Source organism: Flavobacterium lipolyticum (assembly GCF_020905335.1).
In the GTDB taxonomy this organism is placed as follows: Bacteria; Bacteroidota; Bacteroidia; order Flavobacteriales; family Flavobacteriaceae; genus Flavobacterium; species Flavobacterium lipolyticum.
Map to the genome: position 1 here is coordinate 173,015 of NZ_JAJJMN010000002.1, position 57,671 is coordinate 230,685.

49 protein-coding genes (2 of these 49 running past the window's edge) are annotated in these 57,671 nt (G+C 36.7%); 25 read left to right on the forward strand and 24 right to left on the reverse strand.

Translation table 11 applies throughout. The features are described from left to right. The 7 genes from LNQ34_RS17605 to LNQ34_RS17635 all read right to left on the reverse strand — a co-directional run. Positions 1-33: the 5' portion of a GNAT family N-acetyltransferase gene (locus tag LNQ34_RS17605; RefSeq protein ID WP_230000661.1), read on the reverse strand. Its footprint begins 714 nt before the window's first position; only the first 33 of its 747 coding nucleotides appear in the window; it begins with the start codon at positions 31-33; the stop codon falls past the left edge of the window. A gap of 72 nt (positions 34-105) precedes the next feature. Beyond that, the gene (locus tag LNQ34_RS17610; protein WP_230000662.1) at positions 106-711 is read right to left on the reverse strand and encodes a Crp/Fnr family transcriptional regulator; all 606 of its coding nucleotides are present in this window, start codon (positions 709-711) and stop codon (positions 106-108) included. A gap of 245 nt (positions 712-956) precedes the next feature. After that, positions 957-1,406: a hypothetical protein gene (locus LNQ34_RS17615; RefSeq protein ID WP_230000663.1), complete on the reverse strand. Its 450-nt coding sequence runs from the start codon at positions 1,404-1,406 to the stop codon at positions 957-959. Between the two features lie 451 nt (positions 1,407-1,857). Beyond that, complete coding sequence (locus LNQ34_RS17620; RefSeq protein WP_230000664.1) at positions 1,858-3,276, reverse strand: TolC family protein; 1,419 nt, start codon at positions 3,274-3,276, stop codon at positions 1,858-1,860. A gap of 325 nt (positions 3,277-3,601) precedes the next feature. Beyond that, positions 3,602-6,769: an efflux RND transporter permease subunit gene (locus LNQ34_RS17625; protein ID WP_202704000.1), complete on the reverse strand. Its 3,168-nt coding sequence runs from the start codon at positions 6,767-6,769 to the stop codon at positions 3,602-3,604. Positions 6,770-6,780: 11 nt separating this feature from the next. Continuing rightward, positions 6,781-8,001, reverse strand: coding sequence for an efflux RND transporter periplasmic adaptor subunit (locus tag LNQ34_RS17630; protein WP_230000665.1), 1,221 nt, complete (start codon positions 7,999-8,001; stop codon positions 6,781-6,783). Between the two features lie 241 nt (positions 8,002-8,242). After that, on the reverse strand, positions 8,243-8,836 hold the full coding sequence (locus tag LNQ34_RS17635; RefSeq protein WP_230000666.1) for a TetR/AcrR family transcriptional regulator: 594 nt from the start codon (positions 8,834-8,836) through the stop codon (positions 8,243-8,245). A 1,197-nt stretch (positions 8,837-10,033) separates the two neighbouring features. Here LNQ34_RS17635 and LNQ34_RS23570 point away from each other — a divergent pair. Both LNQ34_RS23570 and LNQ34_RS17640 read left to right on the forward strand, forming a co-directional pair. Beyond that, entirely contained in the window at positions 10,034-10,105 is a 72-nt protein-coding gene (locus tag LNQ34_RS23570; protein WP_346432372.1) for a hypothetical protein, read from the forward strand. A 25-nt stretch (positions 10,106-10,130) separates the two neighbouring features. Next, complete coding sequence (locus tag LNQ34_RS17640) at positions 10,131-10,526, forward strand: type II toxin-antitoxin system HicB family antitoxin (protein ID WP_202704167.1); 396 nt, start codon at positions 10,131-10,133, stop codon at positions 10,524-10,526. Between the two features lie 224 nt (positions 10,527-10,750). Here the strand turns inward: LNQ34_RS17640 and LNQ34_RS17645 are convergent, their stop codons facing one another. The 6 genes from LNQ34_RS17645 to LNQ34_RS17670 form a co-directional block, all read right to left on the reverse strand. Beyond that, positions 10,751-11,674, reverse strand: a complete 924-nt coding sequence (locus LNQ34_RS17645; RefSeq protein ID WP_230000667.1) for a bifunctional helix-turn-helix transcriptional regulator/GNAT family N-acetyltransferase — start codon at positions 11,672-11,674, stop codon at positions 10,751-10,753. Between the two features lie 190 nt (positions 11,675-11,864). Beyond that, positions 11,865-12,209, reverse strand: coding sequence for a cupin domain-containing protein (locus LNQ34_RS17650; RefSeq protein ID WP_202704169.1), 345 nt, complete (start codon positions 12,207-12,209; stop codon positions 11,865-11,867). Between the two features lie 11 nt (positions 12,210-12,220). Then, the gene (locus LNQ34_RS17655; protein ID WP_230000668.1) at positions 12,221-12,652 is read right to left on the reverse strand and encodes a MauE/DoxX family redox-associated membrane protein; all 432 of its coding nucleotides are present in this window, start codon (positions 12,650-12,652) and stop codon (positions 12,221-12,223) included. Between the two features lie 127 nt (positions 12,653-12,779). After that, positions 12,780-13,574, reverse strand: a complete 795-nt coding sequence (locus LNQ34_RS17660) for a helix-turn-helix domain-containing protein (RefSeq protein WP_230000669.1) — start codon at positions 13,572-13,574, stop codon at positions 12,780-12,782. A 300-nt stretch (positions 13,575-13,874) separates the two neighbouring features. Then, positions 13,875-14,372, reverse strand: a complete 498-nt coding sequence (locus LNQ34_RS17665) for an SRPBCC family protein (protein ID WP_230000670.1) — start codon at positions 14,370-14,372, stop codon at positions 13,875-13,877. Beyond that, positions 14,369-14,689 carry an ArsR/SmtB family transcription factor gene (locus LNQ34_RS17670; RefSeq protein WP_070908246.1) on the reverse strand — a complete coding sequence of 107 codons (321 nt, stop codon included), beginning with the start codon at positions 14,687-14,689 and terminating at the stop codon, positions 14,369-14,371. Before LNQ34_RS17670 ends, LNQ34_RS17665 begins: the two co-directional genes overlap by 4 nt. A 1,417-nt stretch (positions 14,690-16,106) precedes the next feature. Here LNQ34_RS17670 and LNQ34_RS17675 point away from each other — a divergent pair. Then, a complete protein-coding gene (locus LNQ34_RS17675; protein ID WP_230000671.1) occupies positions 16,107-16,340 on the forward strand; it encodes a hypothetical protein in 234 nt (77 codons plus the stop codon). 78 nt (positions 16,341-16,418) lie between these two features. Here LNQ34_RS17675 and LNQ34_RS17680 read toward each other — a convergent pair whose 3' ends face one another. From LNQ34_RS17680 to LNQ34_RS17705, 6 genes are all read right to left on the reverse strand, one after another. Then, positions 16,419-16,973, reverse strand: a complete 555-nt coding sequence (locus LNQ34_RS17680) for a GNAT family N-acetyltransferase (protein WP_230000672.1) — start codon at positions 16,971-16,973, stop codon at positions 16,419-16,421. Between the two features lie 4 nt (positions 16,974-16,977). Further along, complete coding sequence (locus LNQ34_RS17685) at positions 16,978-18,063, reverse strand: hypothetical protein (RefSeq protein WP_230000673.1); 1,086 nt, start codon at positions 18,061-18,063, stop codon at positions 16,978-16,980. Between the two features lie 4 nt (positions 18,064-18,067). After that, positions 18,068-18,592 carry a DUF4365 domain-containing protein gene (locus tag LNQ34_RS17690; RefSeq protein WP_230000674.1) on the reverse strand — a complete coding sequence of 175 codons (525 nt, stop codon included), beginning with the start codon at positions 18,590-18,592 and terminating at the stop codon, positions 18,068-18,070. A 305-nt stretch (positions 18,593-18,897) separates the two neighbouring features. Beyond that, on the reverse strand, positions 18,898-19,983 hold the full coding sequence (locus LNQ34_RS17695) for an efflux RND transporter periplasmic adaptor subunit (RefSeq protein ID WP_230000675.1): 1,086 nt from the start codon (positions 19,981-19,983) through the stop codon (positions 18,898-18,900). 109 nt (positions 19,984-20,092) lie between these two features. Beyond that, positions 20,093-23,383, reverse strand: a complete 3,291-nt coding sequence (locus LNQ34_RS17700) for an efflux RND transporter permease subunit (protein ID WP_230000676.1) — start codon at positions 23,381-23,383, stop codon at positions 20,093-20,095. A 12-nt stretch (positions 23,384-23,395) separates the two neighbouring features. After that, complete coding sequence (locus LNQ34_RS17705) at positions 23,396-24,781, reverse strand: TolC family protein (RefSeq protein ID WP_230000677.1); 1,386 nt, start codon at positions 24,779-24,781, stop codon at positions 23,396-23,398. 178 nt (positions 24,782-24,959) lie between these two features. Between LNQ34_RS17705 and LNQ34_RS17710 the strand changes: the two genes are divergently transcribed. Both LNQ34_RS17710 and LNQ34_RS17715 read left to right on the forward strand, forming a co-directional pair. Continuing rightward, positions 24,960-25,988, forward strand: coding sequence for a sensor histidine kinase (locus LNQ34_RS17710; RefSeq protein ID WP_428979066.1), 1,029 nt, complete (start codon positions 24,960-24,962; stop codon positions 25,986-25,988). Further along, positions 25,985-26,683, forward strand: a complete 699-nt coding sequence (locus tag LNQ34_RS17715) for a LytR/AlgR family response regulator transcription factor (RefSeq protein ID WP_202704013.1) — start codon at positions 25,985-25,987, stop codon at positions 26,681-26,683. Before LNQ34_RS17710 ends, LNQ34_RS17715 begins: the two co-directional genes overlap by 4 nt. A gap of 374 nt (positions 26,684-27,057) precedes the next feature. Here the strand turns inward: LNQ34_RS17715 and LNQ34_RS17720 are convergent, their stop codons facing one another. Further along, positions 27,058-27,774 (reverse strand): DUF4386 domain-containing protein, encoded by a 717-nt coding sequence (locus tag LNQ34_RS17720; protein WP_230000679.1) that lies wholly within the window; start codon positions 27,772-27,774, stop codon positions 27,058-27,060. 147 nt (positions 27,775-27,921) lie between these two features. Between LNQ34_RS17720 and LNQ34_RS17725 the strand changes: the two genes are divergently transcribed. The 4 genes from LNQ34_RS17725 to LNQ34_RS17740 all read left to right on the forward strand — a co-directional run bounded on the left by LNQ34_RS17725 (position 27,922) and on the right by LNQ34_RS17740 (position 31,269). Continuing rightward, the gene (locus LNQ34_RS17725; RefSeq protein ID WP_230000680.1) at positions 27,922-28,395 is read left to right on the forward strand and encodes a hypothetical protein; all 474 of its coding nucleotides are present in this window, start codon (positions 27,922-27,924) and stop codon (positions 28,393-28,395) included. Positions 28,396-28,598: 203 nt separating this feature from the next. After that, positions 28,599-30,002 (forward strand): hypothetical protein, encoded by a 1,404-nt coding sequence (locus tag LNQ34_RS17730; RefSeq protein ID WP_230000681.1) that lies wholly within the window; start codon positions 28,599-28,601, stop codon positions 30,000-30,002. 2 nt (positions 30,003-30,004) lie between these two features. Continuing rightward, positions 30,005-30,631, forward strand: a complete 627-nt coding sequence (locus tag LNQ34_RS17735) for a hypothetical protein (RefSeq protein WP_230000682.1) — start codon at positions 30,005-30,007, stop codon at positions 30,629-30,631. Positions 30,632-30,642: 11 nt separating this feature from the next. Further along, complete coding sequence (locus LNQ34_RS17740) at positions 30,643-31,269, forward strand: hypothetical protein (RefSeq protein WP_230000683.1); 627 nt, start codon at positions 30,643-30,645, stop codon at positions 31,267-31,269. A gap of 402 nt (positions 31,270-31,671) precedes the next feature. Here LNQ34_RS17740 and LNQ34_RS17745 read toward each other — a convergent pair whose 3' ends face one another. The 3 genes from LNQ34_RS17745 to LNQ34_RS17755 form a co-directional block, all read right to left on the reverse strand. Further along, a complete protein-coding gene (locus tag LNQ34_RS17745; protein ID WP_230000684.1) occupies positions 31,672-32,232 on the reverse strand; it encodes a 2'-5' RNA ligase family protein in 561 nt (186 codons plus the stop codon). A 43-nt stretch (positions 32,233-32,275) separates the two neighbouring features. Next, positions 32,276-32,590, reverse strand: a complete 315-nt coding sequence (locus LNQ34_RS17750; RefSeq protein ID WP_017495605.1) for a hypothetical protein — start codon at positions 32,588-32,590, stop codon at positions 32,276-32,278. A gap of 614 nt (positions 32,591-33,204) precedes the next feature. After that, a complete protein-coding gene (locus LNQ34_RS17755) occupies positions 33,205-34,131 on the reverse strand; it encodes an alpha/beta hydrolase (RefSeq protein WP_230000685.1) in 927 nt (308 codons plus the stop codon). A 442-nt stretch (positions 34,132-34,573) separates the two neighbouring features. Between LNQ34_RS17755 and LNQ34_RS17760 the strand changes: the two genes are divergently transcribed. From LNQ34_RS17760 to LNQ34_RS17795, 8 genes are all read left to right on the forward strand, one after another. Then, positions 34,574-36,043 carry an MFS transporter gene (locus tag LNQ34_RS17760; RefSeq protein ID WP_202704158.1) on the forward strand — a complete coding sequence of 490 codons (1,470 nt, stop codon included), beginning with the start codon at positions 34,574-34,576 and terminating at the stop codon, positions 36,041-36,043. Between the two features lie 110 nt (positions 36,044-36,153). Then, entirely contained in the window at positions 36,154-36,990 is an 837-nt protein-coding gene (gene kduI, locus LNQ34_RS17765) for a 5-dehydro-4-deoxy-D-glucuronate isomerase (RefSeq protein WP_202704159.1), read from the forward strand. 5 nt (positions 36,991-36,995) lie between these two features. Further along, positions 36,996-37,787, forward strand: a complete 792-nt coding sequence (locus LNQ34_RS17770; RefSeq protein ID WP_230000686.1) for a gluconate 5-dehydrogenase — start codon at positions 36,996-36,998, stop codon at positions 37,785-37,787. A gap of 25 nt (positions 37,788-37,812) precedes the next feature. Further along, on the forward strand, positions 37,813-39,216 hold the full coding sequence (gene uxaC / locus LNQ34_RS17775; RefSeq protein ID WP_230000687.1) for a glucuronate isomerase: 1,404 nt from the start codon (positions 37,813-37,815) through the stop codon (positions 39,214-39,216). A 269-nt stretch (positions 39,217-39,485) separates the two neighbouring features. Then, on the forward strand, positions 39,486-40,508 hold the full coding sequence (locus LNQ34_RS17780) for a sugar kinase (protein ID WP_230000688.1): 1,023 nt from the start codon (positions 39,486-39,488) through the stop codon (positions 40,506-40,508). An 11-nt stretch (positions 40,509-40,519) separates the two neighbouring features. Next, on the forward strand, positions 40,520-41,191 hold the full coding sequence (locus LNQ34_RS17785; RefSeq protein WP_089078412.1) for a bifunctional 4-hydroxy-2-oxoglutarate aldolase/2-dehydro-3-deoxy-phosphogluconate aldolase: 672 nt from the start codon (positions 40,520-40,522) through the stop codon (positions 41,189-41,191). A 214-nt stretch (positions 41,192-41,405) separates the two neighbouring features. Further along, complete coding sequence (locus tag LNQ34_RS17790; protein WP_230000689.1) at positions 41,406-42,872, forward strand: tagaturonate reductase; 1,467 nt, start codon at positions 41,406-41,408, stop codon at positions 42,870-42,872. 2 nt (positions 42,873-42,874) lie between these two features. After that, entirely contained in the window at positions 42,875-44,497 is a 1,623-nt protein-coding gene (locus tag LNQ34_RS17795) for a UxaA family hydrolase (RefSeq protein WP_017495614.1), read from the forward strand. A gap of 279 nt (positions 44,498-44,776) precedes the next feature. On the opposite strand, the gene LNQ34_RS17800 is transcribed toward LNQ34_RS17795, so the two are convergent. Then, complete coding sequence (locus LNQ34_RS17800) at positions 44,777-45,811, reverse strand: LacI family DNA-binding transcriptional regulator (RefSeq protein WP_230000690.1); 1,035 nt, start codon at positions 45,809-45,811, stop codon at positions 44,777-44,779. Positions 45,812-46,094: 283 nt separating this feature from the next. Between LNQ34_RS17800 and LNQ34_RS17805 the strand changes: the two genes are divergently transcribed. The 8 genes from LNQ34_RS17805 to pelA all read left to right on the forward strand — a co-directional run. After that, positions 46,095-47,522: a glycoside hydrolase family 28 protein gene (locus LNQ34_RS17805; protein WP_230000691.1), complete on the forward strand. Its 1,428-nt coding sequence runs from the start codon at positions 46,095-46,097 to the stop codon at positions 47,520-47,522. Positions 47,523-47,568: 46 nt separating this feature from the next. Then, positions 47,569-50,745 carry a SusC/RagA family TonB-linked outer membrane protein gene (locus LNQ34_RS17810; protein ID WP_230000692.1) on the forward strand — a complete coding sequence of 1,059 codons (3,177 nt, stop codon included), beginning with the start codon at positions 47,569-47,571 and terminating at the stop codon, positions 50,743-50,745. A 10-nt stretch (positions 50,746-50,755) separates the two neighbouring features. After that, a complete protein-coding gene (locus tag LNQ34_RS17815; protein ID WP_230000693.1) occupies positions 50,756-52,447 on the forward strand; it encodes a RagB/SusD family nutrient uptake outer membrane protein in 1,692 nt (563 codons plus the stop codon). Positions 52,448-52,566: 119 nt separating this feature from the next. Continuing rightward, positions 52,567-53,511 carry an alpha/beta hydrolase gene (locus LNQ34_RS17820; RefSeq protein ID WP_202704207.1) on the forward strand — a complete coding sequence of 315 codons (945 nt, stop codon included), beginning with the start codon at positions 52,567-52,569 and terminating at the stop codon, positions 53,509-53,511. Positions 53,512-53,514: 3 nt separating this feature from the next. After that, positions 53,515-54,480 carry a DUF4861 family protein gene (locus LNQ34_RS17825; protein ID WP_230000694.1) on the forward strand — a complete coding sequence of 322 codons (966 nt, stop codon included), beginning with the start codon at positions 53,515-53,517 and terminating at the stop codon, positions 54,478-54,480. A gap of 608 nt (positions 54,481-55,088) precedes the next feature. Further along, on the forward strand, positions 55,089-56,291 hold the full coding sequence (locus LNQ34_RS17830) for a glycoside hydrolase family 88/105 protein (RefSeq protein WP_230000695.1): 1,203 nt from the start codon (positions 55,089-55,091) through the stop codon (positions 56,289-56,291). 22 nt (positions 56,292-56,313) lie between these two features. Next, a complete protein-coding gene (locus LNQ34_RS17835; RefSeq protein WP_230000696.1) occupies positions 56,314-57,534 on the forward strand; it encodes a glycoside hydrolase family 88/105 protein in 1,221 nt (406 codons plus the stop codon). A 73-nt stretch (positions 57,535-57,607) separates the two neighbouring features. Next, on the forward strand, positions 57,608-57,671 hold the start of the coding sequence (pelA, locus tag LNQ34_RS17840; RefSeq protein ID WP_230000697.1) for a pectate lyase. The gene runs 1,961 nt beyond the window's last position; the window shows 64 of its 2,025 coding nt (coding positions 1-64); it begins with the start codon at positions 57,608-57,610; the stop codon falls past the right edge of the window.

The following is a 57,671-nucleotide window of genomic DNA, read 5'->3' on the forward strand; positions in this document are numbered from 1 at the left end:
TAAGTTGTCTTCGATTAAGTTTATATTTTCCATTTGAATATTATTTATAAGAATACAAGACAAAGATACTTCCGGCTTTTATAGGAAACCTTTACATATGTTGATTTACAAATCTTTTTCGAGATTTTTTCGGATACGGCTTAGCTGAGTAGGGGTAATCCCTAAATGGGAGGCGATGTGAAGTAAGGGAATGCGGTCTGCAATATCCGGATGTTTGGATAGAAGATTTAGGTATCTCTCGGTAGCATTTTGCATGACTAAAGCAATTTCGCGTTGTTCCTTTTCGATGACCCAGTTTTTTTCCAAATAGGCAATGTAATAATTTTTGAGATCGTTATTCTGTTCAATCAGCGCTCGGTATTTTTTGTAGTTAAGCTGAATCAGGATAGAATCTTCGAGGGCTTCTATGGTGAAGTGAGAAGCAGTTTGCTGCAGTAAAGAAGCCTTTGAACCGGCAAAATCACCTTCAAGAAAAATATTTTTGTTATAGAGGGTACCCGCCGCATCGGTGATATAAGCCCGTAAAGCGCCTTTGATTATAAAATATATTTCCTTTGCAATTTGTCCGTTTTGAAGTAAAATGTCTCCTTTTTTAATAGATTGAATTTCAGTAATACCTGCAATCAATTCCCAGGAAGATTCTGAAATAGGAGCGTAGCCTTCGAATTTTATTTTTAAATCGTCGAGGTACTTATTTTGATTGATTGACATTTTGATTGAAGTTTTACCTATCAAAAATAAAGAAAAATTACGGATTATATAGTACGTGGATGACGCGGATTCGCTATCGCGAAGACACGGATTTTTACTGATTTTTTTATTCTCCTTTTTGTCATTTTGTAGAACGAGGAGTAACCATTGTGAGAAAAAAAACCGCTAAAAACGTAAAAGTTATTTAGCGGTTTAATTGAGAAGTTTTTTTTACTGTTTTGGTCTAAATCCCTTTATTTCAGATTTTAATCGGCGTAGTGATAAATACTTTTTTTAATGGTATCTTTTATTTTTTCAAGTGTTACTTCAGTCACACCGCCTTCATAATTCATACTAATAAGGACTTTATCTTTGATGATTTCGTAGTCAATTGAGATCAATCCATTTTTATTCACCGGTACAGATTTGCTTTCGTTTGGGATGGAACTTAAAAAATAAGCAGATTCTTCAACCTCTTTATTTTGGATAATATTTTGATAGACCTGAGCAAGATCTGTGTCTTTTAAGATACATTCTCTTCCGGATCCCATTTCTACTTCAACATCCTTACAATCTTCTTTTTTCTCTGCTTCTTTTTTTACAGCAGGGCTTGTTTTTACCGGTTCTTTTACTGCTTTTGCTTCTTTCTCTGAATTGTTTTCTTTGCAGTTTGTAAATAGTAATGCTAAAATTGCAAGGCATGCGATTTTTTTCATGGGATTTAATGTATTGATTAAGAGGTTTGTTTTATTAATATTCGATACGATATTCATTCTTTGGAGCCATTTTTCGAAGGCTTGACAATATCAAAAGTAAGAAATATTGCGGATTATTGGGTACGCGGATGACGCAGATTCGCTACCGCGAAGACACGGATTGACGCGGATTTTTTCTCACAATAGTGACTCACAATCTTTTATGCGCAATCTTGTCATCCTGACGAAGGAAGGATCACACGCGAGATTCGACAAAGATTGGCGACATTCTGTACGGAGTTACTTGTGTGATCCTTCCTTCGTCAGGATGACAAAAATGAGAATAAAAAAATCAGTGTTAGTCCGCGCTTCCGCAAGGCGGATCCGCCGCATCCGCGTGCCATAAAAAAACGCCATGAAACTATAAGTCTCACAGCGTTCTCCTCTCAAAAAAATAAATAATTAACGGGTATTATTTCCAGCCACCACCTAAAGCACGATACAACTCGGTATTGGCAGATAGTTGTTCTCTTTTTATGTTGGCGAGTTCTAGTTCACTTTGTAACAAATTAGATTGCGCAGTAAGCACTTCAAGATATTCCGCCATACCATTTTTGAATAACAAATTGGCATTTTTTATGGCTTGCTGTAGCGTTTTTACACGTTGTTGCAAAAAGGATTCCTGTTGTTGCAATTTCTCTACTTTTACCAAAGCATCAGATACCTCACTAACCGCTACTAAAACAGATTGTCTAAAATTCAGAACCGCTTTTTCCCTTTCGGCAACGGCGATATGGTATTGTGTTTTTACTTTTTTATTATTCAGCAAAGGCTGTGTCAATCCTCCTGCAAGAGTTCCGAACAAAGAGGCCGGAATATTGAACCAATTGCTGGCTTCGAAGGAGTTTACACCACCCTGAGCTGTAATTCTAAGTGCCGGATACAAATTGGCTTTTGTAATTCCTACGCTGGCATTCGCGGCTTTAAGAGCTAGTTCGGCGCTTTTTACATCCGGTCTGCGGCTTACTAACGAAGATGGAATTCCGATCGAATTATTGTTTTTAACTTCTAAAGCCCCCAAACGAATACTTCTTTGTTTGGAATCCGGAAAAGAGCCTGTCAGAACACTCAAAGCATTTTCCTGAATCGCAATGTTTTGTTCCAATAGCGGAATCAGTTGCGCGGCGTTTAATTTTTGTGCTTCCGATTGTTGAATCGCCAATGAAGTGACCTGACCGGCATCGTATTTTAATTTGATAATAGAGGTGGTACTATCATTTAATTTTAGATTTTGTCGGGCAATATCCAACTGTGCGTCCAGCATTAAAAGATTGTAATATCCCTTAGAAACATTAGCAACAATGGTAGTCTGTAAAGCTTTTTTAACTTCTTCTGACTGCAGATAACCCGCAAAAGCTTCTTTTTTCTGGTTCTTTATTTTTCCCCAAATATCGGCTTCCCATGAAAGTGTCGCTCCGGCGGTGAAGTCATTAATATGATTCTGACCCAATGCCTGACCTAAATTCTTTCCGGTAAAACTATTGTCTGATGGATTGCTGGTACTTGCCGCTACCGATAAATTGACTTCAGGGACATTTCCCCATTTGGACTGTGTGAATCGGTAATGTGCAATCTCGATATTTTTAGTCGCAATTTGCAGGTCGTTGTTTCGGGCAACCGCGCTGTCTATTAACTGAATAACATCTTTTTCGGTAAAGAAGTTTTTCCACTCCGTATCTCCAATACTTGTCGTATCTTTTGAAACCGATACACTCCTGAAATTTTCAGGAAATGCATCTTTTGGAGTTTCAATATCCTTCGAAACCTTACAGGATATTACTGTGGTGATCAAAATAGCGATCATCACGATTTTGGTTATATGATTTTTCATTGTTTTTTTATTAGATTTTTGTACTCTTTGGATGTAATTTTTTAAACACATAGAAACATAGTTTTTATAAACTTAAAAGAGGCGTTTCACTAATTTAAATGCACATAGCTTGTCTATGTGTGGAAATCAGTTTCTTCTAATTTCTTTTTTGTGGCATAAAGTTCTATGTCTCTATGTATTAAAATTTATTTTTTAATATCTCCGGGAGCTTAAATTTCTGTACAAGTATCTTTTCTGCTTTCAAGATCTCTTGAAATTTTATAGGAGATGTATCCGATGCCAATGATAATGGCTACGAGTACGGTTGTGATATAGTTTTCCATTTTTATTTTTCTTCGTTATGAATTACGGCTACCGGTTTTCCGGAAACCTTTTCTTGTAAATATTGGAAGATGACGAATAATACCGGGATGATAAACAATCCTAGAATTACCCCTGAAATCATACCTCCTGCGGCACCAATACTAATCGAATGGTTACCTTGTGCTGATGGTCCTTTGGCACTCATCATTGGAATTAATCCCACAACAAAAGCGAGTGACGTCATGATAATTGGTCGCAAACGCAGTTTTGCAGCATCTATTGAGGCCATCACCAATGCCTGACCGGATTTTCTTTTCTGAACGGCAAACTCCACAATCAGAATGGCATTTTTAGCGAGCAGTCCGATTAACATTACCAAAGCAACCTGTACATAAATGTTGTTTTGAATTCCGGTGAAACCAATAGCCACAAATACTCCAAAAATACCTGCAGGAATAGAAAAGATTACCGCCAAAGGCAAAATGTAACTTTCGTACTGTGCAGCAAGTAAGAAATAGATGAATATCAAACACAGTAAGAATATCGTTGCGGATTGTCCTCCTGAAGAAATCTCTTCACGGGTTTGTCCCGAAAATTCAAAACTATAACCTGCAGGTAAATGTTGTGCAGCAACTTCTTCTATGGCTTTAATGGCATCCCCCGAACTAAATCCAGGTTTAGGAATGGCATTTATCGAAATCGAATTAAACAAATTATACCTGGAAGCTGTTTCAGAACCATAAATACGGCTTAGTTTCACCAAAGTATTTATTGGAACCATTTCTCCGGTTTTGTTTTTTACAAAAACACGGTCAATAGAAGATGGGTCAGCTCTGTCGGCAATATCTGCCTGAACAACTACTCTGTAATATTTACCAAATCGGTTAAAGTCAGAAGCTTGTGCGCTACCAAAATAGGTTTGCATCGTCTGTAAAATGTCTTTTACATTTACCCCCAGCTGATTGGCTTTTTCGTCATTAATATCCAGTTGCAATTGCGGATAATCGGCTTTGAAACTCGTAAAGGCCATAGCAATCTCCGGACGTTTCATCAATTCTCCGATAAAGCTTTGAGAGACACCGCTAAACTTATCCAGTTTACCTCCGGTTTTATCCTGTAGCACCAAATCTAAAGCTTCAACGTTACTAAATCCGGGAACAGTTGGGAAACTAAAGACGAAGAAACTTCCGCCTGTAATGGTCCCTAATTTTCCTTGCACATCGGCCATTATTTCGTCGATTCCTTTGATTTTTCCGCGCTCTTCATCCGGTTTAAGCAAAACAAAAATAACTGCTGACGATGGGCTTGTAGAATTCGTTAATAAATTGAATCCTGAGATTGCTGTTACAAATCGTGATGATTCGTCGTTTCTTAGTAAATTCTCTGCCTGTGTCATTACTTTTTGTGTTCCGTCAAGAGAAGTCCCTGAAGGAGTATTTACCGCAATCGCTATAAATCCCTGATCTTCCGTTGGAATAAATCCTGTTGGAGTCGTTTTTACCAACAGAATGGTTGCTGCTGTAATTAAGGCCAGACCACCTAAGCTTAACCATTTGCGGCGAATTAAAAATTTAATACCACCTACATAACGATTAGTCAAAGATTCGAAGCTGCTGTTGAATGCGGTAAAGAACTTTTCTTTAAATCCTTTTTTAGCGAAAGCTTCATTTTCGTTTCCTTGTGCACCGTGATTATCTTTTAAGAATAAGGCAGCAAGCGCCGGGCTTAAAGTCAAGGCATTCACAGCCGAAATTACAATTGCAATCGCCATCGTAAAGGCAAACTGACGATAGAAAACTCCCGTAGAGCCTTCCATAAAACCTACCGGCAGGAATACAGCAGCCATTACCAGCGTAATCGAGATAATAGCACCCGTTATTTCGTGCATTGCTTCATGCGTGGCTACTTTTGGAGACAAATGTTTGTGCTCCATTTTGGCATGCACGGCTTCGACGACTACAATCGCATCATCTACTACAATACCAATCGCCAGAATTAAAGCGAAAAGCGTTAGAAGATTGATCGAAAATCCGAATAACTGCATGAAGAAGAACGTTCCTAAAATTGCTACAGGTACAGCAATAGCCGGGATTAATGTTGATCTAAAATCTTGCAGGAATATAAATACTACAATGAATACTAATATAAATGCTTCGATTAAAGTATGTTCTACCTGTTCTATCGATTGATCCAGCGATACTTTGGTACTATAGAAAATATTTTGTTTGATCCCTTTTGGAAAATCTTTAGAAGCTTTCTCCATCAGTTTGTTAATCGCGATCTGAATGTCATTGGAGTTTGAACCTGCCAATTGAATAATACCGATTACAACTCCTTTTTTACCATTCAAACGCGTTAAACTGTTGTACGAATAAGCACCAAGTTCCACTCTTGCAACGTCTTTTAAGCGAAGTACCGAACCATCTGCATTAGAGCGAATAGCAATATTTTCATATTCTTCCGGTTTGGTTAGTTTTCCTTTGTATTTGATTACATATTCGAAAACTTCTGTACTTCTTTCTCCAAATTTACCTGGAGCCGCTTCCAAACTTTTGTCCTGAATAGCACTCATGATTTCGTTTGGCGTCACTTTGTAAGTTGACATTTGTGTCGGATTCAGCCAAACACGCATCGAGTAATCTTTTACACCTCCAAAAATACTGGCCGATCCTACTCCCGGAATACGTTTAATCTCCGGAATGATATTGATTTGGGCATAATTGGCCACAAACGTCTGATCGTATTTCGATTCATCCTCGGTGTACATACCGATGGCCATAATGAAACTGTTTTGTTGTTTCGCAGTGATCACCCCTTGCTGTACCACTTCGGCAGGCAATTGACTGGTCGCCTGAGCCACCCTGTTTTGTACGTTTACGGCTGCCTGATCGGCATCGGTACCTAATTTAAAGAAAACAGTAATGGCTAACGATCCGTCGTTACTGGCCGTAGAGCTCATGTAAGTCATATTCTCAACCCCATTGATAGATTCTTCTAAAGAGGGCGCTACCGAACGTAAAACCGTTTCGGCATTAGCTCCCGGATAAACCGCCGTTACCAAAACCGATGGCGGTGCAATATCAGGAAACTGTTGTAAAGGCAATTTCGTAAGTCCAAGTACCCCCAGAATCACCAATAAAATGGAGATTACGGTTGCCAGTACAGGTCTTTGTATAAATATTTTGAACATTTGCGTGTAAATTATTTTTTAGTGATTACTTGGGCAACTTTTGTAGCCGGTTTTTCAGGCTGAATGACCTGACCTTCCTGAAGTTTATCGATACCGCTTAATACAATCTGATCACCTGATTTGATACCATCTTTAATCAAATAGTTTGTACCGCTTTTACCAATAACTGTGATCGGCATTTTGTTGACTTTATTTTCTTTATTAACGGTAAAAACAAAAACTTTGTCCTGCATTTCAACAGTAGCCGATTGTGGTACCAAAAGAGCATCGTCATGGTGAAGTCCTAAACGAATTTTTCCAGTGTTTCCTGAACGTAAAGACCCGCCGGCATTAGGAAAAGTTGCTCTTAACGTAATAGCTCCGGTGGTTTTATCAAACTGACCGTCTACCATATCGATTTTTCCGGTTTGAGGATACGCATTATTATCGGCTAAAATCAAAGTTACAGGAGGCAACTTTTTGATTTTATCACCCAGGCTGCTGCCGGCGTATTGTGCTTTAAAGTTGATAAAATCGGTTTCTCCCAAAGAGAAATAAGCAAAAACTTCATGCACATCAGATAAGTTGGTTAAAGGTTCAACATCTGTTGCCGAAACTAAACTTCCTTGTTTTTTAGGTAATCTTCCAATGTAGCCGCTTACAGGAGCTGTAACATTAGTATATCCAAGATTAATTCTGGCCGATCCTACCATTGCTTTGGCCTGTTCGATATTGGCAGCAGCAATTTTTTGAGAAGCCTTGGCCGTTTTTAACTGATAATCCGAAACTACTTTGTTTTGAACTAATGGGGTCAATTTATCTACTTCCAATTGTGCGTTGATTAAAGCCGCTTCAGCAGCGTGCAAATTAGCCAGCGCATTGTTTAATTGTTCACGAAATGGACGTTCGTTTATTTTGAATAAAGTCTGACCTTTATTGACATAAGCACCTTCGTCTACAAAAACTCTTTCCAGATTTCCGCTTACCTGAGGGCGAATTTCAACATCAACAGTACCTTGTATAGAGGCAGGATATTCGGCGTCTGTAGTAGTGTTTTCGCTTGTAATGGCGGCAACAGGTAATAATGGTGCAGCAGGAGCTGCCGGGGCTTGCGATTTATCTGCACAACTGCTTAGTACGAGTGCCAGAATAAAACTGGTTATGATAACATTTTTCATTTTATTATTGGTTTTAAATTGTTGAACATTCTTTTGGATTAATTGATGTGGTATTCTGGCATTCCGGGAATCCATATTTAATTATATTAAATTATCTAACGTTGTTAAGCTTTTAAGCCTGAATTTCTATATAATGAGCCTCCCAGTCCTATTTCAAAAACTAGTATTAAATTATTTATCACTGTTAAGTAAAATGAGAAAAAAGGTTTCTAAATTACTCTATTAAATTATTTATCACTGTTAAGTAACAAGGCAAAGGTATTTTTTAATTGGCTATTAAATCATTTATCACTGTTAAGTAAAAATGAATTTTTTTTTATTGTATTGATTTTATGATACCACCAATCGCATCTTTTAGGATTTGAGCGTTAATGGTTTCCAGGATGTCACTTTTGTTAATGATATTAATGGCGATCAGACCATGAATAACAGAAAAGAAAGTAAAATATTTTTGTTTGATAATGTCTTCACTTGGATTACTGTCCTTCATAACTTCAGCAATTACCGAGGTAAACAATTTGTAAGGTGCTTCCTGAGCCGAACATCGTTGTGCACAGCAGGTCATTTGAACACCAAACATTAATTGGTACATTTCAGTATTAGTAAAAGCGAAATCCCAGTAGGTCATCCACATGGCTTCTAACTGATCTTCGGGTTTTTCAAACTTATCTTTAGCAGTTTGCAACTCTTTGGCCAGTTTCAAAAAACCTTTACCGGTTAGTTCTTCCAGTATCGCTTCTTTATTCGAAAAGTATTCGTAAATAATTGGAGCAGTATACTCAATTCTGTCGGCAATTTTACGCATACTCAAACCATTCCAGCCTTCTTCTTTTACGATATCATAAGCAGCCCCAAGAATGTTATTTCTGGTCTCTTCTTTTTGTCTTAAAATTCGATCTTTACTAGCCATTTTAATTGAGTATTAAATTGTTTAACACCGTTAGGCAAATGTAGGACGGTTTTTCTGATTATGAAATAATTTTGTCATAATATTTTCTTATTGTGTCATAGGTAATCAATAAAAACCTCGTAAAGCCCTTATTTTATTGACTCTTTAGGAGTGTATATTTTTTTAGAAGCAGCACATTTTGGCGCTTTTAAAACCATTTGTCCTGCTTTTCGCTAAATCTTTTTCTGTTCTCGTTAAAGAAACGAGACCAGAAAAAGGATATCGCTGCAATCAGGGCTAAACGAGGGACATATATATCAACACAAAATGTTGTGGGGTTGATAGGAGTTATTCCTTTTATTAACGATTTTAGCTCTTCATTTAAGAGATCATTTTATTACAGCTGATTTTATAATTAGTGTTCTCTTTTGGTCTAAATATTTGAAATGTTTAAAAAGGGCTGAAAGCCCAAAAGCATAAAAATAGTGCAGCGCACTATAAATTAAGATAATGAATCATATTGCCCTGAAGGGGCATAAGCAGTTATCAATAAAGCATAAGATCTTGATTAAAAGCTGCTAACTTTCGGAAATGTCATAAAATAGGTGCTTTTTGGGTTATGCTTTCGCCCTTACAGGGCTTATAGAGACCTCACCATTATTCATGGCACTTCGTGCCATGTTACTGCTAAGGCTTTTTCAGAGCAGCAGATTTCAAATACTTGTCTCTTATGGGTAAGCTGTAAATTAGTATTATTACAATTAAGAAATTTTAGGAAAATGTAAATCTTTAAAAGATTGCAAAAGGATGCCACTTTCATTCCTAAAGTGATTTACGATAAAGGGAATAGTATTTTTATCACTCTGCAACTTTTGAACCTGATTCTCTTTAGACTGACTAATACTTAAGCCTAATTTTATAAATTCGCAGGTTTTCGTATTGATCCCGAGGGACTATTATTGTTATCAGAGAAACTGAATTCTGACAATTTAATAGTTTTATTATATGTGTTTTTTCTTACTTTTATTTGTAATTGTTTCTATCTTCGTTCCGAAGTAAAAATAATTATTTAAGATAGTAATTTTGCTATCTTTGTAAAATCATTATCAGATGAAATCGAGAGAATTTATTAGGGAGGCTATTAGGAATGGATGGGTATTCTTAAGACAAGGCAAAGGAAGTCACGAGATTTATGAGTAGGATGGTAAGCAGGTTGTAATTCCAAATCACGGATCAAAAGAGATTGGAAAAGGATTAGTACAGAAATTAAGAAAAGAAATGGGGCTTTAACTTCTTCAAAAAAGGATTGAAAACTATGAAAACAATTAGAATTATTATCGAAAGAAACGAAGACGGTTTTTGGGGATATGCAGAGAATGAAAATGCAATTGTTGGTGGTGGTGATACTGTTCAAAAATGCAAACAGGATGTACTCGATTGTATAGCAACTTTAAAAGATTTGGATAGCAATAACAGACCTTCCTTTCTTGAAAAAGAATATGAATTAGTTTATAAATTTGATACTGCCAGTTTGCTGAATTATTACAAAGGAATTTTTACAAATTCAGCTTTGGAGAGAATTACAGGTATAAATCAAAAACAGATTCAGCATTATGCATCCGGTCATCGGAATCCGAGATTAGCGCAACGAATCAAAATAGAAACAGCACTTCATAATTTAGGAAAGGAGCTTTTGGCTGTGGAATTATAAGTTTTAACCCGTTGGGTGTAAATGAAAAAATATTTAACACATAGTCCCGATGCATCGGGATATGTCAATAATAAGGATATAAAAAAAACATATTTCTTACATAGTAAAGTCTCTGTGTTTGTAGAATAAGTAAAACGCTTTTTTTATAAGTGTTATATCTATGTTTCTATGTGTTTAAAAATAATTACAAAGGGTTAAGCTTTATTTATTTCACATCTCACATCTCACTTTTTCACATAATCCATTTCGACGTGTTCAATTCCTGCATCCAGGAAAAAGTTATCGGTTTGTTTGAATCCGTTTTTGATGTAAAAACGACTTGCATTGACTTGTGCATACAAATAGATCTTCTCCTCATCTTTTAAATCCGCTAAGATTTTTTGCAGGATTGCTTCTCCAATTCGTTTCCCGCGATAAGTATTCAAAACGGCAATGCGTTCAATTTTAAAACCCTTTTCCATTTGGCGGTAGCGTGCCGCTCCGGCCGGCAAGCCATTAACGGTGGCGAGATAATGAACAGCCTCTTCGTCATCCATAGATTCACGTTCCTGCGATACATTTTGTTCTTCAACAAATACTTGACGACGAATAGCAAAAGCAATTTCTATTAATTTATCGTCCTCAATCTTCTCAACTTTTACAGTATTTCCTGTTGATTTTTGAGCAGATTCGCTCTTCATTTCTTTAATTGTGGTCATTCGGTCAAAAAGATTTTTAGTTTTTAAATTTTGGGTTACTTCGTGTATGGCTTTAAACAAATTATTTTCGGTATCTGTGAGTTCAATCAACGCTTCGGTCATGATTTGCCATAAAGGCTGCAATTGATCGATCATCTCGTTGGCTTTGTCTGTAAGGGTAATCAGGCGTTTCCTTTCGTCTTTGGCATCTTTCGCCGAACCAATCAGTTCTTTTTTCTCCAATTCTTTTAGTAACGAAATAGTAGTAGGGTGAGAGTAGCCAATTTCCTGAGAAAGCTCGACAACACTAATGGCTTTTTTCTGCGAAAGCACATACACCACCGGAAACCATTTGGGTTCAAAATCGATGTTCTGACTTTTGTAGAATAACTGCGCTTCTTTCCTCAGGTTTTCATTCAAACGCTGCAAAAGATTCCCCAATACCAATGACTTTGATTGCTCTAATACCATAAAAAATAATTTATATACAAATTTACGTAGTTAACTACATATGTTGAAATAAGAAAGATTAATTTTAAGATTTTTTTATCTTTTTTGACTTTTGTTATTGGCTAAAAGCAATTTGCAGGACCGAATTAAAATCTGATCCTGCAACAAGGTTTTTTATGTAAGATGTGAAAATGTGAGATGTGAGATCTGTTTATTTAAGTATCACAACTTCTTCAGGAACTTTAAACAATAACACACAACCGGTTTTAGAAAATACAGAGTGACTGCTTCCCGGTGGCATGTACATATAATCGCCTGTTTTTAATTCGTCTTTTCCGGAGCGGACTTCGCCTTCAAGAACATAAATTTCTTCTCCGGCGGGATGAACATGATTAGGATACGAAGCACCTGCTTCAAATTTTAGTAAAAAAACAGTGGGTCTGTTGGTAGCGGGATCAAAGTATAAGGATTTGGCGGAAATGCCATCTGTTTTTACACCTTCTTCCATTAGAACTTTCCAGTCTTTTTCGCTGCTTCTTGTGATTTGTTTTTCCATTATAGTAATTTTTAGTTTGTTTTATTTTTCAGAATGATTTCGTCTAAACTCCAGTGGTATTTTTCTTCAGTTGACAAAAGAAAAGCTGCTATAGAAAAGGTAGATACAGAATAATCTAAAGGTTCTTTTACTCCAAAAGAATAAGTCATGGCAAGTGCGAAGCCAAAAGTTAAAATGGCAGCGCCAACAGCCGCAAATTTCGTTTGATAGCCAATGAGCAGGAGGAAAGCCAATAGTGTTTCCAAAATAGTCGATGTTATGGCAATAGCAGGAATCCAGTTTTTAGGAACAAAAGAATTTACTTGTTCGGTATAATCCAGAAAGTTTTCCCAACCTGAAGATTGTGTGCCCCACAATCCTAACCGACTTGAAACAGCAGATAAAAAACCTGCTGCTAAGGCAACCCGCAACAGCAAAACGGCATATTTCTGATTTTTTTTCATCTTTTTGATTGCTTAATTATTACAATACAAAGATGCGGAAGGCAGTGTTGCTAAAGAATAGAGAATCCTCGAAAAAGCATGTAATCAATTGAAAAAGCAAACATTAAAAACGATGAATTGGGTGAAATTACGAATGTGCAGTATTTTCTTTATAGGCTTTTGGGGAAGTGTTGGTGTGTTTTTTGAAGAAATTGGAAAAGTAAAAAGGATCATTAAAACCTAATGCATAAGCGACTTCTTTTACTGTCAATTTTTCATAAGTAAAAAGGCGTTTGGCTTCGGAAATGATCAATCCGAAAATAACATTCTGAGCCGTTTTATTGGTATGCAATTTTGAAAGTTCGTTTAGTTTTGATTCTGTTGTACCAATCAGCGTTGCTAATTCGTTTACAGAAAGATTCTTGTCGAAGTTTTGTAAAATCGCTTCCAGAAAGTGAAGAAACAGCGCATCGGGTTTGTAGATTTCATCCCCACGATTAATTTTGGTTCGGTTGATTTCGATCAATATCAATTCAATTCGGCTGTGAATAGAGGTGAGGTATTGATAGGGCATTTGTAGTAACTCTTTGCCTATCGTTTCTAATTCCTGAATAACAAACGGGCTATTGTCTACCACAATCATTTCATTCATGGCAAAGTGACAAAACAGTCCGTTATGGAAAATCAATTCCATATCGGTATCGTCTTTGCAGAAAAAATTATAGGTAAATTCTAAAACAAATCCCGTTGCATTCCCGATGTTTTTGAAATAATGAATCTGACCGGAAGTAATGGTGATAACAGCATTTTGAGTTAAGGTAAATTCATTTTCATCTACAGAAATAACAGTCGAACCCGAAGTGCAATACACAAGCACATATTTTAAAACGCGTCTGGGCTGTTTTAAACCTGTCGCCTGATCGAATGTTTTTATCGAAACCATATTGAAAATAGTGTTGGATCAAAAGTAAGATTTATTTCATGAAGTTGATCAAAGAGGGTATACAGATTTGTTCTGTTATTGCATTTTGGGGTACTGTGTGTGAATTTCTGTTCTGTGTAGTTGGAACGCACAAAGCACACGGATGGTACTGATTCGCTCTGCGAAAACGCGGATCAACACAGATTTTTTTATATTATTAGGTAGAAGTTAATTGATGTCTTCAAAATATTACTACCGTAAAAATCCACGTAGATCCGCGTTTTCGTGAAACGAATCCGCGCACTCAGCGTTTCTTTATTATTATTCTGATAAAGTTTTTAGTAATTGTTCCAGGTTGTCAATGCTCATTTTAAACCCTTGTTCGAAGCCCATTTCAATCATTTTTTCCAGACGTTCCAGCGATTCATTGAAAATTGTGATGCTCACTTTGGTAATGCCGTTTTGCTCACTAAAGCTATGATCCCAGTTGGAGCCCGGCAGTTCGCGATTTTCATTTTGGTCCGCAAAAGCATTGAACATCTTAAAATTCGTCTTTGGCGTAATCGAAGTGTATTCCTGAACCGCCCAGCGTTCGAATCCTTCGGGACTTACCATGGCGTAGAATCTGCGTCCGCCAACTTCAAAAGTCATGTGTTTCGTTTTAGACGACCAGGGTTTTGGAGCTACCCATTGATCGAGAAGTTCCGGTTTGGTAAAAGCATCCCAAACCAACGGAAGTTCGGCATTAAATTCTCGGTTTATGATTACCGTTTTGGTGGCTTTATCTACGGTAAAATCAAATTGCAAATCGTTTTTCATTTGTTCTGTTTTTTAAGCGTTACTAATAGTTCGTCAAGCTGATTGAACTTGGTTTCCCAGATTTCCCTGAATTGGACTAACCATTGATCAATCTCTTTCATTTTTTCAATTTCAAGCGAATAATAAATTTCCCGGCCTTGTTGTTCCTGTTTAAGCAAATCGCATTCTACTAGTATGCGAAGGTGTTTCGAAACCGATTGTCGGGAGGCATTGAAGTTCTCTGCGATGGCATTTGGTGTCATTGCCTGTACAGCGATCAGCGTTAGAATTGACCTTCTAGTCGGGTCGGCTATGGCTTGGAAAATGTCACGTCTCATACTATTCCGGTTTTAATTAAGAAACCAATTGGTTGTAAATATACGCGCAACTATTCGGTTTCGCAATTTTTTTAGCAGCTATTTTAGGAAATAGTCTCTCAAAGTCGCTAAGGCACAAGGTTTTATGGTGATTTGTGGCTTGTTGTTTGTGGTTTGTGGTTTGTTGTTTCAAGTTTCAAGTTTCAAGTTTCAAGTTTCAAGTTTCAAGTTTCAGGTTTCAAGTTTCAGGTTTCAGGTTTCAAGTTTCCGCAATCTTGTCATTTCGACCGAAGGGAGAAATCACACTAGAAACTTCGCATAGAATGTCGCCAATCTTTGTCGATTAGCGTGTACGATTTACTTCGCCTATTCGCTATCGCTCGAGTCTCCTACGAGAAAATGACAAGATTGTATATAATTAACGTATACGAAGCCAAGAGATTTCGCTGAGTGGGTTTGTGTTTCAGGTTTCAGGTTTCAGGTTTGCGCAATCTTGTCATTTCGACCAGAGGGAGAAATCTTCGTTAGTAACTCTACAAAGATTGACTAGCGTTACCGACAATCGTTGTGAAGATTTACTTCGTTTATTCGCTATCGCTCGAGTCTCCCTACGAGAAAATGACAAAATTGTGTATAATTGGAGCGTATACGAAGACAGGAGATTTCGCTGAGCGGGGGGAAATTCCGTTAGGAATGATAAATATTGTAGCAACGGATTTTAATCCGTTGAATAATAAAACAGATATAAATAGGAGTTGCGTAGGAACGGCACATATTGATAATGTATAAAATATGTTTCGATCCGATGGATCTTTTTGGATATGGGATTCTATATAATAACCGGATTGAAATCCGGCCTTATAATTTTGACCGAGCCTATGGCTCTCTTCGAATTCCGTTAGGAATGACAAATATGGTAGCAACGGATTTTAATCCGTTGAATAATAAAAACAGACATAAACACGAGTTCCGTAGGAACGATCCATAATTACAGGAATATTGCAGCAATTAAAAATTCCGTAGGAATGAAATATTTATAGATTCCAACGGAGCCGACATATGCTAAATAAGATTTCACCCAGCTGGGGCTTTTTTGAAATGGGATGAATTGTTTTTTTATAAATATTTCGTCCCGTTGGGACTTCATAAGAAATAGAGGTGATTTTTTCAGGACGTGACAAATGACAAAAATGCGATAAATGCTCGCTGAAATATAGATTTCTTATATTTGATAAATGAATGTAATTTATTGAAGGAAAAATCTTTCTTTTTTTGAATAATTTTCTCTATATTTGAAGTTCCTATAATTACGACTTTAAATTAGAAAAAGATTTGCCCTTGTATTATGTGTACGGTATCGGAAACGACCGTAAACGCTGTCGTAGGCGTTAGGAACACTAACATGCAAGGGTTTTGTATTCCTATTAATTACGACATTATGAAAACAAACACCCTTTCCAAAGAAGCCGAAACAAGGCTTATTGATTTTTTTAATCACACCATCGATCCTGTCGAAATGGCAAAAGCCATAAGACATGCCAATCACATACTTGCTTTAGGAGTCATCAGAGAACACGAAATTCTTGAAAAAGAAAGAGCAAGTCTGGAAAGCAGCTTTTATTGGCTCAATGAACTGGCAGAGATTTTGAATCCTTATTTATGTGAGGAGTAGAGTTTATAAAATGGAAAAACCTCGATTTAAATCGAGGTTTTTCATTTAAAAATACCTTTAGAAGAATAGTCAAAATGATTATAGGTTTTGAAATTTATATAAATCTTGTTTTAAATCAAATTTTCTTAATTTTATAAAACCAGATTTTTCTAGAGTTCTGATTGAAGCTGTATTTTCAGACATACATAGAGCTGAAATGTTTTTAATTCCCTGATCTACCATTTCAGATATTACAGCCCTAAGAATTTCAGACATAATTCCATAACCCCAAACTTTTTTATTCAAAAAGTATTCGATAAACCAACTGTCTTCTATTTCGTATTTTGTTTCTATTTTAACTCCCTTAGGACTTATAATATTTATTTGTCCTACCACTTCATTTTCTTCTTTCAAAGTTATTAAATGTGTATAGCCTAATTCTTGTCCATATCGATAAGTTATTCCAAATAAATTCATTGAAACTTGCTCTCTATCGTTTGTCCTTTTTTCAGGAATATATTGTGTATTTTCACTATCACTTAATATTTCAAGATAATTATCTATAATTTGTTCTTGCTTCTCAATATCTGAAAGTCGAAGAGGATGTATTTGGATAGTTCCATTGTCTAAATTTATAGGATGAAGTTTGTTCATTTTTCTATTTTGTAATTATTATTTCAAAAGTTTCAAGTTCTGTAATATGAATAACAGTTTTATATTCTTTAGCTTTTCCTGAAACTTTAATTTCTAAATGTTCTTTATGAGCTTCAATAGCATCAAGATATTCTTCAATTCTAAGATGAAATTTTATAGGTAACTTAATTCCTATACGTTTTGCATCTAATACAACTTCATTATAATTAGAAGAAATTGGATTATTAGAATGTAATATTTTTATATAACCTCGAGCTTCAAATGTTGTAAGTTCAAATAATGAATCTCTAAGTTCATTTAGATAATGATTGAAATATACTATTTTTGATTGAACTCTTTCTGTTATAATATCTCTTGTATAATCTTTAGTACATAAAGTATACTCAACGTTACTGATATGGGAACGGCTATAGATGTTTTTAATAGATTTTAATAACTCATAGTTTAAAAATTCCTTGTTATCCTCAATATAGTTTTCTGTAAATTTTATCCTATTTGTGTCAACAAATATTTCTTCTTTTACAAATTCTAGAACATTAAATAATTTATTATTTACATTTTCTGTGTTTATATCGTCAAATGTTGTATGTAGAGGTTTGTTAGGAATTTCAAATCTATTTATGTAACTACCTTTTTCCGATTGTAATACTCTACAATTTTTTAAATATTCATTTGCTTCTGATTTAGTTTGACCAAAAATAGCTCGTTTATTAACAGTGAAATTTACAGCATTATAAAGTACATTTTTAAATGATTCTACAGAGTCAATAAACTTATTGATTCCAATAGAACCATCTGCATTTTCTGGATCAAAAATTCTGTATTTAATTATTGAGTTATTTCTACTGAATAGAATGTTTAATTCATCACGATTAATCTCAGGATAAATATTTGTAAAATCATTGATAAGACGATTAATATATAGATCAAAACCTTTTAGTTTATCATCGTTAGGAATTTCTAATAGAAAATCTTTTGGTAAATGAAGACTTTCAGAGGGTTCTAAATAAGTGAAATTTTGTCCATTGGCTTTTACTTTCCAACCTTTGGAAGTAAAATAATCTAATATTAAAGCTATTTTGAAATTCATAATTTTAGCTTAAAGTATTAAAAATATCATCGTAAAAGCTTTCCGAAATGACATTAGATTTTGGAATGTGAATTGTAACGCTTGTAGAATTTGTTGTTTCACTTGCTCCATCGGGCACTTGATACCAAAAAGCACATTTTCTTATTATCAATTCATTAGTAGTTAAAGAGTACCAATTTACTTTATCATCGGGCAATACAACTACACAAAGATATAATGGCATGCATATTCCTCCTTCGTTTGCACGAGTAACTAAATCATTATAATTTTTTGATTCAAGGACATATTTTATAGTAGTAGATTTTGGATCGTTAATTCCTTCAACATATTTTTCAGAAACAGCTTTAATTTGTAGATCAACTGATTTTCCGATTGTTAAATATCTTTTTTTTATAGAGCAATAGTTTGCACGCCTGATTGTCATATCTGTTCCATAATCTCTTGCAACAGAATTGAAATAACCGTTTCCGTTAGCTATAGTTTCTAAGTAGGTCTTAGAAATTTCTTCCATTATAATATTGTCAGTCATACAGGAAAATTTGATTGCGAATATATGTTTATTTCTATTAGTTTAGGATAATATTACTTTATGAAAGTTCTATGAGAATGCTCTAATCTAATAAATGTTAGCCGATCGTTTCTTCAAAAGAAGTTTTTTATCAAAAATATCAATTTACAAATCTCAGCAACCACGTATTTTTACCTGAATTTATTAAACAAAAAAAACAGTCCCTTCAAAAAGAGGAACTGTTCTAAGACAAATTTTTAATTTTACATTCCTAAAAATGCGTACAGTTGTTTGGATAATCTACTGAAAAGAAGACAAAACGTAGGTTATTCGTTTATAACATCGCCATTTTTAGTTTCTTCGCTGGCAATTTTTACCAATTTATCCTTCAGGTTTAAATCTCCGAAGACTTCCACTTTGTCGTCGATTTCTCTTCCTTTTTTAACGTCAACGCGGGTGGCTTTGTGGTTCAGGACTTTGATGACGAACAAACCTTCGGCTGAATTTACCAATGCCGATTTCGGAATGACAAACGTGCTGTCTTTCGCGTTAAGCGGTAATAAAACTTCGGCTACCATTCCGGGTAATAGGTTTGTTTGGGTGTTGTGAACGTCCATTTCAACTCTTTCAGAACGCAGTTTTAAATCTAAAGCACCGGACATTCTGGTAATTTTAGCGGTAAAAGTGTCCGGAAGCGATTTTACATTAAAGCTCATTTCGTCGCCATTGTGTAAATATCCGGTGTACAATTCCGGTACCGAAACGGCCAAACGCAATTTGTCCTGTTGCTGAATGGTCAGCAAAGGCAAATCGGAACCTTTTCCTGCGGGACCTACAAAGGTTCCTAAATTGACATTTCTGGCGGCTACCACTCCGTCAAAAGGCGCACGGATTTCTAAGTACCCTCTCATAATCGAGATTTCTTTGTGTGCTGCGATGGCTGCCTGATATTGTGCGTAGTCTGAGTTTTTCTTTCCGCTTGCCATTTCTAAGTCGTTTTTAGAAATGGTTCCTTCCACTTTGCTTGTTTCGTACAAACGGTTGTAAGTGCTTTTGCTGGTGGCGTATATGGCTTCCATCGATTTTAATCTCGATTCGGCAGCAGCCAATTGCGAACTGATCTCCGGTGCTTCAAGAACAATTAACAATTGTCCTTTTTTTACTTTCGAACCAATATCTACTTTCAGCAATTTTACAAAACTGCTTACTTTGGCATACAAATCGACTTGTTGAAAACCGGTTAATTCTGCCGGTAAACGCAATTCTGTAGTCAGTTTTTCTTTGGCCAAAAGGAAAGTTTCAACTTTAGGTTCGATTTCCGCTTTAGGCGCTTCTTCTTTTTTCTTTTCACAGCTTAGTACAACTAAAGCTGTAAATAGTATCGCTGTAGATTTTATAATGTTATTTTTCATTTTTTGGTTTTATATATGTTTTTATAAGTATTCAGAAAGTATAAAAGTTTATCGAAGTATTTTCGCGACGATCGTAACTTTCGACTTTATGACTTTCGGCTTTATGACTTTATGACTTTCCAACTTTTGACTTACTTAAGGATGAGATATAATGGATACTTTCTTCGTCTTCAGGATCTAAAGAAACGGATTGTGTCGATGTTTTTTCCTGTGCCCATGCAAATATCTGCGGAAGGATCAACAATACGGCAAAAGTAGAAAATAATAATCCGCCGATAACCGCTCTTCCTAATGGAGAAACCTGATCGCCTCCTTCGCCGTGACCAATCGCCATTGGGAGCATTCCCGCAATCATCGCCACCGATGTCATGATAATCGGACGAAGACGCAGTGCAGCGGCTTCTCTGGCAGATTCTAAGGCATTCCCGTTTATTTTTCGAAGCTGTTCGGCATTGGTCACCAATAAAACGGCATTGGCAATAGAAACTCCGACAGACATGATGATTCCCATATAAGATTGTAAATTAAGCGTTGAACCTGTAAAGGTCAGCATTAATAAAGCGCCTAAAACAACCGCCGGAACTGTGGTTAAGATCACCAGTGAAACTTTGAACGACTGAAAATTAGCGGCCAACATTAAGAAGATTACAAAAACGGCAACCAATAATCCGGTCTGTAAACTGCTTAATGTCTCGCTCAATACCGTGCTTAGTCCAATTGGAGTAATAAATAAACCACGAGGCAATTCGCCTAATGAACTAATGGTCGATGCAACATCTTTTGTGGCCGTCCCCAAATCGGTCTGGTTGATGTTGGCCGTAACGGTAATGTATGGCATGGCCCCTAAATTGTCATTTTCACCACTTACAAAGCCGGGTGTAATTTTGGCAACGTCGCTTAAAACCGGACGAAGCGAGTTTTTCAATACCGGAATTTCTCCAATATCGGTTTTGCTTTTCATTTTATTCAACGGAACCTGAACCTGTACAGAATAGGATAATCCTGCTTTTTCGTCGACCCAGTTGTTTTTTTCGGTATAACGTGACGATGAAGTCGATGCGATAAGAGAACGTGAAATATCATTCATATCAACGCCCAATTCGGCGGCACGTGTTCTGTCGATATTGATGTTCATGGCCGGATAGTGTATCGGCTGACCAATTTGTACGTCTCTGAAATAAGAGATCGCGTTTAGTTTGTTTACAATCTGAGTGGCATATAATTCATTTCGTTTTTTGTCTTTTCCGGCAATTCGAATTTCAATAGGAGTAGGAGACCCCTGACTCAATACTTTATCGGTCAATTCGATCGGTTCAAAAGAAAGTTTAGTGTCCGGTAAAACTTTTTTCAGTCTTGCTCTTAACTCATCTTTAAACTCATCCATATCGATATGATACTCTTTTAAACTTACCTGAAAGACAGCTTCATGAGAACCCGCCATAAAGAGATAAATGGGGTTGATCGAGAACAGGGAAGGGTGTTGCCCCACATAAACAGAAGAAATTCCGATATGCTCTTTACCTACCATTTTTTCCAATTCTTTCAACACAATTCGCGCTTGTTCTTCAGTTCTTTCCAATCGTGTTCCGTCAACAGCACGCATTCTCAATTGAAACTGACTTGAATTTGTTTTTGGAAAAACATCTTTTCCGATAAAACCAATTAAAACAATAGCCAAAACAGTCGCTGAAACTAAGTAAACAATGGTCGTTATTTTTTTGTGCACAAACAAACGGTCTAAAGTTCGCATGAAACGAATTCTGAAACGCTCAAAAGGACTTATTTTTCCGTTATTATTAGTGTCTTCTCTTTCTACATAACTTTTTTTCTGAGTGATCAGATTTTGTTCAGATTCGGGAGTTAAACCGCAGTCATTAAATTCGGCTTCGTCGTCAGTAATTTCAGGCCCATGTGGATGCTTTTCGTGTCCTTTCATCATCCAGTTCGCCATTACCGGCACAAAGGTTTGAGACAATAAAAACGAAATGACCATCGAAAATCCAATCGCTAAAGCTAAAGGAAGAAACAAGGCTCCGGGAATCCCCACCATGGTAAATGCCGGTGCAAATACAGCTAGTATACACAGTAAGATCAATAATTTAGGCAAAGCAATTTCCTGACAGGCATCCCAAATGGCGAGTGCCTTGGGTTTTCCCATGTCGAGATGCTGGTGAATGTTTTCGATGGTTACCGTACTTTCGTCTACCAGGATTCCAATGGCAAGCGCTAGTCCGCTCAAAGACATTAAGTTGATCGTTTGTCCGAATAATTTCAGGAATAAAACTCCGGAGATAATCGAAATTGGAATGGTCATAATCACGATTAAAGCAGCACGACGGTCGCCCAGGAAAAGCATTACCATTAATCCAGTCAAAACCGCACCGATAATTCCTTCGGTAATCAAACTTTTAACGGAGTTGATTACATAAACCGACTGGTCAAATTCGTAAGATAAATTAACATCTTCGGGAAGTGTACTCTGAATTTTAGGAAGCTCTTTTTTTAATTTCTGAACCACATCCCAGGTCGAAGCATCTCCCGCTTTTGCAATACTGATATAAACCGAACGTTTTCCGTTTACCAAAGCGTAACCCGCTGTAATATCAGCACCGTCTTTTACGCTTGCCACATCACCTAATTTTAAGTTTTGAACACCGCCTTTGAATAACGGAATCTGCTCAAAATCTTTAACTTCTTTAATAGTATTATTGGTAGGCGTAATATAATTTTTGTCGCCCATTCTTACGTTTCCGGAAGGAGCTGTCTGATTGTTCAAACGAATGGCTTCGACAATTTGATCGGGTGTCATATTGTGCGAACGCAATAAATCCGGATCTACGTTAACCTCTATAGTTCTTGGGCTTCCGCCAAAAGGAGCCGGAGACAATAAACCGGGAATCGAAGTAAAAGAAGCACGAACATAAACGTTGGCTAAATCCTGTAATTCGTTGTTCGATCTGATTTTTGAACTTAATACCAATTGTCCGATTGGCAATGATGAAGCATCAAAACGTATGATAAAAGGAGGTTGTGTTCCCGGAGGAAAAACTGCCTGGATTCTGTTGGATAGTGCACTCAGTTCGGCAGCGGCCTGCGCCATATTGGTTCCTTCATAATAGGTTAATTTCATAATCATTAACCCCTGAATATTTTTGGTTTCTACCGATTTGATACCATTCGAAAAAGGTAAAACGTTTACGTAGTTTTTGGCAAAATAAGCTTCCATCTGGTCGGGTGTGTAACCTCCAAACGGATGCGCAATATAGATAACCGGCAAATTCATTTTCGGTAAAATATCGACCTTAATGTCTCTGATGGCACCAATTCCGAAGAAAAAGAGACCCGCAACCAATACGAGAATGGAGATGGGCTTGCGGAGTGCAAAACGTATTAAATTCATTGGGCTTTATAATTAAAATTCATTTATAAATAAGTCAAAATTTCCTGTTGCAGCGACTTTCAGTAGGTACGACTGCCATACATTATTATTGACAATATCACGATCGATTTCGGCACGATTTAAAACGTACATGGTCTGCGTTAAATCAGTCAAATCAGTTAAGCCGTTTTTGTATAAAGTCGATTTCTGAAGATAAGCTCTTTTGGCAGCATCTACCTGAATGGGTGCTTCGGCATAATTCTCTAAAGTGATTTTGATTTTATCTTCAGCAAAATTCAACTGCGATTTCAGCTCACGATCGGCTTGGTTGTATTCTTCCTGTAGTCCCTGAGAAATAAATTTCTGAGCAGTGACTTGCTTGTTTGAACGGAAAGGAGTCGTTAAATTCCATGTAATTCCAATTCCAACTAAATAATTGGTACGATCCGGATTGACACCATCCCAGTAATTTCGGGTAAAGGCATGCTGATTTGTGGCATAACTGCTGTCAAATCCTGAAGCTCTGGTTTGCAATACACCAAAAGCAGTCATGGTTGGATAATAGAATCTTTTGTACAATTTGACTTGCTGATCGCTGTAATCGATTTTTGTTTTATACAATTGTAATAAAGGATGAAGACTGTCTGTGGCAGTATTTTCCTTAATCAGTTCTTTTGGAATTTGAGTGACAAAAAGAGAATCGGTTACAAAATCCTGAGGTGCAACGCCCATTAGATCGACCAATTTGTTGTTTTGTTCTTTCACAAAATTTTTGGCCAGATTCAGCGCAATTTTAGCTTTTGATACTTCGGCAGTGGCTAAAGTAGAATCGACTCCGGCTAATAATCCGTTCTTTACTCTTGCTACGGCTGTTTTTTTGAAAACCTGAGCGCGATCCAGATTTTTTTGTTGTGAAATCAACAATCTCTGACTTGCGAGTAAATTCAGATAAGCGGCAGAAATTTTGATTTCCTGTTGGAATTTTTCCTGTTTCAGATCCTTTTCTTTGGCCTGAACATCAATTTTAGATAAATTGATTTTTTCCTGCGTTTTTCCGAAAGTGAAAAAATCCCAGTTCATGTTGACCAGATAAAGTGCGCCAAATGCCGAATTCCAGTTTTGTTCCGGTAAAGGAAGTCCGGATGAAGCTACTCCAAGACCCCCAAAGCCATAAAGAGGCCCGTTTTGACCGTTTACAGTTCCGTAATCCTGTTGCGCCGATAAGTTTAGGTTGGGCAGATAATCACGTTTAGACTGCTTAAGACTTTCGCGTGATGCATTGGTGTAATTGTTTTTTGCCTTGATGGAACCGTAGTTTTCCAAACCTGTTTTTATAGCATCTTTTAAAGACAGGGTTTGAGCAGAACTACCACAGGCAAAAATCAAGAAAACTAATAAAGTAATTTTTTTGAAATACATATAAACTAGTGGTGTGAATTTGATCTCTCAAAATTATTTCACTTGGTCGGATAAAAGCTTTCTTAAATGATGTAATGCGATTATAAATGACCAATTCAATTGGTCATTTATTGGAAATAAAAATTAAAAAAATGTAGTTAATTTGTAAACTATTTAAGTTTTAAGAATGAAGAGAGAAATGGAAAACATATTGGATCACAAATGGTGGCAGGAAATTGCCGTTGTTGCTTTTTCATTTACTATTTATACCTTAAAAAACGACTGGATGTTGTTCAGTTCGTTTACCTCCATCTTAATGGGGATCTTTTTCTATTTAATTTTATACCTGCACGCCCAGTTCAACCGTTTCTTTTTGCTTCCCATACTTTTTAAAAAACAGCGTCCCGTGACTTATATTTTTCTGACACTGGCGGGAGTATTGCTCTTTTCGGTTGTTTTGTATGAGGTGACCAGTTTGGAAATGTTTAGTAACTGCCGTTTGTATCAAAATTCTCATCAGCGCAGTTATGTGTATCAACTGGCCAGTGTTTTAGGGACTTTGGTTTGTATATTGAGCCCAATAATTGTTTTTAAGTTTTACAGAATCCACAAGAGACAGACGGATGAGACTCTTTTGTTCAATCAGATGCAATTGAATTCATTGAAAGGACAATTGAATCCGCACTTTTTATTTAATACCTTTAATACGCTTTACGGAATTAGTCTCGAGTTTCCGGACCGAACATCTGATTTAATCATGAAAGTATCGCAGCTGATGCGTTATCAGCTTGAAAGCAATAACAAACAATGCGTGTCTCTGGAAGACGAACTCGAGTTTATAAACAGTTATGTTCAGCTGGAGAAAGAAAGGGTAGGGTATCGTTGTGAGATTACGTACGACTGTGAAATCGATAATGAAAATGCCTATAAAGTATCACCAATGCTGCTGATTGCGTTTATCGAAAATGCGTTCAAACACGGAACCTGTGCAATTGAAAAATGTTTTGTGAGAATCATCATTACGGTCGAGAACGGGTTACTTCATTTGCATGTAGTAAATTCCATTCCAAAGAAAAAAACGGATGTTATTTCGACTAAGATTGGTTTAAAAAATACCATAGAACGATTGAATCTGATTTATGGGAAAGCCTATAAACTAGACATTCAGGACGATAAGAATACTTACATTGTAGATTTGAAACTGCAATTGAAAAAGTTTGTAGAATGAGAGAACCTAAAAAATGTATAATTGTCGATGATGAACCGGCAGCGCATTATGTGCTGGCGAATTACATCAAGCAAAATCCGCAATTAGAATTGGTTTTTCAGGGCTTTAACGGTATTGAGGCAATGGATTATTTAAGAGACCATCCTGTTGATTTGATGTTTCTGGACATCAATATGCCGGAGATATCAGGGATGGAATTACTGAAGATTATTCCCACACATCCCAGTACAATTTTAACTACTGCTTATTCTGAGTATGCCCTTGAAAGTTACGATTACGGTGTTATAGATTATCTTCTCAAGCCTATTTATTTTCCAAGATTCCTCAAAGCTATCGATCGTTTTTTTGCCACGGAGAACGGTAAAGTGAAAACTGAAGATGCAGTAATCAATTCCGTTACAGTGAAGGTGGACGGTTACTTTATTGAGATAGAATTGGATCAGCTTCTGTTTGCACAGAGTTTTGGGAATTATGTGAAGTTACATACCATAAAAAGAACGTATCTGGCCTCTATCACCACTAGTGAATTGGAGAAATGTTTGCCCGAGAAGAATTTCATGCGCATTCACAAGTCCTATATCGTAGCACTGGATAAAATTGAGACCACCGATAAAGATTTTGTGGTCATTAAAAACGAAAAATTGCCCATTGGTATTACCTATAAAAGAGAATTATCAGATCGACTGAAGAAATAATACCGATGTAATATTAGACTGAAATAGACGTAAAATTGATAAAAAAAAACAGAAATGAAGGGAGCTTACTAATTCAATTATTTCAAAGAAGAAGCCTGCTCAGGAGTAATTCCGGCAGGCTTTTTTGATTCTATTCCAATTTTAGGTTTTATTAATTACACAAGTTGAATGATTTTCAAAGTAATAGCTTCTACTGAAAAGGATTAAAAAAAAATCTGCAAAATCTGCTAGATCTGCGTGTGAAAAAAAACAAATTCCCGCAGATCTGGCAGATTTTGCAGATTTTTTAATCGATTTAATCCTTTAAATCTGTGGCTATTATTTTTCAACACTTAGAATCTTTGTATTTAAATTAATTGCATTATTAAGGTTGATTATACCAACTGCTGTTTCCAGACCGGCAATTTTACCCCTTTAAAAACCAGCCATAAACTAAGTGACAATTCGGCAATTAAACAAGGCATTAATAAAATTATACTTGAAAGCTTCGGGATGAGAATTAAGAAGAAACTATTGGTAAGATAACAAATTCCCGCCAGGCTCATTAAAACTCCAATTGCCTTTGGTAAATAGCCCGACTTAAAGATCAGATAGCCTTCCAGTAAACAAACAAATCCAAAAAAGATCAATCCGATTCCGAAACCAAAATCGTGCAATTTGATCGAAAGATAAGATAAGGTGTGTAACTGCTCTGGACTGAAAGATTTTAAATATTGGGCATCACCCAGAAAAAATAAGGCTGCCAAAAGATTCAGTTTATTGGCGACTAAAACGGCAGTCTGGATTAAATTGAACGATAGATTTAAAAGAGCAAGTTTTCGGTTTACCGGTTTTAAAAGATAATAGAGAATAATCATGACCGGCAGATCGCAGATTTGCATAATAAGATCCGCTGTAATGCCAATTTTCCACAGAAATTGCGAATGCATAATATTTTGAGCAGTGGCAGTGGCATCTCCGGACACAAACAATTTGTTTCTGACAAATGTTTCTGCGAAGAATCCCATGACGATAATGACCAAATATAATATCCCGGCTATGCGTGCATAAAGCTGTGGTGAAGCTTCAAAATTTTTCAGGTTAGATTTCATTTTTTAGGTTTTGGTTTTTCGTAAGACGTCTGACACAGAACATTGTTACCGACTATTTTAACATTTTTTTATAATATCATTTTTTCTTCAGAATAAAGTAGTAATTTTAATACGTTATTTAAGAGGTGTTAATTTAAAATTGGGCACATGAAAAAAATATTACTGATGATAACCTTTTTGTATAGCAGTTTTTTAATAGGGCAGAGTGGAGTTTCTCCTGACAAAGTGGTCACACCCCCTGAAAAAGTAGTTTTTACTTTTCAGAAAGAATATCCCGGTAAAGTTCCGGTCTGGACCTTGAAATATGTTGGGGATGACGATGATGAAATTCGGTATGAAGCCAAGTTCAAAACAGATAAAAACACCAATGCATTGGCGATTTATGATAATTTGGGAGTTCTGAAAGCCTTTGAGTTACAAATTCCATTCAGTCAGCTGCCACAAAAAGCACAAACGTATCTGAAGAAAAATTATCCTGCCAGTGCCATTAAAGAATCGGCAGTAGTGGTAGACGATAAAAACAAAACCACTTACGAAGTTGGAATACAAAAAAATGCCAAATTCTATGACATTGTTTTTGATAAAAATGGAGGTTTTGACGTAATCATCGAGAAAGATTAAAACAGAATTCTTACTAATTCAATATACTCAGAATGACAAACCCGACAGGTTTTAAAAGCCTGTCGGTTTTTTTTTTTTGCTCTTTTAATGATCAATAAAGCCTGATAATTTATATAGGTTTTTTCTTTCTTTGTTATAAGTATCGGGTTTAATTATTTAGTAAATTTAAGGTATTATTCTTACTTTTATTAAATCAAATCGTTATGAAAAAGTTACTTTTAATGCCCGTATTTTTTACGCTAGTACTATTTTACTCCTGTAATCATGATGAAAATGTAAACACTGAAAAGGTATCAGAGAACAAGAATGAAGACCATCTAAAGACGATAGCCGTCACAGAATCGGTTGCTTTTTTAAAAGATTTTCAACAACAACAGTCTACCCAAAAAAACGCTAACTTTAACCTGACAATAGATTTCAAATCTATACAACAGATTGATATAACGGATACTGATGCTAAACTAACGGTTGTGAAGGCAGAGACAGGACTGGACAATGTAGATTCGAGTATTTTACAAATCAGGATCAATGGAGAATTGCAGACGGTACTTTTTAATTTAATTCCCGAAGAGGGATTCAATAATAAAAAAACGGGCAAGGTGATAGATCGCTATGACGAATTTAGCGGTGCTGTCGTCATCAGTGATTTGAAAGGAATCATCAAGAACAATTTTGTTTATAAATCCGGAAATTTGCTTGGAGAAGTAAAATCTCCGGGGCCTGATCCGATTCCGTTGAACAATGTTAATGTATATCCCAAACCTAAACCAAGTGATATTAGCCTTCCCTATATCATGCCGGGCTATCAATTTAGAGGAGAAGGCAGTCCGACCAATTATGCCAGTATGGGAGTGGCTTTTGCCACTTATTATACCACGGCAATGGTTAACGAAATTGAAAAAAGAATAACCGATAAAAACCTGACACCCTGCCAAAAAGCGGTGCTCGAAAAACTAAAAACCAACAAAAATGTTGATATCGCCAGAATGCTTGCGAGATTAGGAGCTAACAGTCCTTATACATTGAATATTACAACAGCTGATTTTGACGAGCCTGCTACTATCAGATATACACAAAAATCTCCTATATCAAGATTTGATTATACAATGATTATTAGCAGTAATTATACGGACAGAACTTCGTTATCACTGGCTGGAAACATCCTTCATGAAGTAGTGCATGCTTATTTTTTGAGTCTTCAGGATCAGGTCGCCGCTCAGGGGAGCTCTGTCGCGTTAACTGAATTTCCGGCTCTTTTTGAAGTATACGTGCAGCAAAAAGCTCCCACAGGAGCCTGGATGACCCCTAATTTACAGCACAAACAAATGGCCGAAACGTATGTCAATGCCATTGCGGCTGCCCTTCAGGAGTTTCAGACGGGTAATACGGCCGCGACTTCAATCCAACAGAAATACCTTGATTTGGCTTGGGGTGGTTTATACAAAACATCTGTGTTTGATAAAACTTTTCCGGAAGGATCGGCGGATAGAAGTCGAATTTTAAATAGACTTCATTGTGAACAACAGGGAGCTGATGCCCAAAATCATGGAGGAGAGAGACAATATCCTATCGGTTCAAAATGTGAGGATTATATAAAAAGTAAGTAGTTATGAAAAAAAAACTTTTTGTTCTATTAATGATGATTTGTGTTACTATAATGTATCCACAAGCAAACAAAGGTAAATACAATGCTATTAATGATTATCTCACAGTATTAGTAAAAGACACGACCAAAACTATAGTTATTGTTAAAGAAAAAATAAGTCCAAACGAAGCCTTGAGATTATTTTCAGGAGGAAAACTTAATAATATTCCTTTTAGCAGAGTAAATGGCATTGAGGAAAGGCTTGGAGGAATTTTAGAACCTCTTTATAAGGAAAATGATTTTCAGAAAATGCGTAAAAAATATCAAAACGATGCAAATGAAGGCAGGAGCTATTTTGCAAAGAACACAAGATGGAATTCAGCTGACTTTAAATTGAAAACTATCTTTTATGAGACTTTTGATACCATTATATTTAAAAGAGGGAAAGGTATACCTATTTACAGATACACTACACAAATGATTGCTTTATCTGAGCCTATGTATTACAAAGGAAGAAAATACTTAGTTATCGCTGTTGGAATTGGAGACACTACTCCTATTGGCTATCTTAATAATTATATTATCATAATGAAAAAGATAAATAACAAATGGCAGGTAATTCAGAGAGGTGAGAAATACTGGGTTGATTAAAATTGTGTGCTATGAAAAAGAAGTTTTTGATCCTATTATTTATATTGGGGCTTAATACAGTTTATCCACAATCAAAAAATGATAAATACGATGCTATTAATGGCCATTTGTCAGAATTAGTAAAAGATACTACCAAAACTGTTATGATAATTAAAGAAAAAATAAGTGCAAATCAAATTTTAAAACTTTTTGCTGAAGGAAAACTCAGTGATGCACCATTTAATCGAAAAAATGGCACACAAATAAGGGAAGCTGGGATTTTAGAACCTCTTTATGATGAAAATGATTTCCAGAAGATGCGAAAGAAATATCAGGATGATAAGAATGAGGGTAGATATGGATTTTCTAAAAACACAAATTGGGAGGCCTCAGATTTTAAACTAAAAAACATCTATATAGAACCACATGACACTATAATGTTTAAAAAAGAAAGAGCATTACCCTTATACAAATACGAAACATTACTAATTGCATTGTCTGATCCAATTTACTACAAAAATAGAGACTATTTGGTCATGGCAATAGCTATTCAAAAATCAAATCCTCTTTATTCCCCTAAATATTATGTTATTGTAATGAAAAAAACAAACAAAAAATGGCAAGAGATTCAAAGAGGTGAACAATATTGGTTTGATTAAATTGTGTGTTGTGAAAAAGAAATACTTTAATTCTGTTTGTTAAACCCAACAGATTTCTAAAATCTGTCGGGTTTAATTATAGATTCACAAAATAAAAATTACAAATTCATTCCGCCTGAAACCTCAATGCGTTGTGCATTTGCCCAGCATGCCTCTTCGGTACATAAAAAGGCAACTTCAAGTTTCAGGTTTCAAGTTTCAGGTTTTAGGTTTCAGGTTTCAGGTTTTAGGTTTTTAGTTTCAAGTTTCAAGTTTCAAGTTTCAAGTTTCAAGTTTCAAGTTTCAAGTTTCAAGTTTCAAGTTTCAGGTTTCAGGTTTCAGGTTTTCTACTCTTCACATCTCACATCTCACATCTCACATCTTGCATCTTGCATCTCACATCTCACATCTCCCAATAAACATTTAAAACAAAGTTCCCTGTATAAGTTCCGGCTGCGGATTACTGCCAAAAGGAAAAGAATCAATGACAAAAAACTGTTTTCTTACGGGATCTAATTCACGGAGAATAATTTCTTTACAGGAAAAATCCATTGCAATTGTGGTAAAAAGCTGTGATGCGACTTTAAGATTTTCAGCAGTTAGTTTTCTGCCGATAGAAATATGCGGATCACTGCTTTTTTTAAGGTTGGAAAGTAGTAACGCTTTCTGTGTCTTTTTCATGACAGGCTGTAAACTCTTTTTTGATTCTTCACTTGGAGCAATGAAAAAAGCACCGCTTTCGTACGAGTTAAAATCATCCAAATGTACCTGAAACGGAGTAAAGGTATCGCAAACATTAAAAAGCTTTTGCTTGAATTTATCCAGTTGAGAATCGTCAGTTGTAAACTCGCAAATCGTAATATGTGCCACCGAATTTTTACTGTTGAACCAGCCAATTTTAGTTGCCAGAAGTTCTTTCATGGTTTTGATGGCCTCAATTATTTCTGGTGAAGGATGAATGACAACTGAATATTTCTTTTCCATTTTAACGTTCGATTTTTGGCAAATTTAAAGAATTTGTTGGCATCTAAATCTTTCCTTTCAGATGCAATCGATATTCAATTTCTGATTTTAATAAACCGCTTCCTCCTCCAAAATGTTCAATTACTTCAACATCAGGCTGCTGTTTTAAACAAAAAGAAGTAAACTCTTTTTCGATATGATCTTCGATCCCCGAACTCAAAAGGACAATATCTATTTTGTGGTTCAGAAAATAATCCTGAGCCAGTTTTTCGTCATTAAAACCAACTGCATTCCAGTTTTCGTAAGCATTTACTAATCGGAGCAAAATCTCAAGAATGGCTTGGTTCTTTCCAAGCAGTAAGAATTCGTATGTTTTCATAGATAATAGTTTTTAGAATTCTTTCTAAGATGCTAAGGTGCTGCGCTACTAAGGTTCTAAGATTCCATAAGTTTAGTAACTTTAGGCCTTAATAGCTTAGAAAAAAAGTCTGTATTTTACAAATGTACTAGTAAAGAGCTTGTTGTAACTTAATCTAGAATAAGAAAACTTCGAAAATTTGTAAAACCTTAGCACCTTCGTGCCTTAGTATCTAAGCACCTTAGTTTCTTAGTCCCTTAAAAAAAAACAAAAGATTTTACAGCTGTAGTGCTTCAGATAGTCAGTGACTTAGCGTTTTTGGGAGGAAAAAGTTTTTCATAATGCGGAAAGCCGTAATGATTTCTCTAAAGTTGCTTGTAATTTCGCGCCATAATAACGGGTAATTATGCTGTGTTTACCTTTTTAGACCGCATAATAGGTTGTTATAATTAACTGTTTTTGGAGAAACAATTTTTTTAATTACAATGAAAATTAGACTTATTCATTTGATCGTGGATATAAGCTTTGTATGAATTTGCAGGATTACAAAAGAGTCTGATTTTTATAGGGTTTTTAGATTTGGTTATTGGGTTATCCGGATCTAAAGACCCTTTTTTTTATTCTTCCTACTACTATTATAAGTAGCCATTAATTTTAAGCCATTCTTCGCAATCTCGGGTCCAAAATTTACTAGTACTATTTAAGCCCAATCCAAAACCATGACCTCCTTTTTCATAAAGATGTAATTCAGCTGAAACCCCGTTTCGTTTAAGCGCCAGATAATAATTAATACTGTTCTCTGGTAAAACGGCTTTGTCGTCTGTGGCATGAATCAGGAAAGCGGGAGGAGTTTTTGAAGTAACTTTCTTTTCGTTAGAATAAAAATCACGTACTTCCTGTGAGGGATTATTCCCCAGTAAACTACTTTGCGAGCCTTTGTGTGTAATCTCATTTTGCATGGATATTACCGGATAAATTAAAAGTGAAAAATCCGGGCGTGCACTTGTTTTAGATTTTGTATCGTAAGTTATCTCGTCGTAATGTGTTGCCAGGGTTGAGGCTAAATGACCTCCGGCCGAGAAGCCAATAATCCCTATTTTGTTAACATCTATGCTGTATTTTGTTGCATTTTGCCTTACGTGACGTATAGCTTCCTGTGCGTCCTGTAATGGTCCGTTTTTTTTATCTTTCATGATTAGATCATTAGGTAATCGGTATTTGACAACAAAAGCTGCAATTCCCAGGCTATTGAGCCAGTTGGCGACTTTGGTGCCTTCTTTATCAATGGCTAAATGTTGGTATCCTCCTCCCGGAAAAATAAGAACAGCAGTTTGATTGGGTTTAGTTTGTTTAGGTAAAAAAACACTCAATGTTGGAACGGTAACTAAACGTGTACTCTGCACTTTTCCGTCTATAAAAGATTCATTTTCCTTGTATTCCGGAGCTTTTATTTCATCAGGGATTGTATTCCAGAGCGGTATAATTTCATTTTGTGCATGTATAGTAGTGTGCATGAAGGTGAATAAAAATAAGGTTAGAAGTAATTCTTTTACATTTTTCATGAATTATGGAAGTGTTTAAATGGGTTGAAAAAGTATTTCAAAACAAAGTTTTTCGGGATCTGTTTTACGCTTTTGTAAAAATGTAACAAATGACTTTTGCTTCGCAGACCTGATGATTAAGGTAAATTGATCAAAAGTGAAAGTTTTTTGGACAATTTTGATAGATAAAACGGTTAAGTTTGTAAAAATAGCTTTTAACAAATATATTACTTAAAATGTAATTTAAAGTATTTTTTTTTGAGCGATCTGTTTAATTATGTGTTGAAATTAAATTTTTATATAATTTATTTGGAATATAAAGATTTAAAACTATATTTGTGCAATCGATTACATTTATTTAATTTTGTTGCATTTAATTCATAGGTATTGTAATTTTTATATCGTGTTTGAACAGCAGATTAAATGAGCCGGAAAACTATCAACTTTATAATAAACCATTACCATGAACCAAACAGATGCAGTTATTATGACCCAATCCAAAAAATCTACAGGAAGTTATCGTTGGAGTATATGTGGATTGCTTTTTTTTGCAACCACTATCAACTATTTAGACAGACAGGTACTTTCTTTAACGTGGAGCGATTTTATCGCACCTGAGTTTCATTGGACTAATAATGACTACGGAAATATAACCGCCTTGTTTTCTATTTTTTACGCAGTTTCATTACTGTTTGCCGGTAGATTTGTAGATTGGATGGATACTAAACGAGGATTTCTGTGGGCCATTGGTATCTGGTCTTTTGGGGCTTGTCTTCACGCTTTTTGTGGCATTGCCACAGCCGGAATCATTACTGGGAACTGGTTTGTAGGTTTCGAGGGCGCCAAGGAGGCAATTCACCTTGTGAAAGACACCGGATTGGTCATTAATGTAAGTGTAACGCTGTTCATCTTTGCCCGTTTTGTTTTAGCAGTGGGTGAAGCAGGAAATTTTCCGGCCGCGATTAAAACGACGGCTGAATATTTTCCTAAAAAAGACAGAGCATTTTCTACCAGTATTTTCAATGCCGGCGCTACTGTTGGTGCTTTGGCAGCTCCTATATCTATTCCGTTTATCGCAGAATCTTTCGGATGGGAAATGGCCTTTATCATCATTGGTGCTTTAGGTTTTGTCTGGATGGGATTTTGGATTTTCATGTATGATAAGCCTGAAAAACACCCAAAAGTAAGTGCATCAGAATTAGAGTATATACAACAAGATGATATTATAGACAGCAAACTAAAAGGCTATGTGCCGGAAACCAAAGACAAAGTTTCTTTTGTCGATTGTTTTAAATACAAACAAACCTGGGCATTTGCTTTTGGGAAGTTTATGACCGATGGGGTATGGTGGTTTTTCTTATTCTGGACTCCGGCTTACCTAAGTTCGGTTTACGGTATGGATTCTACTGAGGCGGCTCTTCCTTTATTCGTTTTATATATGATAACCCTGCTGTCAATTATAGGAGGCTGGCTGCCAACCTATTTTGTTGAGAAGAAAGGAATGAACCCCTATGAAGGCAGAATGAGAGCAATGCTAATTTTTGCATTCTTTCCCTTGTTGGCCTTGATTGCACAGCCTTTAGGATACATCAGTTATTGGATTCCCGTTATTATTATTGGTATCGCAGGTGCAGCTCATCAATCATGGTCGGCTAATATTTTTACGACTGTAGGGGATATGTTTCCTAAAAAAGCAATTGCAACGATCACTGGTATTGGAGGTTTGGCCGGAGGCATTGGTTCTACTTTTATCAATAAAGGTTCTGGGATGCTGTTTGATTATGCTAAAGAAAGCAATATGTCATTTATGGGTTTTCACGGAATTGAAGCCGGATATTTTATCATTTTCTCTATTTGCGCTATTTGTTACCTGACAGGCTGGTCTGTAATGAAAATGTTAGTACCTAAATACAGTCCGATTACCAATCTTTAAGGATTACAGATAAAGAAACAATTATAAAAAAAGAATAAATTTTACAATCAATTATGGTTTTTAAGGATAAAAATTTAATTTTGTGCAATCGATTACATTAATTTAAAATTATGACAAAATATAGTTCAAGATACGCGTCAAGCCCGGAAGCTGTAAAAAAATATGACACTCAGGAATTGAGAAACGAATTCTTAATTGACGATTTAATGCAGGAAGATGAGATTGTGTTAACCTATTCTCATTATGACAGATATATAGCAGGATCGGCAGTTCCGTTGAAAGATCTTACTTTGGAAAGTATTGATCCGTTGAAAGCAGGTTACTTTCTGGAAAGAAGAGAAATGGGAATTATCAACGTAGGTGGCAAAGGGACTGTGATTGTTGAAGGAGTTTCTTTCGAATTAGCGTTTAAAGATGCTTTGTACATCGGAAGCGGTAATCAGGAAGTGATCTTTAAAAGTGATGATCCTAAAAATCCTGCAAAATATTATATCAATTCTGCTCCGGCACACAGCACATATCCAACCGTAAAGGTGAGTTTGGCAGAAGCAAACAAGCTGGAATTGGGAACTATGGAGACAGCTAATCACCGTACCGTAAATCAAATGATTATAGGAGGTGTTGTAACCACTTGTCAATTACAGATGGGAATGACGGAATTAAGACCCGGAAGTGTCTGGAACACCATGCCGGCACACGTACACGATCGCAGAATGGAAGTTTATTTTTATTTGGATATTCCCGAAAATCAGGCCGTTTGTCATTTTATGGGACAGCCTCAGGAAACGAGACACATTTGGATGAACAATCATCAGGCGGTTATTTCACCACCATGGTCGATTCATTCAGGATCCGGAACCAGTAATTATACTTTTATCTGGGGAATGGCGGGTGAGAATTTGGATTACGGAGATATGGATGTGTGTAAAATCACTGATTTAAGATAAAAAATATGGCAAACTCATTATTTGATATAAACGGAAAAGTTGCTCTGATTACAGGAAGTACACACGGACTGGGAATGGCAATGGCAAAAGGATTAGGAGAGGCGGGTGCGACAATTGTGGTAAACGGAAATTCTTCTCAGCAAAAAATTGATGATGCCGTAGCGGAACTTCAAAAAGAAGGGATTCATGCAGTGGGGTATAAGTTTAATGTAACGGACGAGATGGAAGTTATTGCTGCAGTTAAGAAAATTGAAAATGAAGTGGGCCCAATTGATATCCTGATTAACAATGCAGGGATTATTAAAAGAATTCCGCTGATTGAAATGGAGGTAGCCGATTTTAAAGAGGTTATTGATATTGATTTGGTGAGTCCGTTTATTGTATCAAAGCATGTGGTGAGAGGGATGATTGAAAGAAGGCAGGGAAAAATAATCAATATTTGTTCGATGATGAGCGAGTTGGGCCGTAGTACAGTAGGAGCTTATGCTGCTGCGAAAGGCGGTTTGAAAATGCTGACCAAAAATATGGCTACCGAATGGGCCAAACATAATGTTCAGATTAACGGAATTGGTCCGGGGTATTTTGCTACCGAACAGACCAAACCTATTAGAGTGGACGGGCATCCTTTTAATGATTTTATCATCAGTAGAACACCGGCTGCAAAATGGGGAGAAGCAAGTGATCTGGCCGGAGCGGCTATATTTTTATCTTCAAAAGCCAGCGATTTTGTGAACGGTCACATTTTGTATGTCGATGGTGGAATCTTAGCAACAATCGGAAAGCCATCAAACGAATAATTATTTCAATTACATTAAAAAAATCATGAGTTCAAATACCTTCATAAACGATAATTTTTTACTTGAAAATAAATTTGCAGAAGAGCTGTATCATAATTATTCCAAAAATCAGCCCATCATCGATTATCACAATCATTTGAATCCTCAGTTTATTGCTGAAGATAAAATTTTTGAAAACATTACACAGGTTTGGATCAATGGAGATCACTACAAATGGCGTGCGATGCGTACCTTAGGGATCAACGAGCAGTTTGTGACTGGAAACGCTCCTGACAAAGATAAGTTCTTAAACTGGGCCAAAACGGTTCCATATACTATGCGTAATCCTTTGTACCATTGGACGCACTTAGAGTTGGCGCGTTATTTTGATATTTATGATTTGCTGAATGAAAAATCGGCAGAGAAAATATACAAGGAAGCAACCGAGAAAATTAATTCTCCGGCTTACAGCACGCAAAATCTGCTTAAAAAAGTAAATGCTGAATTGGTTTGCACGACCGAAGATCCGATTGACAGTCTTGAGTTTCATCAAAAATTGGCAAAGAATCCAATTGGAACTAAAATGAGTACGGCCTTCAGACCTGATAAAGCGATCTTAATTTCCAATGATGGCTATAATGCCTATCTGGACAAATTAGGGGAGGTGTCCGGAGTTGCGATTCATACCTATACTGATTTGTGCAGTGTATTGCGAAACCGAATTGAGTTCTTTAATCAAAACGGCTGTAAACTTAGTGATCATGGTTTAGACCAGATTTACTTCGAAGAATTTACAGAGAATGAAATTAATAGCATCTTCAAAAAGAAAAGAGAAAACAGAATTTTAACTCCCGAAGAAGTTTTGAAGTTTCAAAGTGCTGTATTGTTATTCTTGTCCGAAACGTATCACGAGTTTGGATGGGTACAGCAATTTCACCTTGGAGCTTTGCGAAACAATAATGCCCGCATGCACCGAATTTTAGGACCTGACACGGGTTGGGATTCTATTGGTGATTATCCGCAGGCACAAAAACTATCCGGCTTTTTAAATGCCCTGGACAGTAAAGATAAATTGACGAAGACGATTATTTATAATCTAAATCCGGCCGATAACGAAGTGATGGCAACCATGATTGGAAATTTTAATGACGGAAGTGTCAGAGGGAAAGTTCAGTTTGGATCGGGATGGTGGTTTTTAGATCAGAAAGACGGAATGACAAAACAATTAAATGCTCTTTCAAACATGGGTTTAATCAGCTGTTTTGTGGGGATGCTGACAGACTCGAGAAGCTTTTTGTCTTTCCCAAGACATGAGTATTTCAGACGTATTTTATGTAATCTTTTAGGAGATGAAATCAAACGCGGAGAACTTCCAAATGATATGGAATGGATAGGGAAATTGGTTTCGGATATTTCCTATCATAATGCAAAAGAGTATTTTAAATTTTAAGTGAGAAGTTGGATGTTAGATGCCAGTCTCAGTTTTCAGTCTCAGTGTGAGACTAAGACTGAGAACTGAGACTGAGAACTGAGACTGAGAACTGAGACTGAGAACTGAGACTGAGAACTGAGACTGAGAACTGAGACTGAGAACTGAGACCGAAAACTGAGACTGAGAACTGAGACTGAGAACTGAGACCGAAAACTGAGACTGAGAATTTCTAACAATAAGTCTTAAAATTCATTTAATCATTATAATCTGTGGCAAAAAAATATAATATGAATAAAGTAGTTGCATTCGGGGAAATTATGTTGCGTCTTTCGACAGAGAGACACTTGCGGTTTTCGCAGGCAAAAGCATTTGGAGCGTCTTATGGAGGCGGTGAATTTAATGTTTGTGTGTCTTTGGCTAATTATGGTTTGAATGCCGAATTTGTAACAAGATTACCCGAGAATGAAATTGGTGCTTCGGCAGTAAAAGAAATGCGAAAAATGAATGTAGCGTCCGGAAATGTAGTTTACGGAGGAGAGCGTTTAGGGATCTATTTTCTGGAAACCGGTGCCGGAACACGAGGTAGTAATGTGGTTTATGATCGTGCACACAGTTCGATGGCAACTATCGAAAAAGGAATGATTGACTGGGAGAAAGTGCTTGAGGGAGCCAATTGGTTTCACTGGAGCGGGATCACACCGGCAATCTCCCAAAGTGCCGCTGAAGCCTGTTTAGAAGCAGTTAAAGCAGCTCATAAACTGGGAATTACAATTTCCTGCGATTTGAATTACCGATCAAAATTATGGCAATACGGAAAAACACCAAGTGAAGTAATGCCGGAGCTGCTGCAATACAGCAATGTTATTTTAGGAGATATTGATACCGCCTATTTTATGCTGGGAATTCCGAAAGTCAATCCGAATTATCAGGATGAGAAATCGCTTCCGGTTTTGTACAGCAAATTGTTTGATTTGATTCCGGGTTTAAAAATAGCAGCAACAACCCTTAGATATTCCGTAAGTGCGTCACATCAAAGAATAGGAGGGGTTTTATTTGACGGTAAAGCCATTTATCAGGCAGCCGTAAAAGAAGTGACTCCTGTTGTAGATCGTGTTGGAAGTGGGGATGCTTTCATGGGAGGTTTAATTTACGGATTACAGGAATATCAAAACAACAATCAAAGAGCTTTAGATTTTGCTGTGGCTGCTTGTTGTTTAAAACATACCATTGCCGGAGATTATAATCTGGTAACCTTAAAAGAAGTTGAAAATATGATAGATGGTGGTGCTACCGGATTAGTATCTAGATAATTGATTTAAATATGGCAAAATATTCAAGAATTGAAGTGGCATTAACGATGAAAGAGAACGGAATGGTTCCGTTATTTTTTCATTCAGATATCGAAATAAGTAAAAAAGTGCTAAAAGCCTGCTATGATGGTGGCGCAAGATTAATGGAGTTTACCAGCAGAGGAGATTTTGCCCATGAAGTTTTCGGAGCATTAAACAAGTATGCTTTGGCAGAATTACCGGGAATGATGCTTGGTGTTGGTTCTATTACTGATGCGGCTTCAGCATCCTTGTACATGAGCTTGGGAGCGAATTTTATTGTGACTCCGGTTTTTAGAGAAGATATTGCAATTGCCTGTAATCGACGAAAAGTACTTTGGTCTCCGGGCTGCGGAACACTTACCGAAATCGCAAGAGCCGAAGAATTAGGCTGTGAAATTGTAAAATTGTTTCCGGGTGATATTTACGGACCTGAATTTATCAAAGCTATAAAAGGCCCATGTCCGTGGACGAATATTATGCCAACAGGTGGAGTTTTGCCAACAGTTGATAGTCTGACTTCGTGGTTTAGTGCGGGAGCAACCTGCGTGGGAATTGGATCACAGTTAATTTCAAAAGAGATATTAGAGCAACAGGATTATGACGGATTAAAAACAAAAGTTAGTCAGGTTCTGGATATTATAAAAAGTATTAAAAATAAATAAGGGTAATCATATAGGTCCTTATTTAACATGCGTTTTTTTTAGATTTTAGAAATTGTAATTGAGCATTACGCTTGATAAATGAATCTTGTGAGTCCTCACAGCAAGATTTGTTTTCCTCACACAAGTGTAATGTTTCTTTTACAGTGAGAGGAAATAATCAGAGATAAATAAGGTATTAAACGTGATTATTGATAACACTTTAAGAGAAAAAGTAATGGAAAAATTAAACAGAGTGAGCTCAGGGCTTTCAGAAAAACTTCCTATAAAAATAGTTCAATTTGGAGAAGGTAACTTTTTAAGAGCCTTTGTAGAATATGCTTTTCAAAAATTAAATCAGGAAGCTGGTTTTAATGCAGGAATTGCCGTAGTACAGCCTATCGACAGAGGTTTGGTGAACATGATTAATGCTCAGGACGGATTGTATACCTTATTCATGAAAGGAGTTAAAAAAGGAGAAGAGATTCAGGAAAAAGAATTGATTTCCAATATCGTAAAAGCAATTGATCCTTATGCATCTTTTCAGGAGTATCTGGCTTTGGCCAGAGAAGAAGAATTGGCTTTTATCATTTCAAATACAACCGAAGCAGGTATAGAATACATCGAATCCGATCAGTTGAGTATGCAGCCTCCGGTTTCCTTTCCGGCTAAATTAACGGTGCTTTTATATGAGAGATTCAAGCATTTTAAAGGAGCGGCAGATAAAGCATTAACGATTATTCCTTGCGAATTAATCAATTACAATTCAGATACTTTAAAAGAAATTATTTTAAAATATTGTGCTGATTGGAAATTAGAAAATGAATTTGTTTTCTGGTTGACAACTAGTTGTTCTTTTCATAATACATTAGTAGACAGAATTGTACCGGGCTATCCGAAAGACCAAATTGAAGAGTACAACAGTCAGTTGGATTATAAAGACGATTTGATTGTAAGTGCCGAAAGTTTCTTTTTGTGGGTAATTGAAGGAGATGATAAACTGAAAGCAAAACTTCCGTTTGAAAAAACAGCGCTGGATGTAAAAATCGTAGCCGACATGCAGCCGTATCGTACACGTAAAGTGAGAATTCTTAATGGAGCACATACTGCTATGGTTCCTTTCTCAATGCTTTATGGCAACGAGACTGTAAAAGAAACCGTTGATAATGCTTTTACCGGTGATTTTGTAAACAAAGCTGTTTTTGAAGAGATCAATGAAACGCTGAACATGGATAAAGCAGAATTGGCGAGTTTCTCTGAAGAAATTCTGGACCGTTTTAGAAACCCGTTTATCAAGCATTTACTGTCTTCAATTGCATTAAACTCGATTTCAAAATTTAAAGTGCGCGTATTACCTAGTTTAACGGGATATGTAGATATTCATCAAAAACTTCCGGTTCATTTAACGTTTGCTTTTGCTGCTTTGATCCGTTTTTACAAAGGAAGTTGGAAGGGTGAGGTTTTACCAATTAATGATAGTGAGGATATTGTTTCTTTTTTTGAAAGTCTTTGGAAATCGGATGATTATGAAAAAATAGCACGATTGACTTTGCAGAATAAAAGCTTCTGGGACGAAGATTTAACACTGGTGCCGGGATTAACAAAAGCAATTACAGCCGCATTGGAAGAAATTGATGCAAACGGAATTGAAAATGGTTTTACCAATTTTCAAAAACAAATAAATAATATAACTCAGAAAGTTTAGTTATGGCAACGCAAAAAAAATTAATAAAAGTTCATCCTACAGATAATGTAGCAGTAGCTTTGGTAAATCTTTCAGCAGGTGAGGTGATTGATTTTGAAGGTTCGGCTGTTACTGTTGAGAGTGATGTGAAGATGAAGCATAAAATCGCGATGGTTCCTTTTAACACAGGAGACAGGATTATTATGTATGGAGTTCTGGTAGGAAAGGCGAGTGCTAAAATTGAAAAAGGAGGTTTGCTTTCTACGGCTAACGTAAAACACGAAAGTGATAAAGTAACCGGAAAAACAGAAACGATTGGCTGGACGGCTCCCAATATTGAGAAGTGGAAAGACAGAACTTTCATGGGTTATCACAGAGAAGACGGACAAGTTGGAACCGAGAATGTATGGCTGTTTTTTCCGTTAGTATTTTGCGAAAACAGAAACATCGAAATTCTAAAAGATATTTTCGAAAAAGAATTAATGAAGCCCAAAGAGAACGATTATCAATTGTTACTTCGTTCTTTGGTTAAATCAGAAACCGGTGGAGCCGGAAATGAAGCCGCTTCAAACGATGCCAATTTATTCAATAACATTGAAGTAAAATTCATCACACATCAAGGTGGTTGTGGAGGTATTCGTCAGGATTCGCATAGTCTGGCTAAATTATTGGCAGGATATGTAAACAATCCAAACGTGGCCGGAGCAACTGTATTGAGTCTGGGTTGTCAGAACCTGCAAATTCAAATCTTTAAAGATGCTTTAGATGCGATAAATCCAAACAGTAAAAAACCGGTTTTGATTTACGATCAACAGCAAATCGGGACAATCGAAGCCATGCTGAGCAGTGTGGTAAAAGATACGTTTGAAGCCATTAAAAAAGCAAACGAAGTACAAAGAACTCCGGCACCTTTATCCAAACTAAAAATAGGTTTAGAGTGTGGTGGATCTGATGGATTCTCCGGAATTTCGGCTAACCCGACATTAGGGGTGACTTCAGATTTACTGGCTGCTTTAGGAGGAACTACAATACTTTCAGAGTTTCCGGAATTGTGTGGAGTAGAGCAGGAATTAGTCAACCGCTGTGTAGAAGAGGAAAGTGGAGAACGCTTTTTAGAATTAATGAAATGGTATGAAAAAACCGTGGTAGATGCCGGTTCAGGTTTTGATATGAATCCTTCTCCGGGTAATATCAAAGACGGATTAATTACCGATGCCATGAAATCAGCAGGAGCCGCTAAAAAAGGAGGGACATCACCAATTACCGGTGTTTTCGACTATGGTGAATACATTTCGAAACCGGGATTAACGCTGCTTTGTACCCCTGGAAATGATGTGGAGTGTACAACGGCAATGGTAGGTTCGGGAGCCAATATGGTATTGTTTACCACTGGTTTAGGTACTCCGACAGGAAATCCGATTGCACCTGTAGTGAAAATTTCGTCTAACACCGACCTGGCTAAAAAGATGTCCGATATTATTGATATTGACACTGGCGGTATTATCACAGGAGAAAAATCCATCGACGAAATGGCTGATGAAATGTTGGAGTTTATCATCGATGTTGCCAGCGGCACGATTAAAACTAAGGCGGCAATCTTAAATCAAAACGATTTTATTCCCTGGAAGAGAGGGGTTTCACTTTAAGTTTATTTAAATTGGATTTATAAATGATAAAAAAAAGAACCCTAAAATCAATAAATGAATTGATTTTTAGGGTTTTATTGTTTTTTTTAGCAATATTTATAGTAATCCATCCAGCTTGTCATTTCGACCGAAGGGAGACTCGAGCGATAGCGAACAGGCGAAGCAAATCACACTCGCTTATCGACAAAGATTGGCGACATTCTTTGCGGAGTCTCTAATGTGATTTCTCCCTTCGGTCGAAATGACAGGAAAAGTAAACTTTGTGTGTTCTGATCCTGTTTAAGAAGAAGATGTTGTTCTGCTGGAAGATTTACGAATGTGTAATTCTGGAGCAAGAACTACCTTTTTTTCTATTTTAATCGTCTCCGTTTTATCGACCTGTTCCAGAAAAACACGAGCAGACATTTTTCCCATTTCAAGCGGAGACTGATCTACAGAAGTAATCGATAATTCCATAAATTTCGTGAAAGGCTCATTACTGAAACCCGCTACGCAAAATTCTTTAGGAATACTGACATTTCTTTCTTTTAGTTCCTGAATAGCACCTAAAGCAGCAAAATCACTTGATGAAAATATAGCATCAGGAGGTGTTTCCAACTGAAGTAAAAGCTCTATGGCCTGCTTTCCGTGGTCAACGGTACTTTTTACAGGAATGACATATTTTTCGTCAAATGTTATTCCATGGTCTAATAAAGCCTGTTTGTATCCTAAAAATCGGTTTTTAAAGATTTCAAGCGACTGATCTCCTGATAAGTGAGCAATATTTCTACAGCCTTCATCAATTAAATGTTTAGTCGTTTGGTAACCGCCTCTAAAGTCATTTATGGTTACAGAACTCACTCCGTCAATATGTTTGCTTCTGTCGAAAAAGATAAGCGGAACATTTTTTTGCAAAACATATTGAAAAGCACCGTCATTTTCTCCCGTTACATCGGTAACCGACATGATGATACCGTCTACCTGGGCATCTATTAAAGTATATAAGTTTTCGTTTTCTCTTTTCGGATTTTCGTGTGTCTGGCAAATAATTACCTGATAACCATGTGGGTGAAGTTCTTCTTCTATTCCTCGGATAACCGAAGCGAAAAAGTTGCTGTCGATACGCGGAACTATAACGCCAATATTATTACTTCGGCCGCTTTTTAATGCTAGCGCCAGCTTATTTTGCTTATAGTTCATTGAAGCCGCAGTTTTAATAACCAACTCGCGCGTGCTCTCTTTTATTTTCGGATTATTGTTTAATGCCCGCGAAACGGTAGCAGCGGTGATATTTAATTTTTCGGCAATATCGTAAATGGTTATCTTTTCGCTCATTAAAAATGGTTTTTCATATTTATCTCTGACAAAAATACATTTTTTTTTATAACGTTTTACATATTGTTATCGATTACCATAATTTATAATTAAAACGATTTCGATTCTACAATGATAATAAATTATCTAATTTTTTACATTAACTGTAATTATATTCCGTAATAAAAATTAAATATATAATTAATTTTCAAATAAATTTGGTGCATTAAAACTATTTTTCTACTTTCGTGTAATCGATTACATAGTTACACTGTTTTGTAAATCAATCCTAAAATAGAATAACATGATTACAGGGAAAGTTAGAATGTTTAAATCAGTTTTAATGGCAGCTACAACAGCTTTCACGATGCTGTCTTGTGGAAAGCAGGCTTTAACTGTTTCTGAAGCTGATCCCTGGAAAAACAAAGACCTAATTGTAAAAAGTATCTCTAAAACCCGTTTTTTAGATAAGACCTATAATGTTAATGATTTTGGAGCAGTCGCTGATGGAAAGACATTAAATACACTGGCCTTTGAAAAAGCAATAAAAGCATGTGCTCAAAATGGCGGAGGAAAAGTGTTGATTCCTGATGGAAAATATGTAACAGGCGCCATACATTTAGAGAATAATGTAAACCTGCATTTGGATGATCATGCGGAAGTCCTTTTTAGCATCGATCCAAAAGAGTATCCTATAGTTCATACCTCCTTTGAAGGAACAGAACTGATGAATTATTCGCCGCTTATTTACGCCAAAAACAAAACCAATATAGCCATTACCGGAAAAGGAACTCTAAACGGACAGGCAGATGCTACGAACTGGTGGATTTGGTCCGGTGGTAAAGATTATGGCTGGAAAAAAGGAATCCCTTCGCAAAATGATCCTCAAAATCGTGCCGTTTTGATCGATATGGCCGAAAAGGGAGTTCCGGTAAAAGAAAGAAATTTTGGTGAGGGACGCTATCTGAGACCTAATTTTATGGAGTTTTTTGAATGCAGTACCGTTTTGGTTAAAGATGTTACCATTATAAATGCTCCCTTTTGGATTTTACATCCTTTAAAATCAAACGACATTATCATTGACGGAGTTACCGTAAACAGTCATGGTCCTAATAATGACGGTTGTGATCCTGAATATTCGCAAAATGTACTTATTAAGAATTGTACCTTTAATACTGGTGACGATTGTATCGCGATCAAAGCAGGTCGCGATGGCGATGGACGACGAGTAGCAATTCCAAGTAAAAATATTATCGTTCAGAACTGTAAAATGATTGACGGTCATGGCGGAGTAGTTATTGGAAGTGAAATATCGGCGGGTGTCAATACTGTTTTTGTAGAAGACTGCGTCATGGACAGTCCAAATTTGGATCGTGCCATCCGAATCAAGACCAATTCAAAAAGAGGCGGAGTCATTGAAAATGTATTCGTTCGAAACCTTGAAGTAGGTACTGTGAAAGAATGTGTTTTAAAATTAAATATGTTTTATAATGTTTACGGTTCACAAACCGGCAATTTTATTCCAACCATCAGAAATATCAGCCTGGAAAATATAAACGTCAAAAATGGAGGGAAATATGGAGTATGGGCAGAAGGCTATGAGCAATCTCCGGTAGAAAATATTACCCTTAAAAATGTAGTCATTCAAAAAGTAGATTCAGCACATTTGCTTAAAAATGTAAAGAACATACAATTTATTAATACCTATATCAATGAAAAAAAAGTAGAATAACTTACGAATTAAAAACTATCAATTAACCAAACCATTTTAAAAAACTATGAATACCAAAGAACTATTAAAGAAAAAAATAAAATACAGTCTTGTATTTTTATTTTTCCTGAATTTTTTGTTGAGCAGTGCAACTTATGCGCAATCGACTATAGTGGAGGGGAAAATTACAGATGCTGCGGGATTATCATTACCTGGTGTAAACATTCAGGAAAAGGGAACTAAAAACGGAACCTCTACAGATTTTGAAGGAAGTTTTAAATTGAATGTGACTAATAATAAAGCGATTTTAATTGTGAGTTATTTAGGCTTTCAGACACAAGAAGTAAGTATTGCAGGAAAATCGAAAGTGAATGTGAGCCTGGCGGAACAATCCAATTCGCTAAATGAAGTAGTGGTTGTAGGATATGGTACCGCAAAGAAAACAGACCTTACCGGAGCAGTCAATACTTTGTCGGCAGCTAAAATTACCGAAAGAAACGTTACCAATCCGATGGAAGCCATTCAGGGAGGTATTGCGGGAGTTCAGGTAACTTCAAACAGTGGTCGTATTGGTGACGGTTTTAACGTTGTGATCAGAGGAACAAACTCAATCAATAAAGACGGTTCTAAACCTCTTTTTGTCGTGGATGGCGTACCAACAGATAATATTGACTTCCTGAATCCGCAGGACATTGCGAGAATGGACGTATTGAAAGATGCCTCTTCTGCTGCCATCTATGGTTCCAGAGGAGGAAGCGGGGTTATTATTGTAACGACCAAAAGCGGAACAAGTGCTAAGTCTGGCGTTACCGTTACTTTTGACAGCTCTTACGGTAACAAAGAGGCAGTAAGATTACCAAAATTAATGAGTCCTGAAAAATGGTGGTATTATCACCAATCGGCATTTTTGGCAACTACTATTTCAGCAACCAATCCAACCTATAATGATGTTGATGCTTCAGAATTGAATGCTGCTGTGGGACAGGCTGGTACAAACCCTGTGTTATTTCAGAGAGTGGCTAAGAATCAAAGCTACAACTGGCAGGATGCAGTTCTTAAAGGAGGAATGATGCAAAACAATTACTTAAATGTTTCCGGTCGTGCCGATAACGGACTGTCCTACAACATTGGTCTTGGAGCTCAGAAAGAAACGGGAGTAATTGATAATGAAGGAATTGATAAATACAATTTTAAAGCAGGTTTGAATCATAAAATAAACGACAAAATTTCATTTGGAGTTAATCTTACTATTTCTAAAACCTCTGAACAGCTAGGGAGTCCAACAGCCATGCAGGAAGCTTTCAGACAAAATCCATATACTTCGCCTTGGGCAATAGATGCAGCCGGTAATGAAATTGTTGGAACTTATGCACAACAACCGGGTACATTGAGATATCCTAACGGAAATTTAGCGATTAACAAAACAGGTTCTTACAATCCGCTTTTAGAAATTGCAAATTCAACAGACGAAATAGAAAGATTTACTACCCTTGGGAATATCTTCGGAGAGTATAAAATCAACAGCTGGCTATCGTTTCGTTCTACTTTTTCAGCAGGAAAAATGGACGCGAGAGAAGGAAGATCATTTGGCGCGCAAACTGATTTTGGTCTTAAAAATAAAAGTTTACCATCCGGTGACGTAACCAATGTGAACAATTTTAATTATACGTGGGACAATCAGTTTAACATCAATTACACGTTGAATAAAGACCATGTTTTTAGCTTTTTAGGTCTTCAGAGTTTCTATTCTAATACTACCGAAACGTACTTTGCAGCGTCAAGAGAAAACCCTTTTGAAACCAGTTTTTACAATTTAGGTTCAGGAGTTCAGTCGACTTACTCCTTGACACCATCAAGCGGTACTATTGCCTTAATTCCTTCAGGCGTGTTCAGTCCGTACTCTAAAAACACTTTAGAATCGTATGCTGCCCGTTTCAATTATGCCTATCAGGGACGTTACTTGCTAACCGCTTCGGTACGTTATGACGGATCGTCTGTTTTGGCTGAAAATAATAAATGGACTGCTTTCCCTTCTGTAGCTTTAGGATGGAATGTTCATGAAGAAGGATTTATGAAAAAATTAGATTTCGTTTCTAATTTTAAATTAAGAGGAAGTATTGGTTATACAGGAAACGATAACGTAAGTCCGTATTCCAGTTTAAGTGTTTTGAAAAATCCTGCTTACTATGATTACAATGGTACCATTGCCAATGGGTTTACCGCTTCAAGTTTAGGAAACACGAATCTGACCTGGGAGAAAACAAAAGAGGTGAATTTAGGTTTGGATTTCGGATTTGTTCACAATAGAATTTCAGGTAGTGTAGACGTTTACAATCGTTTGTCTAAAGATTTATTGTTTCAACAAGCCCTTCCGTTAGAAATCGGAGTCCCAACTATTACTTCTAATGTAGGTTCTATCAGAAACAAAGGTATTGAGGTGGCGCTGGTTACTAAAAACATTCAGACTAAAAATGTTACTTGGGAGACGAGCTTCACTTTTACTAAAAACGTAAACAAACTGGAGTCTATTTATGGTCAGGATCAGGTAAGTGATGTTGGAAATAATTTATTTATCGGAGAAAATGTCCATTCGTACTACAACTATGTTTTTGATGGAGTTTGGCAGGAAAGTGAAGCGGCGCAAGCCCTTTCTTACGGTCAGAAACCGGGAGAAGCAAAAGTAAAAGATTTGAATAACGATGGAAAAATTGACGCGAATAACGACAGAGCTATTTTAGGAAACTACGATCCTAAATGGTCCGGAAGTTTCTCTACTACTTTGAAAGTAAAACAATTTGATTTGTCAATGTCGTTAATCACCAATCAGGGAATGACTGTTTTTAGCGGATTCCACGACAACTTTGCAGATGTTACCGATAGAGGACGTCAAAAATTAGATCTTGGAGACTGGTATATTCCGGCTAATGGGGCAGGTCTGGCGGCTCAGTATTCCAATACAAATCCGTTACCACGTGGAGCAGGGGTTTATTATGATACTAATAACGTAGCATTTTACAAAGACGCTTCATTTGTAAAAATTCAAAACATCGCTTTTGGGTATAGTTTTGATCAGGATTTAGTGAGCAAATTGAAAATTAAAAGTTTAAGACTTTATGTGAATGTGTTGAATCCTTTTGTATTTACCAATTACGAAGGATATGACCCTGAATGGGCAACTGCAGCATTAGCAGTGAATCGTGTTGCAACAAGGACTGTTCAGATGGGATTAAGTTTAAAATTTTAAATTAAGAAAAATGAAAAAAATAGTAGTAGTTATAGCAATACTGGCGACGACATTCAATTCGTGCTCCAATTTTATCGAAGAAGACAACCGTGCCTTTGGATCGGCAGAACAATATTTTCTTACTGCTCCCGGGTTTGAGTCATTGGTCAACACCAATTACGCCACTCTAAAAGATATATACGGCGGTGATCCGTGGCTGTTTGAAGCAGGTACCGATATGTACTCTGAAGGAAGAAATCAGGAACCGGAAGGATTGGCTAAATATTTAACCCTTTCTTCTTCGTCAGCCGGAGTAGATTTATTGTACAGAACCTGTTACATGGCCATTCAGCAAGCCAACAAAGGATTGTATTATTCAACCCTTACCGAAAAAGCAAGTACGATAGATACAAGAGTAGGGGAACTGAAATTTTTAAGAGCAAATGCTTATTTCCTTTTGGTTCAGACTTACGGAGGTGTTCCGATTGTACTAGAGAACATTAATACTGCTGTTACCTCTTTCGATAGAAATTCAGCAGAAGAAGTATACACACAAATTTTAAAAGACCTTAACGAAGCGCTTCCGGCAGTGGGTACAGGGACTTATACAGGAAGAGTGAATAAAAGAGCCGTTCAGGATTTATTAGCAAAAGTATATTTGACTAAAGGTTACGAAACTTTTGGAACACCGGCAGATTTTACTACCGCAGCTTCTTTAGCAGATCAGGTAATTGCCGGACAAGCACTTAATGTATCTTTTGCAGATGTGGTAAAACCGGGGAACGAGATGAACGCCGAAACCATTTTCTCCGTTCAGTTTTCAGTAGCTTCAAATGCTACAGGAGTAACAGCTTTGGGAAGTTCACAAAATTATTGGTTTAGCTCGTATTTAGGCGCAGCGGCAGCAGGTAACCCATATCCAAACAGAAGTTACACACTTTGTCCTACAGCTTACGCATTATCATTGTATGAGCAGGGTGATAAACGTTGGGAAAACACCTTCATGACCGAAATCTACAGCCGATACTACGATTTTTATACCGTAACGGATAAAACAGCTTTGAAAATTACAGATTTTTACGAGCCACGCTGGTTTACTTTAGCCGACAGAGCGGCCTGGAATACCGCTAATGCTTCAAGAAAAGCCAATGCAGCAACTTTCAGATATCACAATTGGGGAACCTATTCTTCGGCTGCCCCTTCAGGTGGTGATTACAACCTGATTCCGGTTCGTAAATTCGACGATCCAAATGCACCATACAGTGGTGCCACCAGTGCAAATTATAACTCAACACCTATCACACCGGCAACAAACAGAAGCAGTACCCGTGATTTTATTGTAGCAAGGCTGGGAGAAACCTATCTGGTTGCCGCCGAAGCTTACTTTAAAGCAGGTCAGCCAGCTACAGCTCTAACACGTTTGAATGAAGTAAGAAGAAGAGCAGGAGGAGGAGTTGTAGGAGCAATTCCGGTAATGACGACTATTGATATCAACACCATATTAGACGAGAGAGGTAGAGAACTATTAGGAGAATACCACCGTTGGTTCGATTTGAAACGTACCGGTACATTGGTACAAAGAGCTGTTTTATACAATCCTAAAATCACCAATGCCAACGTATTTAACGGACAGAATGGTAATCTTAAAATTCTAAGACCTATACCACAGTCAGCATTAGATTTGAACAGAAGTAAAAATTACCCTCAAAACCCGGCTTATTAAAAAGGTTTTTATGATTAGTGGTTTTAAAAATTTTGAGGTTACGTTTTTTTGAGGAAGTTATAAAGGGGCCTGATCCTGAATCAGGCTCCTTTCTTAACGAATAAATCAGATAAGTAAAAATGAAAAGAATAGGGATTGTTTTGTGGCTCTTTTCGAATATAGTTCTGGCGCAGAATCATAATACTGCAGATACTTCTTATACCGTAAATAGTACATATACTAAATTGATTAAGAAATATCCGTTTATAAAAATAGCAGTAGCGAAAAACAGGGCAAATGTGATTCAAATGGAGAATATAATCTATCATAAGAGTCAAAACAGAGCATTACATCTCGACGCCTATTGGAACAAAACTGAAAACACAAATCCGGGAGTAATTTTGATTCACGGGGGAGGCTGGAAATCGGGGAATAAAAATCAGCTGCAGGTTTTGGGGCAGGAAATCAGTTCAAAAGGATATTCCTGTTTTGCCATAGAATACCAATTATCGCCTGAAGCAAAATATCCGCAGGCAGTTTATGATGTAAAAAATGCTATTAAATTTATAAAAGAGAATGCGAAAGAATTTCATGTAGATCCAAACAAAATTGCCGTACTTGGATGCTCTTCAGGAGGTCAGATGGCAGCCTTGATTGGTACAACAAATAAAAATTCTGCTTTTGAAGATCCTGCGAACAAGAGTAGATTCTCAGCAAAAGTGAACGCAATTATTAATGTAGATGGAATTTTAGCATTTAAACATCCGGAATCGGAAGAAGGAGAAATGGCTGCTTTTTGGTTAAACGGCACTTATCAGGAAAAACGGGACAACTGGGAAAAGGCATCGGCGTTAAGCCATACCGATAAAAACACTCCGCCAACACTGTTCATCAACAGCAGTTTTGATCGGTTTCACGCAGGCAGAGAGGATATGATTGCAATTTTAAACCAAAATAAGATCTATAATGAGGTCAGAACAATAAAAGATTCACCCCATTCCTTTTGGTTTTTTCAGCCATGGTTTGAGGAAACGGTTCAATATACAACACAATTTTTAGACAGAATATTTAAACAATTACAGTAAAAAATGAAAACAAAAATCACAATAGCAACCTTACTTTTAGTCGGTATTACAGCGGTTAAGGCACAGAAATATGATATAAAAACCGCCAAAACGTATGCCGAAATTTCTGCTAAAACAGACGGAAAATGGGAAGCCCGTAAATATATTGGAGGAACTGTATTTAAAAATGTAGACAGATTGAAACTGGCACCGGAGCATACAGACCATTCTTTTGACATTCGTTACGAAGGACCAGGCTGGGAAAGCAATCGAATAGGATATCGTTTGTACTTAGACTGGCGAAATGCGATTGACATTTTCGGTAAAAAAACATCAGAAATTGTTTTGCCAAAAGTAGGTCAGGATAATTTTGATTCCTATCACGAGATGAGCGATTGGGGAGCCGATATTCTAAAAGCAGGAAAGGGAATCGGGATAGGATCCATAGATCGCTACTTAAACAATGAAAAATTGCATTTCTATGAAGTAGATTCGGCTATTGCTACAGTAGTAAATAAAACCAATGAATCGGGTGTAAAAGTGCAATATTATGGATGGAAAACGGCTTCGGATAAAATTGATTTTACCTCAGTTTTGACCATTAAACCAAATGAACTGTACACGCAGCATACCATTCAGGCATCCAAAGAAATCAAAGGAATCTGTACCGGAATTGTAAAGCAGAAAAATACGGAGCTTCTTAAAAAAGAAAGCAAAAATAAAAAATGGGCTTATCTGGCTACGTATGGTCAACAATCATTAGTTCCGGACAAATTAGGAATGGCCATTTTTTATCAAATTAATACCATCGAAAATACTCCTGATACAGATTTAGATTATCTTTTAGTATTTAAGCCTACTACAAAAGCAACTTCTTTTTACTTTTTAGGCGCCTGGGAACAAGAGCCAAACGGAATTAAATCAAAAGAAGAGTTTGTGAAATATTTAGATCAAAAGTTGGAAGTATTGAATAGGAAGGGGAAGATGTAAAAGAGTGAAGAGTGATGAGTGAAGAGTGATGAGTGAAGAGTGATGGGTGAAGGGTGAAGGGTGAAGAGTGAAGAGTGAAGAGTGAAGAGTGAAGAGTGAAGAGTGAAGAGTGAAGAGTGAAGAGTGAAGAGTGAAGAGTGAAGAGTGAAGAGTGAAGAGTGAAGAGTGAAGAGTGAAGAGTGAAGAGTGAAGAGTGAAGAGTGAAGAGTGAAGAGTGAAGAGTGATGAGTGAAGAGTGATGAGTGATGAGTGATGAGTGAAGAGTGAAGAGTGAAGAGTGAAGAGTGAAGAGTGAAGAGTGAAGAGTGAAGAGTGAAGAGTGAAGAGTGAAGAGTGATGAGTGAAGAGTGAAGAGTGATGAGTGAAGAGTGAAGAGTGAAGAGTGAAGAGTGAAGAGTGAAGAGTGAAGAGTGAAGAGTGAAGAGTGAAGAGTGAAGAGTGATGAGTGATGAGTAAAGAGTAAAGTGTGTCAGAGATTAAAAGGATTAAAAAATCTGCATATTCTGCATGATCTGCGAGAGAAAAAGATATTCGTAATTTAATACACAAGTTAACCTAATCCATTTTAATCTGTGGCAAAAAAGGCCAACTACCAGAATGTTAGTTTTATGCTTAAACCGACTTTTATAAAAACCAATTGGATTGTTTTACTGTTGATTTTCAGTAGTAAAACAATGGCGCAGACGACTGAAAATTGCGTCTTACCTGACAATTTAAAGTGGACACAGAGAACAGCGCTTACAATTATAGATAAATATCCAAAGGCCTGGCAGATCGACGGCACTGAAAAGCCAAAATGGGATTATAAAATGGGATTTGTTTTGTTTGCTTTTGAAAAATTATATCAGAAAACAAATGATAAAAAATATTTCAGTTATATCAAAGAATATGCAGATGAACTGATTGATGCCAATGGAAAGATCGCGAAGTATGATAAGAACGAATACAATATTGATTGTGCCAACCCGGGCAAACTGTTGTTCGGACTTTACGACGAAACTAAGGACAAACGTTATTTAGAAGTACTACGGGAGCTCCGGGATCAGTTAGACCATCAGCCCAGAACCGCAAGTGGAGGATTCTGGCACAAGCAAATTTATCCCAATCAAATGTGGATTGATGGTTTGTACATGGCCGAGCCTTTTTACACTCAATACACGGTGAAATTTGAAAATGGTAAAGCTTTGAACGATATTGCCAAACAATTTGAATTGGTGCACGATCATTTGACAGATAAAAATACAGGCTTGGTTTATCAGGCTTGGGACGAGAGTAAGGAAATAGCTTGGGCAAATCCGCAAACGGGGACTTCGCCAACCATCTGGGGACGTGGTATAGGCTGGTACATGATGGCTTTGGTTGAAACATTGGAATACTATCCAAAAACACACCCCAAGTACAAAGTGCTAAAGGAATACCTGAATCAAATCGCCAAAACTGCCGTACAGCATAAAAGCACATCTGGTTTATGGTATCAGATTGCTGATAAGCCCGAAATAAATGGGAATTTTTTAGAAGCATCATCGTCAGCCATGATTATTTATGCTTTAGCAAAAGGAACAAATAAAGGATATTTGAGTTCAGTCTATAAAAAGACAGCGCAAAAGTCATTTGAATCCTACGCAAAAGAATTTGTGACTACTGACGATCAGGGCCATATTGTGATTTCAAAGGTATCTTCGAATGTGGGTTTAGGAGGAAAACCATTTCGAGACGGATCAAATGAATATTATATCAAAAGTAAGGCAAAGGACAACAGTTCACCGGCTCTTGCTGCATTTTTGCTGAGCGCATTAGAATTAGATAAATAGTAGAATTTAAAATAAAGTATAAATGAGAAATAAGAATACAAAAGGTTATTTTACAGCAATGACGTTGGTTTGTCTGATGGTCTTTGCAAGCTGTAAAGTCACTTCGCAGGAACCTTCAAACAAAGAAATTGTGATCGGAAAGGATTTAAAATGGTCTGATAAAATGGCTTTGACTTTAATGAAACGTCATCCCGAAAGTTATAGGATCGATGATTCAAAAACAGCAAAATGGGATTATGTTCATGGATTGGTTTTACATGCTATTGAAGAACTGAACAAAAAAAATCCGGATCCAAGATACGCAGCCTATGTAAAAAGCTATGCAGATGTTCTTGTTCAAAACGACGGTACGATTAAAACCTATGAACTGGACAAGTACAATATTGACTTAGTTGTACCGGGACGCTTGTTGTTTGATCTTTACGCTGCTACCAAAGAAGAAAAGTATTTAAAAGCGCTTCAGCTACTACGCAAGCAGTTGACAGAGCAGCCAAGAACAGCCAGTGGTGGATTTTGGCACAAACAAATTTATCCGAATCAAATGTGGTTGGACGGTTTGTACATGGGTGAACCATTTTATGCCCAATATACTGTTACCTTTGAAGGAGGAAAAAGTCTTGATGATGTTGCGAAACAGTTTGAGTTAATTCAATTGCATGCAACAGACCCAAAAACAGGTTTGTTGTATCACGGTTGGGATGAGAGCAAACAAATGCCTTGGGCAAATAAGGATAGCGGAACCTCTCCTAACTTTTGGTCAAGAGCTTTAGGCTGGTATGTAATGGCATTGGTTGATGTTTTGGATTATTTCCCTAAAAACCATCCGAAACAAAAAGAACTGGTAAAGTACCTGAATACGGCTTCGGTTGCTTTAGCTAAATATCAGGACAAATCCGGTTTATGGTATCAGGTTACGGACAAAGGCGGGGCAGAAGGAAACTATCTTGAAGCTTCGGGATCGTCAATGTTTGCTTATGCTTTTGCAAAAGGAGCGAACAAAGGATATCTGCCTGCAAAGTATAAAAATTTGGCCAATAAAGCTTTTGACGGTTTAACCAAACAATTGATCAGGGTAGATGCTGATGGTGGAATCACACTTACGCAAGCCTGTCAGGTGGCAGGTTTGGGAGGGAATCCATATCGTGATGGATCGTATACGTATTATGTAAACGAAAAGAAAAAAGACAACGATCCTAAAGCAACAGGACCATTTATTCTAGCAGCTGTTGAATTAAACAGATAATATAGAACTAAACGGACAGGTTTTTAAAACCTGTTGGTTTAATTGGATTAGAATAACAAAATAAAATTTTAAAATGATTAAGTTAAAAAATATCCTATTGCTTTTTGGTATGGCTCTGAGTTTTGGTATTCAGGCAC

Coding starts and splice junctions, on each gene's coding strand:
- LNQ34_RS17610 (WP_230000662.1), bottom strand. CDS start 711: ATGTCAATCAATCAAAATAAGTACCTCGACGATTTAAAAATAAAATTC.
- LNQ34_RS17615 (WP_230000663.1), bottom strand. CDS start 1,406: ATGAAAAAAATCGCATGCCTTGCAATTTTAGCATTACTATTTACAAAC.
- LNQ34_RS17620 (WP_230000664.1), bottom strand. CDS start 3,276: ATGAAAAATCATATAACCAAAATCGTGATGATCGCTATTTTGATCACC.
- LNQ34_RS17625 (WP_202704000.1), bottom strand. CDS start 6,769: ATGTTCAAAATATTTATACAAAGACCTGTACTGGCAACCGTAATCTCC.
- LNQ34_RS17630 (WP_230000665.1), bottom strand. CDS start 8,001: ATGGATTCCCGGAATGCCAGAATACCACATCAATTAATCCAAAAGAAT.
- LNQ34_RS17635 (WP_230000666.1), bottom strand. CDS start 8,836: ATGGCTAGTAAAGATCGAATTTTAAGACAAAAAGAAGAGACCAGAAAT.
- LNQ34_RS17640 (WP_202704167.1), top strand. CDS start 10,131: ATGAAAACAATTAGAATTATTATCGAAAGAAACGAAGACGGTTTTTGG.
- LNQ34_RS17645 (WP_230000667.1), bottom strand. CDS start 11,674: ATGGTATTAGAGCAATCAAAGTCATTGGTATTGGGGAATCTTTTGCAG.
- LNQ34_RS17650 (WP_202704169.1), bottom strand. CDS start 12,209: ATGGAAAAACAAATCACAAGAAGCAGCGAAAAAGACTGGAAAGTTCTA.
- LNQ34_RS17655 (WP_230000668.1), bottom strand. CDS start 12,652: ATGAAAAAAAATCAGAAATATGCCGTTTTGCTGTTGCGGGTTGCCTTA.
- LNQ34_RS17660 (WP_230000669.1), bottom strand. CDS start 13,574: ATGGTTTCGATAAAAACATTCGATCAGGCGACAGGTTTAAAACAGCCC.
- LNQ34_RS17665 (WP_230000670.1), bottom strand. CDS start 14,372: ATGAAAAACGATTTGCAATTTGATTTTACCGTAGATAAAGCCACCAAA.
- LNQ34_RS17670 (WP_070908246.1), bottom strand. CDS start 14,689: ATGAGACGTGACATTTTCCAAGCCATAGCCGACCCGACTAGAAGGTCA.
- LNQ34_RS17675 (WP_230000671.1), top strand. CDS start 16,107: ATGAAAACAAACACCCTTTCCAAAGAAGCCGAAACAAGGCTTATTGAT.
- LNQ34_RS17680 (WP_230000672.1), bottom strand. CDS start 16,973: ATGAACAAACTTCATCCTATAAATTTAGACAATGGAACTATCCAAATA.
- LNQ34_RS17685 (WP_230000673.1), bottom strand. CDS start 18,063: ATGAATTTCAAAATAGCTTTAATATTAGATTATTTTACTTCCAAAGGT.
- LNQ34_RS17690 (WP_230000674.1), bottom strand. CDS start 18,592: ATGACTGACAATATTATAATGGAAGAAATTTCTAAGACCTACTTAGAA.
- LNQ34_RS17695 (WP_230000675.1), bottom strand. CDS start 19,983: ATGAAAAATAACATTATAAAATCTACAGCGATACTATTTACAGCTTTA.
- LNQ34_RS17700 (WP_230000676.1), bottom strand. CDS start 23,383: ATGAATTTAATACGTTTTGCACTCCGCAAGCCCATCTCCATTCTCGTA.
- LNQ34_RS17705 (WP_230000677.1), bottom strand. CDS start 24,781: ATGTATTTCAAAAAAATTACTTTATTAGTTTTCTTGATTTTTGCCTGT.
- LNQ34_RS17710 (WP_428979066.1), top strand. CDS start 24,960: ATGGAAAACATATTGGATCACAAATGGTGGCAGGAAATTGCCGTTGTT.
- LNQ34_RS17715 (WP_202704013.1), top strand. CDS start 25,985: ATGAGAGAACCTAAAAAATGTATAATTGTCGATGATGAACCGGCAGCG.
- LNQ34_RS17720 (WP_230000679.1), bottom strand. CDS start 27,774: ATGAAATCTAACCTGAAAAATTTTGAAGCTTCACCACAGCTTTATGCA.
- LNQ34_RS17725 (WP_230000680.1), top strand. CDS start 27,922: ATGAAAAAAATATTACTGATGATAACCTTTTTGTATAGCAGTTTTTTA.
- LNQ34_RS17730 (WP_230000681.1), top strand. CDS start 28,599: ATGAAAAAGTTACTTTTAATGCCCGTATTTTTTACGCTAGTACTATTT.
- LNQ34_RS17735 (WP_230000682.1), top strand. CDS start 30,005: ATGAAAAAAAAACTTTTTGTTCTATTAATGATGATTTGTGTTACTATA.
- LNQ34_RS17740 (WP_230000683.1), top strand. CDS start 30,643: ATGAAAAAGAAGTTTTTGATCCTATTATTTATATTGGGGCTTAATACA.
- LNQ34_RS17745 (WP_230000684.1), bottom strand. CDS start 32,232: ATGGAAAAGAAATATTCAGTTGTCATTCATCCTTCACCAGAAATAATT.
- LNQ34_RS17750 (WP_017495605.1), bottom strand. CDS start 32,590: ATGAAAACATACGAATTCTTACTGCTTGGAAAGAACCAAGCCATTCTT.
- LNQ34_RS17755 (WP_230000685.1), bottom strand. CDS start 34,131: ATGAAAAATGTAAAAGAATTACTTCTAACCTTATTTTTATTCACCTTC.
- LNQ34_RS17760 (WP_202704158.1), top strand. CDS start 34,574: ATGAACCAAACAGATGCAGTTATTATGACCCAATCCAAAAAATCTACA.
- kduI (WP_202704159.1), top strand. CDS start 36,154: ATGACAAAATATAGTTCAAGATACGCGTCAAGCCCGGAAGCTGTAAAA.
- LNQ34_RS17770 (WP_230000686.1), top strand. CDS start 36,996: ATGGCAAACTCATTATTTGATATAAACGGAAAAGTTGCTCTGATTACA.
- uxaC (WP_230000687.1), top strand. CDS start 37,813: ATGAGTTCAAATACCTTCATAAACGATAATTTTTTACTTGAAAATAAA.
- LNQ34_RS17780 (WP_230000688.1), top strand. CDS start 39,486: ATGAATAAAGTAGTTGCATTCGGGGAAATTATGTTGCGTCTTTCGACA.
- LNQ34_RS17785 (WP_089078412.1), top strand. CDS start 40,520: ATGGCAAAATATTCAAGAATTGAAGTGGCATTAACGATGAAAGAGAAC.
- LNQ34_RS17790 (WP_230000689.1), top strand. CDS start 41,406: ATGGAAAAATTAAACAGAGTGAGCTCAGGGCTTTCAGAAAAACTTCCT.
- LNQ34_RS17795 (WP_017495614.1), top strand. CDS start 42,875: ATGGCAACGCAAAAAAAATTAATAAAAGTTCATCCTACAGATAATGTA.
- LNQ34_RS17800 (WP_230000690.1), bottom strand. CDS start 45,811: ATGAGCGAAAAGATAACCATTTACGATATTGCCGAAAAATTAAATATC.
- LNQ34_RS17805 (WP_230000691.1), top strand. CDS start 46,095: ATGATTACAGGGAAAGTTAGAATGTTTAAATCAGTTTTAATGGCAGCT.
- LNQ34_RS17810 (WP_230000692.1), top strand. CDS start 47,569: ATGAATACCAAAGAACTATTAAAGAAAAAAATAAAATACAGTCTTGTA.
- LNQ34_RS17815 (WP_230000693.1), top strand. CDS start 50,756: ATGAAAAAAATAGTAGTAGTTATAGCAATACTGGCGACGACATTCAAT.
- LNQ34_RS17820 (WP_202704207.1), top strand. CDS start 52,567: ATGAAAAGAATAGGGATTGTTTTGTGGCTCTTTTCGAATATAGTTCTG.
- LNQ34_RS17825 (WP_230000694.1), top strand. CDS start 53,515: ATGAAAACAAAAATCACAATAGCAACCTTACTTTTAGTCGGTATTACA.
- LNQ34_RS17830 (WP_230000695.1), top strand. CDS start 55,089: ATGCTTAAACCGACTTTTATAAAAACCAATTGGATTGTTTTACTGTTG.
- LNQ34_RS17835 (WP_230000696.1), top strand. CDS start 56,314: ATGAGAAATAAGAATACAAAAGGTTATTTTACAGCAATGACGTTGGTT.